This is a genomic window from Phaeacidiphilus oryzae TH49 (assembly GCF_000744815.1).
Lineage (GTDB): Bacteria > Actinomycetota > Actinomycetes > Streptomycetales > Streptomycetaceae > Phaeacidiphilus > Phaeacidiphilus oryzae.
Window position 1 is genome coordinate 4060936 of the sequence record NZ_JQMQ01000005.1, and the last position, 57040, is coordinate 4117975.

Below are 57040 nucleotides of genomic sequence, written 5' to 3' on the forward strand. Positions count from 1 at the left end.
TCCTCTCCGCGATCCCGGCCTTCATGGCCTTCGCGGTGATCCCGTTCGGCCCGGCGGACCACGAGATCTCGATCTTCGGCACCCGCACCTTCATGCAGCTCACCGATCTGCCGGTGGCCATGCTCTACCTGCTGGCCGTGGCCTCGATCGGGATCTACGGGATCGTGCTGGCCGGCTGGTCCTCCGGGTCCACCTATCCGCTGCTCGGCGGGCTGCGCTCGTCGGCGCAGATGATCTCCTACGAGATCGCCATGGGCCTCTCCTTCGCCTCGGTCTTCGTCTACTCCGGGTCGATGTCCACCTCGTCGATCGTGGCGGCGCAGCACAACCTCTGGTTCGTCTGCATGCTGCCGGTCAGCTTCGTGGTCTACCTGATCTCGATGGTCGGCGAGACCAACCGGGCGCCCTTCGACCTCCCGGAGGCCGAGGGCGAGCTGGTCGGCGGCTTCAACACCGAGTACTCCTCGCTGAAGTTCGCGATGTTCATGCTCGCCGAGTACATCAACATGGTCACCGTCTCGGCGATCCTCTCCACCCTCTTCCTCGGCGGCTGGCGGGCCCCCTGGCCGATCACCGCCTTCTGGACCGGGGCCAACCACGGCTGGTGGCCGCTGCTCTGGATCGTCGTCAAGATCCAGATCCTCCTCTTCTTCTTCATCTGGCTGCGCGGCACCCTGCCCCGGCTCCGCTACGACCAGTTCATGAAGCTGGGCTGGAAGGTGCTGATCCCGGTCTCGCTGGTGTGGCTGCTGCTGGTGGCCACCGTCCGGGCGCTGCGCAACGAGGGCTACCACGGCGGTCAGGTGGTGCTGTACGTCGGCGGGGCGGTGGTGGTCCTGCTGCTCCTCTCGGTCCTCGTCGACATGATGCGGAAGAGGCCGGAGGCACCGGAGCCCGCGCCGGCCGGCGGCGAGTTCACCGATGTGACGGCCGGGGGGTACCCGGTGCCGCCGATGCCGGGGCAGACCCTCCCGCCGGTGCCGAGGCGGCGTCGCCGCCAGCACCTCGCCGAGCCGGCGGCGGACGTCATCCCCAGCGGAGCCACGGGCACGAGCGCGGCCACGGGCAAGGGAGCCGACAGTGAGTGACAAGAACCCCGAGCAGTCCGGGAACCTCGAACGGCGCTCCGGCGGAGGCGAGTTGGCCGAGCGCGGCGCGGCCGGCGGAGGCGCTGGGCACGAGTCCGGCCGCAGCCTCCTCGGCCCGGCCGCCGGCTTCGGCGTCACCTTCCGGGCGATGTTCAAGCGCCGGCTGACCGAGCAGTACCCCGAGGAGAAGAAGCCCACCGCCCCCCGCTTCCACGGCCGCCACCAGCTCAACCGGCATCCGGACGGCCTGGAGAAGTGCATCGGCTGCGAGCTCTGCGCCTGGGCCTGCCCCGCCGACGCGATCTACGTGGAGGGCGCGGACAACACCGACGAGGAGCGCTACTCGCCCGGCGAGCGCTACGGCCGCGTCTACCAGATCAACTACGCCCGTTGCATCCTCTGCGGACTCTGCATCGAGGCCTGCCCGACCCGGGCGCTGACCATGACCAACGAGTACGAGCTGGCGGACTCCTCCCGGTCCTCGCTGATCTACACCAAGGAGCAGCTGCTGGCCGGGCTGACCGAGGGGATGGTCGACAGCCCGCACGCGATCTACCCGGGCACCGACGAGGGCGACTACTACCGCGGCGAGGTCACCGAGGCCGCGCCCGGCACCGTCCGCCAGATCGCCTACTCCAAGGGCGAGTCCGCCCCGGAGGCCGCCTCCGAGGAAGCCACCCCCGAGGAAGAGGAGGCGAAGGCATGATCGCGTCCGCGGCGCCGCTCACCGGCGCCACCTCCACCGGCGAGGCGGTGCAGTTCTGGGTCCTGGCGGTGCTCGCCGTCGGCGGGGCGCTGGGAATGCTGCTCTGCCGCAAGGCCGTCCACTCCGCCCTCTGCCTGGCCGCCACCATGCTGGCCCTGGCGCTCTGCTACTTCGCGCAGGGCGCGGCCTTCCTCGGCGCGGTGCAGATCGTCGTCTACACCGGCGCCATCATGATGCTCTTCCTCTTCGTGGTGATGCTGGTCGGCGTCTCCTCGGCGGACAGCGTCAAGGAGGTGCTGAAGGGCCAGCGCTGGGCGGCCGTCCTGTGCGGGATCGGCTTCGGCGTGCTGCTGATGGCCGGGATCGCCAACGCCCGGCTGCGCACCTTCACCGGCCTCGCCGCCGCCAACGGCAACGGCGGCAACGTCCGCGGGCTGGCCCGGCTGATCTTCACCCAGTACGTCTGGGCCTTCGAGGTCACCGGCGCCCTGCTGATCACCGCCGCGGTCGGCGCCATGGTGCTGACCCACCGCGAGGCCACCACGGTCCGCCGCAGCCAGCGCGAACTCGCGGAGCAGCGGGTCAGGCTGGGGCAGCAGATCACCCCGCTGCCGGCCCCCGGCGTCTACGCCCGGCACAACGCGGTGGACGTCCCCGGCCTGCTGCCGGACGGCACCCCGTCCGAGCTCTCGGTCAACCAGACGCTGCGGGCCCGCGGCCAGGTCCGCGAGGTGGGCCGCGAACTCCAGGCCAAGATCGTCGAGTTGGAGGCCGGCACCAGCCGCTACCTGGGCCGCAGGACCCCCAAGCAGCGGCGGAACGGCGATGTCGTACCCCAGCAGCCGAAGCAGGTGACGGGCACCGAGAACAGCGGGAGCCCGGCCACGGCCGGTGCCGAGGGTGAGGAGGAGTCATGAACCCGGCGAACTATCTCTACCTCTCCGCGCTGCTCTTCACCATCGGCGCGGCGGGAGTGCTGATCAGGCGGAACGCGATCGTGCTGTTCATGTGCGTGGAGCTGATGCTCAACGCCTCGAACCTGGCGCTGGTCACCTTCTCCCGGCTGCACGGCAACCTGGACGGCCAGATCATCGCCTTCTTCACCATGGTCGTCGCGGCGGCCGAGGTGGTCGTGGGCCTGGCCATCATCGTCGCCGTCTTCCGCACCCGCCACTCGGCCTCGGTCGACGACACCAACCTGATGAAGCTGTAGAGCGGCGGAGGCTGACTGATCGTGGATGATCTGATCCCTGTACTGGTCGCGGTGCCGCTGCTGGGGGCGGCGGTACTGCTCCTCGGCGGCCGCCGCCTCGATCGCGGCGGGCACTGGCTGGGCGTGCTCGCCTCCACCGCCTCCTTCGTCATCGGCCTGGTGCTCTTCGCCCGGCTCCTCGGTGAGCCGGCGGACGCCCGGACGCACCTGGTCACCGTCTTCACCTGGGTTCCGGTGGAGCAGTTCCAGGCCCAGGCCGGCTTCCAGCTCGACCAGCTGTCGATGACCTTCGTCCTGCTGATCACCGGGGTGGGCTCGCTGATCCACCTCTACTCGGTCGGCTATATGGCGCACGACGAGCGCCGGCGGCGGTTCTTCGGCTACCTCAACCTCTTCCTGGCGGCCATGCTGCTGCTGGTGCTGGCCGACAACTACCTGCTGCTGTACGTGGGCTGGGAGGGCGTGGGCCTCGCCTCGTACCTGCTGATCGGGTTCTGGCAGCACAAGCCGACCGCGGCCACCGCGGCCAAGAAGGCCTTCCTGGTCAACCGGGTCGGCGACGTCGGCCTGTCGATCGCGATCATGCTGATGTTCACCACCTTCGGCACCTTCGCCTTCGGCCCGGTGCTCGCCCACGCGGGCGACGCGAGCCAGGCCAAGCTGACCGGGATCGGGCTGATGCTGCTGCTGGCCGCCTGCGGAAAGTCCGCCCAGGTGCCGCTGCAGTCCTGGCTGGGCGACGCGATGGAGGGCCCGACCCCGGTCTCCGCCCTCATCCACGCGGCGACCATGGTGACCGCGGGCGTCTATCTGATCACCCGCTCCGGGGCGATCTTCGACCTGGCGCCGACGGCCCGGCTGGCCGTGGTGGTGGTCGGCGCGGTCACCCTGCTCTTCGGTGCGATCGTCGGTTGCGCCAAGGACGACATCAAGAAGTCGCTGGCCGGCTCGACCATGTCGCAGATCGGCTACATGATCCTGGCCGCCGGGCTCGGCCCGATCGGCTACGTCTTCGCGATCATGCACCTGGTCACCCACGGCTTCTTCAAGGCCGGGCTCTTCCTCGGCGCCGGATCGGTCATGCACGGCATGAACGACGAGGTGGACATGCGCCACTACGGCGGGCTGCGGAAGCACATGCCGATCACCTTCGTCACCTTCGGCCTCGGCTACCTGGCGATCATCGGCTTCCCCGGGCTCTCCGGCTTCTGGACCAAGGACAAGATCATCGAGTCGGCCTTCGGCCAGGGCGGCACCGAGGGCTGGATCCTCGGCGGAGCGGCCCTGCTGGGCGCCGGCATCACCGCGTTCTACATGACCCGGATGATGCTGATGACCTTCTTCGGCAAGCCGCGCTGGCAGCCCTCGCCCGCGCCGGACGCGCCCAGCGCCGAGCCGGCCGCCTCCCCGGAGGCGGCGGGGGACAGCGGCGACCGGATGCCGCATCCCCACGAGTCGCCGGCCGTGATGTGGGTACCGATGGCGATCCTGGCCGTCGGATCGGTCTTCGCGGGTGGGCTCTTCAGCATCAACTCCGCCTTCGTGAAGTGGCTGGAGCCGGTCACCGGGCACCAGGAGGGCCACCCGCCGCTGAGCCCGATCGTCATCTCCGTGCTGACCTTCATCCTGCTGGTGGCCGGCGCCGGCATCGCCTGGGCGATGTACGCCCGGCGCGAGGTCCCGGCGGTCGCGCCGGTCGGCTCCGCGCTGACCCGGGCCGCCCGCAAGGACCTCCTCCAGGACGACTTCAACCACGCGGCCTTCGTCCGCCCGGGGGAGTACCTGACCCGGAGCCTCGTCTACCTGGACAACAAGGGACTGGACGGGTTCGTCAACGGGCTCGCGGCGTTCGTCGGAGGCGCGTCGTCCCGCATCCGGCGGGTGCAGACGGGCTATGTCCGCTCCTACGCCCTGTCCATGTTCGGCGGAGCCGCGGTCCTCGTGGCCGCCACTCTCCTGATGAGGTCGGTGTGATGCCCGCCATGACGCTGAGTCACCTTTCCGACGGCGCCCCGCCGCCCACCCACCCGGGGGCGCGGGGAACCGCGCGCCCAGCCATCCACCGAGTCGCACGCACAGCGGACCTGTCCCGGAGTTCCGGACAGGCGCGGGGACAGGAGCGGAGCTCGTGAGTTTTCCCTTGCTGACGCTCAGTTGGGCGGTGCCGGCCGCCGGCGCCATCGTCACCGCCGCGCTGCCCGCGGCGACCACCGAGGCCCGGCGGAACACCGCGCGCTGGACGGCGCTGGCGTTCTCCGCGGTGACCCTGGTGCTCGCCGCGGTCGCCGCGGCCCGCTTCACCCCCGGCGGAACGCGTTTCCAGCTCACCGAACACCACTCCTGGATCAGCGACTTCGGCATCGGCTACAGCCTGGGAGTGGACGGCATCGCCGTCGCCCTGGTCCTGCTGACCGCCGTCCTGGTCCCGGTGGTGATGATCGCCGCCTGGCACGACGCGGACCCCCAGGCGCCGGTCGCGGAGAACACCTTCGAGAACCGCCGCCGCACCCAGGGCTTCTTCGCCCTGATCCTCGCCGTCGAGGCGATGGTGCTGCTGAGCTTCGAGTCCACGGACGTGTTCCTCTTCTACGTCCTCTTCGAGGCCATGCTGATCCCGATGTACTTCCTGATCGGCGGCTTCGGCGACCGCACCCAGGGCGAGGACGCCCGCCAACGCTCGTACGCGGCGGTCAAGTTCCTCCTCTACAACCTCGTCGGCGGGCTGGTCATGCTGGCCGCGGTGATCGGCCTCTACGTGATCACCGCCCAGCAGCACATCGGCACCGGCGGCGCGGCCGGCAGCTTCGACCTGCCGACCCTCACCCACGCGCTGAGCACCGGGCGGCTGCACCTCTCCGGCACCGCCGAGAAGGCGGTCTTCCTCGGCTTCATGTTCGCCTTCGCCGTGAAGGCGCCGCTGTGGCCCTTCCACACCTGGCTGCCGAACGCGATGGGCGAGGCCACCCCCGCCATCGCGGTGCTGATCACGGCGGTGGTGGACAAGGTCGGCACCTTCGCGATGCTCCGCTACTGCCTGGAGCTCTTCCCCGGGGCGTCCAAGACCTTCGCCCCGGTGATCATGGTCCTGGCGCTCATCGGCATCGTCTACGGAGCCCTCCTCGCGGTGGGGCAGAAGGACATCAAGCGCCTGGTCGCGTACGTCTCCCTCTCCCACTTCGGCTTCATCATCCTGGGCATCTTCGCGATGACCAGCCAGGCCCAGTCCGGCGCCGCCCTCTACATGGTCAACCACGGGGTGGCCACCGCGGCCCTGCTGCTGATCGCCGGCTTCCTGATGAGCCGTCGGGGCTCGCGCTACATCGCCGACTTCGGCGGGGTACAGAAGGTCGCGCCGATCCTCGCCGGGACCTTCCTGGTCGCCGGTCTGGCGACGCTCTCGCTGCCGGGCCTCGGCCCCTTCGTCTCCGAGTTCCTGGTCCTGGTCGGCACCTTCGAGCGCTACCCGGTGCTCGGCGTGATCGCCACCGTCGGCATCGTGCTGGCCGCCCTCTACGTCCTGGTGCTCTACCAGCGGACGATGACCGGTCCGGTCAAGGAGGGCGTGGCCGGGATGAAGGACCTCAAGGCGCGCGAACTCGTGGTGGTCACCCCGCTGATCGCGCTGCTGCTGGTGCTCGGCTTCTACCCGAAGCCGATCGCGGACATGATCAACCCGGCGGTCCGCGCCACCCTCTCCGACGTCCACCAGACCGATCCGGCGATCCAGCACCCTGTTACCGCCGCGAAGATCAACGGAGGTGACCAGAAGTGAGCCCCATCCCTGTCGATCTGTGGACCCTCGCCGCCGGTTCGTCCGGCACGAGCGCCGCCATCCCGGCCCCGCACATCGAGTACGCCCAGCTCTCCCCGATGCTGGTGGTCTTCGGCGCGGCGCTGGTCGGCGTCCTCGCCGAGGCCTTCGTACCGCGCCGGGCCCGGTACGCCACCCAGGTCGGGATCGCCCTCCTCGGGCTGGCGCTCTCCTTCGTCGCGGTCATCGTCCTGGCGACTCAGGGCTACGCCGGCAGCAAGGCGCACCTGGCCGCGATGGGCGCGGTCGCGGTGGACGGCCCCTCGCTCTTCCTCCAGGGCACGATCCTGCTGATCTCGGTGGTCGCGGTGCTGCAGTTCGCCGAGCGGCGTCTCGAGCCCCGCGGGCCCGGTGACCGGCCGCAGGACGCCTTCGCCCCGCAGGCCGCCGCGGTCCCCGGCTCGGACGCCGAGAAGGCGGCCGTCCGGGCGGGCTTCGAGACCACCGAGATCTATCCGCTGGTCCTCTTCTCGGTCGGCGGGATGCTGCTCTTCCCGGCCGCCTCCGACCTGCTGACCATGTTCATCGCGCTGGAGGTCTTCTCCCTCCCGCTCTACCTGATGTGCGCGCTGGCCCGGCGCCGCCGGGTGCTCAGCCAGGAGGCGGCGGTCAAGTACTTCCTCCTCGGCGCGTTCTCCTCGGCCTTCTTCCTCTTCGGCCTGGCCCTCCTCTACGGCTACGCGGGGACGGTCTCGCTGGGCGGGATCGCGGACGTGGTCTCCGGCAACGCCCAGATGACCCCGGCGCTGGCCAACACCACGGGGAACGACGCCCTGCTGCTGATCGGCGTGGCGATGCTCGGCGTCGGCCTCTTCTTCAAGGTCGGCGCGGTGCCGTTCCACTCCTGGACCCCGGACGTCTACCAGGGCGCGCCCACCCCCGTCACCGGCTTCATGGCCGCCGCGACCAAGGTGGCCGCCTTCGGCGCGCTGCTGCGCCTGGTCTACGTCGCCTTCCCCGGGCTCACCTGGGACTGGCGGCCGGTGATGTGGGGCGTGGCGATCCTCACCATGGTGGCCGGCGCGATCATCGCGGTCACCCAGACCGATGTGAAGCGACTGCTGGCCTACTCCTCCATCGCCCACGCCGGCTTCATCCTCACCGGCGTGATCGCGGTGAACGGCAAGGGCCTCTCCTCGGTCCTGTTCTACCTGGCCGCGTACGGCTTCGTGACCCTCGGCGCCTTCGCCGTGGTCACCCTGGTCCGGGACGCGGGCGGGGAGGCCACCCACCTCTCCCGCTGGGCCGGGCTCGGCCGGCGCTCGCCGCTGGTCGCCGCGGTCTTCGCGCTCTTCCTGCTGGCCTTCGCGGGCATCCCGCTGACCTCCGGTTTCTCCGGGAAGTTCGCGGTCTTCCAGGCGGCGGCCAGCGGGGGAGCGGTGCCGCTGGTGATCATCGGTGTGCTCTCCTCGGCGGTGGCGGCGTTCTTCTACATCCGGGTCATCGTGCTGATGTTCTTCTCCGACCCGCGGCCGGACGGGCCGACGGTGGCCGTGCCGAGCGCGTTCACCGGGGTGGCGATCGGGCTGGGCGCGATCGTGACGGTGGTGCTCGGCATCGCTCCGCAGTACTTCCTCCACCTCGCCGACCAGGCCGGGGTGTTCGTCCGCTGACCAGGAGTCCGATGGATCGCCGGGAGGTGTTCGGTCGGCGGCGGGCCGGTTCCCCAGCGGGTGCCGGCCGGCCGCCGATCGGTCGTCGATCGCTCGCCGATGGGCGGTGGCAGCAGGTCAGACACCCTTCCGGCGGGGACGGGCAGAGACGGAGATCCACATCAGAACCGATACCCTGCCTGTGGTGAAGACGCGGCGGACGACCCGGATGTTCGGGCGCTGCCCGATCGAGCAGCGACAGGAGGCGTCCTCGTGGCGGTCGTGAGGCCTTTCGGCCTGGGCGTGCAGGACGAGAGCTTGGAATCGGACATCAAGCTCGGGATGTCCGCCGTCGAGCAGTCGCTGCTGGAGGCGACCAAGAGCGACACCCCGTTCATCACGGAGGCCGCCCAGCACCTGCTGGAGGCCGGCGGCAAGCGGTTCCGCCCGCTGGTGGTGCTGCTCGCCTCCCAGTTCGGCGACCCCAACGCGCCGGGCGTCGTCCCGGCGGGCTGCGTCGTCGAGCTCACCCATGTCGCCACCCTCTACCACGACGACGTGATGGACGAGGCCGATCTGCGGCGGGGGGCCCCGAGCGCCAACGCCCGCTGGGACAACTCGCTCGCGATCCTCACCGGTGACTTCCTCTTCTCCCGGGCCTCGCAGATCGTCTCCGGGCTCGGCCCGGAGGCGGTGCGGATCCAGGCCGAGGCCTTCGAACGGCTGGTCACCGGCCAGATCCTGGAGACGGCCGGCGCGCAGCCGGGGGACGACCCGGTCCAGCACTACCTGGAGGTGCTCGGCGGGAAGACCTCCTCGCTGGTCGCCGCCGCCGGGCACCTGGGCGCGCTGATGGCCGGGGCCGACCCGTGGGTCGTGGAGATACTGACCCAGTACGGGGAGCGGATCGGGCTGGCCTTCCAGCTCGCCGACGACATTCTGGACATCACCAGCGAGAGCAGCGAGTCCGGGAAGACGCCCGGGACGGACCTGCGCGAGGGCGTCCCGACGCTGCCGGTGCTGCGGCTGCGCGAGATGTCCCCCGACCCGGCGGTGCCCGGGGACCTCCGCCTCCGCGAGCTCCTCGACACCGGTGTCGAGTCCGACGAGGACCTCGCCGAGGCGCTGACGCTGCTGCGCGCGCATCCCGCGCTGCGGGTCGCCCGAGAGGACACCCTCCGCTATGCGGAGGAGGCCCGCAGCCTTCTCGCCCCGCTGCCGGAGTGCCCGGCGAAGCAGGCGCTGGAGCGCCTCTGCGACACGGTCGCCCTCCGCACGATGTAGCAGCCCGGGCGGCGCGCCCCTTGCTTCGCCCTTCGGCTTCATCCGGGGTCCGGGGCTGGGGACAAGTAATCTATGGCCCATGACGCGTGTGGTGATCGCCGAGGACTCCGTGCTGTTGCGGGAAGGGCTCACCCGGCTGCTCACGGATCGGGGGTTCGAGGTCGTCGGAGCGGTGGGGGACGGTGACGCGCTGATCGACGCCGTCGCCGAGCACCTGCCGGACGTGGTCGTCGCGGACGTGCGGATGCCGCCGACCCACACCGACGAGGGCGTCCGCGCCTGCGTGGCCCTCCGCGGCAGCCATCCCACCGTAGGCACCCTCGTCCTCTCGCAGTACGTCGAGGAGCGATACGCGTCCGAACTCCTCTCCGGCTCGGCCGGGGGCGGCGTCGGATACCTCCTCAAGGACCGCGTGGCCGACGTCCGGGAGTTCGCCGAGGCCGTGGAGCGGGTGGCCACCGGCGGCACCGCGCTGGACCCCGAGGTCGTCGCCCAGCTCCTCGGCCGCAGCCGGAAGCGGGACGTCCTCGCCGATCTGACGCCCCGTGAGCGCGAGGTACTGTCCCTGATGGCGGAGGGCCGCACCAACGGCGCGATCGCCAAGCAGCTCGTGGTCTCCGACGGGGCGGTGGAGAAGCACGTCAGCAACATCTTCATGAAGCTCGGCCTGGGCCAGAGCGCCGAGGACCACCGCAGGGTGCTCGCCGTCCTCGCCTTCATCAACGGGTGACACCGGTGGCCTAAACCCCGCTCGGCACCGCAGTAATCAGCCGTACGTCACAAGGGGCCTCCCGGCTGAGGCGAGCCTCAGCGGCATAGGATGCGGATGGTGGGCCATTGTGCGGACGGGGCACCGGGCCGCGCGCCGCTGATGGTCCTGCGCCGAGGGAGGTCCAGCAAAAGTGACCAGCCAGGTCGAGCAGACGGAGGCGACCGCCGAGGACGCGGCGGCGCCGACCCGAGGGGCGGGGGCGACCACGGCCGCGGGCAAGGCCAAAGAGGTGCGTCGTCTGGACCGGGTGATCATCCGGTTCGCGGGGGACTCCGGTGACGGCATGCAGCTCACCGGTGACCGGTTCACATCGGAGACGGCGTCGTTCGGCAACGACCTGTCGACCCTCCCCAACTTCCCGGCCGAGATCCGGGCCCCAGCCGGCACCCTCCCGGGCGTGTCGTCGTTCCAGCTGCACTTCGCCGACCACGACATCCTGACCCCGGGGGACGCCCCCCACGTGCTGGTGGCGATGAACCCGGCCGCCCTCAAGGCGAACCTGCCGGACCTGCCGTCCGGCGCCGAGATCATCGTGAACACCGACGAGTTCACCAAGCGCGCGCTGTCCAAGGTCGGCTACGGCGCCGACCCGCTGGGCGACGGCTCGCTGGACGGCTACCGGCTGCACAAGGTGCCGCTGACCACCCTGACCGTCGAGGCGCTGAAGGACTCGGGCCTGGCCCGCAAGGACGCCGAGCGGGCCAAGAACATGTTCGCGCTGGGCCTGCTGTCCTGGATGTACAACCGGCCGACCGAGGGCACGGAGTCCTTCCTGCGGCAGAAGTTCGCCAAGAAGACCGACATCGCCGAGGCCAACGTCCGGGCGTTCCAGGCGGGTTGGAACTTCGGCGAGACCACGGAGGACTTCGCGGTCTCGTACGAGGTGGAGCCGGCCAAGGAGGCCTTCCCGGCCGGCACCTACCGCAACATCTCCGGCAACGTGGCCCTGGCCTACGGCCTGATCGCGGCCTCCCAGCGCTCGGGGCTGCCGCTGTACCTCGGCTCGTACCCGATCACCCCGGCCTCGGACGTGCTCCACGAGCTGTCCAAGCACAAGAACTTCGGGGTGCGGACCTTCCAGGCGGAGGACGAGATCGCCGGGATCGGGGCCGCGCTGGGCGCGGCCTTCGGCGGTTCCCTGGCCGTGACGACGACCTCGGGGCCCGGTGTGGCGCTGAAGTCGGAGACCATCGGGCTGGCCGTGTCGCTCGAGCTGCCGCTGCTGGTGGTGGACATCCAGCGCGGCGGCCCCTCGACGGGCCTGCCGACCAAGACCGAGCAGGCGGACCTGCTGCAGGCGATGTTCGGGCGCAACGGCGAGGCGCCGGTGCCGATCGTCGCCCCGGCGACGCCCGCCGAGTGCTTCTCGGCGGCGCTGGAGGCCGCGCGGATCGCCCTGACCTACCGGACGCCGGTCTTCCTCCTGTCGGACGGGTACCTGGCGAACGGCTCGGAGCCGTGGCGGATCCCTGACGTGGCGTCACTTCCCGACCTCGGCGTGGAGTTCGCGACCGAGCCGAACCGCGAGGACGGCTCGTTCTGGCCGTATCTGCGCGACGAGGAGACGCTGGCCCGTCCGTGGGCGGTGCCCGGCACGCCGGGACTCGAGCACCGGATCGGCGGTATCGAGAAGCAGGACGGCACCGGGAACATCTCCTACGACCCGGACAACCACGAGAGGATGGTCCGGCTCCGGCAGGCCAAGGTGGACGGCATCGCGAAGACGGTGAAGCCGATCGCGGTCGATGATCCGAGCGAGGACGCCAGGCTTCTGGTGCTGGGCTGGGGCTCGACCTACGGGCCGATCGCGGCGGCGGTGCGCCGGGTGCGGGACGCCGGCGGCCGGGTGGCCCAGGCGCACCTGCGGCACCTCAACCCGTTCCCGGCCAACCTCGGCGAGCTGCTGAAGTCCTATGACCGGGTGCTGGTCCCGGAGATGAACATGGGTCAGCTGGCGCTGCTGATCCGCGGCAGGTACCTGGTGGACGCGCGCTCCTTCACCCAGGTGCGCGGTCTGCCGTTCAAGGCCGAGCAGCTCGCCGACGCGATCAAGGCAGAACTCGAGGAGACCGACCGTGTCTGAGACCACCGCCAACGGCAGCGCCGCCAACGGCCGCGCCAACGGCAGCGCCGCCAACGGCAATGCCGCCAACGGCAACGGACATGTCCCGCACCGGAACGGGGCGACCGCCCTCGCGGAGGGCGGCTTCCCCTCGCTGCGCCTGGTGCCCAAGACCGACGCCAAGCAGACCGTCAAGGACTTCAAGTCGGACCAGGAGGTCCGCTGGTGCCCCGGCTGCGGCGACTACGCCGTGCTGGCCGCCGTGCAGTCCTTCCTGCCGGAGCTGGGTCTGGCCCGGGAGAACATCTGCTTCGTCTCCGGCATCGGCTGCTCCTCCCGCTTCCCGTACTACATGAACACCTACGGGATGCACTCGATCCACGGCCGCGCGCCGGCGATCGCCACCGGCCTCGCCACCTCCCGGCGCGACCTGAGCGTATGGGTGGTCACCGGCGACGGCGACGCGCTGTCCATCGGCGGCAACCACCTCATCCACGCCCTTCGCCGCAACGTCAACCTGAAGATCCTCCTCTTCAACAACCGGATCTACGGGCTGACCAAGGGCCAGTACTCGCCGACCTCCGAGCAGGGCAAGGTGACCAAGTCGACCCCGATGGGCTCGCTGGACGCCCCCTTCAACCCCCTCTCGCTGGCGATCGGCGCCGAGGCCTCCTTCGTGGGCCGGACCATCGACTCCGACCGCAAGCACCTGCAGTCGGTGCTGCGGGCGGCGGCCGAGCACGAGGGCTCCGCCCTGGTGGAGATCTACCAGAACTGCAACATCTTCAACGACGGCGCCTTCGAGACCCTGAAGGAGCCGGGCACCCGGGACGAGGCGCTGATCCGGCTGGAGCACGGGCAGCCGATCCGCTTCGGCGCCGAGGGCGCCCACGGCGTCTTCCGCGACCCGGCCACCGGCGAGCTGACGACCCGTGAGGTCACCCCGGAGAACGAGGCCGAGGTGCTGGTCCACGACGCCCACGCGGCCAGCCCCGCCACCGCCTTCGCGCTGACCCGGCTGGCGGACGCGGACACCCTCCACCGGACGCCGATCGGGGTGCTGCGCTCGGTCGAGCGCCCGGTCTACGACACCCTGATGGCCGAGCAGCTGGAGGCGGCCGTGGGGGCCAAGGGCGAGGGCGACCTGGCCGCGCTCCTCACCGGCAGCGACACCTGGCAGGTCGGCTGACCACCGGTCGTACGCCGATCGACGTACTGCGGCGCCGCGGGGGAGACCCGCGGCGCCGCAGGCGTCTCCGGACCGCACTCCTTGCGCCGATCAGGCGTTAAGGAGTCGTTAGAAACGTTAAAGCGACAGCAAATCTGTCCGAATTGTCGCATTGTCAGAGGGTATCCATGCTCGGGTGTCCTCCGCGTCCGCGTCCGCGGGCCCGGAGGACCGCTCAAGCCCGACCCTCCAGACGCCGAATCGGACCCCGTAGCCATGGCACGTCGCACTGAAGGCCCCGCCGCCCCGGACGCCCCCTCGCAACCGGAGACGCCCCCGGGCGGACGGGCCCCCGGCGGCGCCACCGCGCACGCGGCGGAGAACCTTCCGGAGTCCCTCGGCTACCGGATCAAGAAGCGGCTGCTCGGCCGGCCCCTGGTGACCGAGCAGCTGGGCGAGGAGAAGCTCTCCAACCCGATCGCCCTCGGCGTCCTCGCCTCCGACTGCATCTCCTCCTCCGCGTACGGCTCGGAGCAGATGCTCACCATCCTGGTGCCGGTGATCGGGATGTCGGCGTTCAGCATGCTGATGCCGGTCACCTTCGTCATCCTCGCGGTGCTGTTCGTCCTCACCCTGTCCTACCGGCAGGTCGTGATGGTCTACACCCGGGCCGGCGGCTCGTACGTGGTCGCCAGGGACAACTTCGGGCCGAACGTGGCCCAGGTCGCCGCGGTGGCGCTGCTGATCGACTACATCGTCACGGTGGCGGTGCAGACCGCCGCCGGAACGGACGCCATCGCCTCGCTGGTGCACCTCCTGGGCAACGGCTACACCGGTTTCGACCGGTACAAGCTGGCGTTGTCCGTGGTGATCGTGCTGGTGCTGTGCTGGGGCAATCTGCGCGGGATCCGGGAGGCCGGCCGGGCCTTCGCCATGCCCGCGTACCTCTTCATGGGGGCGATGGCGCTGGTCTTCGCGGTCTCCGCGATCCGGCTGGCGATGGGCGACCTGCCGCACGCCGACGTCCACGCGGCGGGCGCGATGACGCTCGGCGGCCACGGCGGCACCGGGGTGCTGATGGGGGCCTCGGTCTTCATCGTGCTCAAGTCCTTCGCCAACGGCGGTTCCTCGCTGACCGGTCTGGAGGCGATCTCCAACGGCGTCAGTGCCTTCCGCAGCCCGCAGGGGGTGAACGCCCGGAAGACGCTGGTGGCGATGAGCTGCATCCTCGGCGTGCTGGTGCTCGGCGTCTCCACACTGGCCTTCATCACCCACGCCATCCCGTACAACTCCGGCAACCCGACGGTGATCTCGCAGGAGGCCAGCCTGGCCTTCGGCGGCGGCTGGCTCGGGCAGGCCGGACTGGTCTTCGTCCAGCTGGCCACCGCGCTGATCCTCTACACCGGCGCCAACACCTCCTTCAACGGCTTCCCGTTCCTGGCCAGCTTCGTCGCCGAGGACTCCTTCCTGCCAAGGCAGCTGACCAAGCGCGGCCACCGGCTGGCGTTCTCGGCCGGCATCACCGTCCTCACCGTGATCGCGCTGGGGCTGCTGATCGGCACCGACGGGCGGCTGGACAAGCTGGTCGCGATGTACGCGATCGGCGTCTTCACCGGCTTCTTCATGGCCGGCATCGGGATGTTCAAGCACTTCTGGACGCGGCGGGAGGCCCGGCGCCGGACGGCCGGGCTGATCGTCAACGGGCTGGCCGCGCTCGCCTCCGCGGCGGTGGTGATCATCTTCGCGATCACCAAGTTCACCGAGGGCGCCTGGATGGTCGTGGTGATCTTCCCGATCGGCGTCTACTCGCTGATCCGGGTCAACCGCCGCTATCGCGAGGAGGCCGAGGCGCTGGCCGCCGCGCCCGCCGACGCCACCCGGCCGACCGCCCGCAAGCAGCTGATGTTCGTCCTGGTCGACCGGGTCGACCTGGCCGTCCTCAAGGCCATCCGGTACGCCCGCTCGCTGCGGCCGGCCGAGCTGCGGGCGGTGCACTTCATGGTGGACAGCAGGGAGGCCGAGCGGCTGGGCGCGCACTGGGACGAGGCGGAGGTGGGCGACCTGCCGCTGGAGATCGTCCAGTGCCCGGACCGCCGGATCACCCGCGCCCTGCTGGAGTACATCGCGCGGGCCGCGGACACCCCGGGGGCGCAGGTGACCCTGCTGATCCCGGAGCGGACCTACTCGCCGATCCTCGGCCGGCTGCTGCACCGCAGGACTCCGGACCACATCGCCCGGGCCGTCGGCAAGCTGCCGAACGTGGTCGCCACCATCGTGCCGTTCGACGTGGTGCTGCCGAGGCGTCCGGCCAAGGACTGACCTGGCCTGAGCGCGTCAGGAGTATTGACAGCCCTCTCGCCGTGCGGTTGTGTGCGGAACCGTTTGGGGGTGGGGAATTTGCTCGCCAGAAGGCGCCAATCCGCGATCCTCGCGGAGATCCGCACGATCGGCAGTGTGCGCGTGGCCGAGCTCTCCGCCCGCTACCGGGTCTCGGAGATGACGATCCGCCGGGACCTGGCGGCGCTCGCCCGGCAGGGGCTGGTGGAGAAGGTGCACGGCGGCGCGCTCCTCTCCGGTTCGGGGACCGGGGCCGGGCGGGCGGTCGAGCCCGGCTTCGAGGCCAAGTCCTCCTGGGCGCCGGCCGCCAAGGAGGAGATCGCGCGGGCCGCCGCGGCGCTCGCCGTCCCCGGCAGCGCGGTCGCGCTCTCCGCGGGCACCACCACCCGGGCGCTGGCCCGCCACCTGGCGGGGGTGCCGCGGCTCACCGTGGTGACCAACTCGGTGCGGGTCGCCGAGGCGCTGGAGGAGGAGGCCGGCCGTCGTCCGGAGGGGGACGGGGCGACGGTGGTCCTCACCGGCGGTGTCCGGACCCCGTCGGACGCACTGGTCGGCCCGATCGCCGAACTGGCCCTCCACGAGCTGCACGTCGACCTCCTCTTCACCGGCTGCCACGGGATCGACCCGTCGGCCGGCCTGACCACCCCCAACCTCGCCGAGGCGGAGACCAACCGGGCGCTGGTCGGCTGCGCCGGGCGGGTGGTGGCGGTGGCCGACCACAGCAAGTGGGGTGTGGTGAGCCTCAGCTCGTTCGTGTCGCTGTCCGGCGTGGACACCCTGGTCACCGACGCGGACCTGGCGGAGCCGGCGCGCCGCGCGGCGCGCGACCACGTCCGCCGGCTGATCGTCGCCGACGCGGACCCGGCCCGTGGGGGCTGACGCCGCCCCGGCGCGGGGCGACCGTCAGTCGGTGAAGGCGTACTTCTTCCCGGCGGCTGCCAGCGCCTCCTGGAAGGAGGACTGCTGGCGGGTCTTCAGGAAGGCCGTCACCGCGGTGTCGATCGCGGAGTTCCAGTCGTTGGTGACCAGCGTGCCGTGGGTGACCGAGCCGACCAGCCGGGTCGACTTGGCCCGCCACAGGTCCAGCGACCACTTCTGGTACTCGTCGTAGAGCGTCCGCTCGGTGGAGTCGACGCTCGCCCGGGGCGGGATCGCGCCCTTCACGGTGTCGAAGTCGTCCTGGCCGCGCCGGCTGCCGCACTCCTTGAGCCAGGCGACCGCCGCGTCCCGGTTCTTGGCGCCCTTGGGCAGGGTGAAGCAGTCCGCCTCGAACTCGAAGACGCCCTCGGTGCCGGGCACCGGCGCCCAGTTGTAGTCCTTGCGCGGGGTCAGGTAGAGCGAGCCGGCCTTGAGGTTGGCCTCCGCCCAGTCGCCCATGATCTGGTAGCAGGCCTTGCCCTGGCCGAGCTTCTGGGTGGCCTGGTCCCAGGTGAGGCTGCCGTCCAGCGAGCTGCAGTACGGCAGCAGTTCGGCGAAGTAGGAGATGGCCTGCTTGACCCCGCTGGAGCCGAAGTTCCCGCCCGGCTTCCACAGCGCGGTGTACTGGTCCGGCCCGAGGACGCTCAGCAGCAGCGTCTCGAACGCGTGCTTGAACGACCATTCCTCGGAGGTGGCCAGCGGGATGATGCCGCCGCCGGACCGCTGGACGGTCTTCAGGTTGTCCAGGAATTCCCGGATCGTGGTGGGCGAGCTGGATATGCCGAGATGGTCGCAGATCTTCTGGTTCGACCACAGCATGTTGATGTGGTGGATATCCACCGGAACCGCATAGTACGACCCGCCCTTGCGGATCATCGGCAGCAGCTGGGGGTTGAAGGTCTTCTCCCAGCCCTCCTGGTGGTAGAGGAAGTCCACCGGCTCCAGCTGGCCGGCCTCGACATAGCCGTGGAGGGCGCCGCCGATCTGCCCCTGGAAGGTGTCCGGCGGGCTGCCCGCCTGCAGACGGCGGGCCAGCTCGGCCTTGGCCGCGGTGCCGGCGCCGCCGGCCACCGCCCGGTTGACGAACCTGACCGTCGGGTTGTTCAGCGAGAAGTCGGCGACCAGGGCGTTCAGCGCGTCCTTCTCGCCGCCCGCCGTCCACCAGGAGAAGACCTCAAGCTGCCCGCTGGGCGTGCCGGACGACGAGGCGCCGCCGCCGCTGCCGCAGGCGGCCAGCGCGGCCGCCGCCGCGGAGAGCCCGCTGGCGGCGAGAAAGGCCCGGCGAGTGATGGGCATGGTGAGACGACTCCCCCGTGGGTCAGCGGTGCCGGATTGGCTTTATCTGACAGGTCGGGACCGTGGTGCGTCAAGTTCATTGGAAATACGCGGCCTTGGGGGAGCGGAGGCTCCTGGGGATTTACCCCACAGTCACCAGGGGACTGCGGAACGCTGTGGTTCGTGATCGACCAATCGCATTGGGGCCACCACGCTGCGTGGTGTCATCGCTGGTCAGAATACGCGCGATGCGGGCGGCCGTACGCCGTGCCCTTTTGTGCGGAAGGTGCGGAAACCATGACGCCCGCCGCACCGGAGGTGCGACGGGCAATCATGATCGTGTCCGATCAGTCTGCCGATTCGGGCCCCGCGAAACGGTGGCCGCTTCCTGCCCCCCAGTGGCCGCCAGCGGAAGCGCGGGGTCCGAATCGGGCGGTTCAGTGACCGGCGTCATGCTCCAGGACGGTCGGCGTGACGGCTCCCGCGTAGACCGTGCCGTTGTCGGCGATCAGCACGTTGACCACCCGGGTGGAGAAGAGCGTCCCACCGGGGACGGACTTGCCGAGGCTCTTCAGCGAGCCCAGCCCGCCGAGCGCGGACGGGGCCGAGGACGAACCCGTGTGGGCGGAGCCGGACTTCGCGGCCTTCGGAGCGGTGAACTCCACCACCGTGGTCCAGCCCGAGCCGATCGTCCTCTCGGAGCCCCCGGAGAGCCCGGGCAGCCCGGCCGCGCCCGAGCCGGCGGCGCCGGGGCGCCCCGGCACGCCCTTGAGGTGGAGGGCCTTCTTCTGGCCCGGGGTCAGCGCGCCCTTGTGGTTCGGCTGCACGCCGGCCGAGGCGTCGTGGGTGACCACCTTGGCGCCCTTCGGCGGGGCGTAGTCGAAGGCGGCCGCCGCCGGGGTGCCGAAGTCGACCGTGGTGAAGCGGACGTCGACGATCGGGTCCCCGCCGTCCGTCGAGTCGGCCTGCACCTGCAGCGGGGTGAAGGTGGCCGCGTCCACCGCGATCCGCACCTCGCTGACCGTGGAGCCGGCGCCCTTGGGCTTCAGCACCAGCTGGTACGCGTTCCGCCCGGCCACCCGGGTCGCCCCGGCGACGGACACGTCGGTCGTCGGGCCCAGCTGCCGCAGCGCCTTGTCGGCCGCCTGCTGGGGGGTCATGCCGGCCAGGCCGGCCGCCGTCCGGTCGGCGGGGTCGCTCTTGGTGCTGAGACCGGTGAGGTGGGTGGCGGTGTTCTTCGCGCCGTCGTACACCCAGGCCTGGGAGCCGTTGCGGACCAGCACCTCCTGCCCGCCGGGGAGGTCGGGGGCGACCAGCTTCGCCCGGTGCGCCGGGCCGTCCACTGCCACCTGGAAGGTGTGGGTGCCGGAGAGCAGCGCGGTCATCGCGGCCCGCGGGGAGAGCCCGCCGCCGCTGCCGGAGGCCGCGGAGCTGGGCAGCTGGTCCAGGATCTGGGCCGGAACGCCCAGGTCGCTGCTGCTCTGCACGGTGCCGCTGAGCGTCTGCTGCTTCGCCGCCATGACCTTGGCCACCAGCTGCTGCGGCGTCAGGGTCGGCAGGGACGGGCTGGCGGACGCGGCGAGCGCGGGCACCAGGCCCACCCCCACGATGCCGACCGCGGCGACGCCCGCGGGCAGCAGCACCTGGCGCGAGCGCCAGCGCGGCGTACGCCGTCTCGCGGGCGGCCGGCTGTCGGGGGATGACGGTGTGTCTGTTCCGAAGACGGACATGGTGGGCCGTACCTCCGCGGTGAGCTTGCTTCCTTGCCTCGTACATCCATTGAAGCCCCGTCAGCGTGGTCCGGCATCGCCCCGTGGAAGCATTCCCGACTACGCCCCTGGGCGCATGCCTCCCGGCCTGCGGGAGGGGGTGTCCCCTAGGGGGCGTCCCGGGCCGCGGTGGGGTTGATCACCCCGTGTGGGCGCAGCGTACGCTGCCGGGTATGTCGGCAAACCAGCAGAGTGCGCCCAGCACGCCGCCCACCGAGAACGCCATGCGACGCGCCCTCCGCCGGGCCCGGGACGGGGTGTCCGTGGACACCGCCGAGGCCGCCGTGCTGCTCCAGGCGCGCGGCGAGGACCTCCGGGACCTCTGCGCCACCGCGGCCCGGATCCGCGACGCCGGACTGGAGGCGGCCGGCCGGCCGGGTGTCGTCACCTACTCGCGCAAGGTCTTCATCCCGCTGACCCGCCTCTGCCGGGACCGCTGCCACTACTGCACCTTCGTCACCGTCCCCGGGAAGCTCCGCAAGGAGGGCTCGCGGACGGAGGGCCTCTTCCTCTCCCCGGACGAGGTGCTGGAGATCGCCCGCCAGGGCGCCGAACTCGGCTGCAAGGAGGCCCTGTTCACGCTCGGCGACAAGCCCGAGGACCGCTGGCCGGAAGCCCGCGAGTGGCTGGACGCGCACGGCTACGACGACACCCTGGCCTACGTCCGCGCGATGTCCATCCGGGTGCTTGAGGAGACCGGGCTGCTGCCGCACCTCAACCCCGGGGTGCTCGGCTGGACCGACTTCCAGCGGCTCAAGCCGGTCGCCCCCTCCATGGGGATGATGCTGGAGACCACCGCCGCCCGGCTGTGGTCCGAGCCCGGCGGCCCCCACCACGGCTCCCCGGACAAGGACCCCGCCGTCCGGCTGCGGGTGCTGGAGGACGCCGGACGCTCCAACGTCCCCTTCACCTCCGGGATCCTGATCGGGATCGGCGAGACCTACGAGGAGCGCGCGGACTCGCTCTTCGCGCTGCGCCGGGTCGCCCGGCAGTACCACGGCCTCCAGGAGGTCATCGTCCAGAACTTCCGCGCCAAGCCGGACACGGCGATGCGCGGGATGCCGGACGCCGAGCTGGAGGAGCTGGCCGCGGCGATCGCCGTCGCCCGCGTCGTCCTCGGCCCCGCCGCCCGCATCCAGGCCCCGCCGAACCTGGTCGACGGCGAGTACGCGCTGATGGTGGGCGCGGGGATCGACGACTGGGGCGGGGTCTCCCCGCTCACCCCCGACCACGTCAACCCCGAGCGCCCGTGGCCGCAGATCGAGCAGCTCGCCGAGCGCACCGCCGAGTCCGGCTTCGAGCTGCGCGAACGGCTCACCGTCTACCCCGAGTTCGTCCGCCGCGGCGAGCCCTGGCTGGACCCCCGGGTGCTCCGGCACGTCAGCGCGCTGGCCGACCCGGAGACCGGGCTCGCCCTGGAGGGCGCCCGCCCGCGGGGCCTGCCCTGGCAGGAGCCCGAGGACGGCCTCGCCGAGGCCTTCGGCCGCACCGACCTCCACCGCACCATCGACACCGAGGGCCGCACCGCCGACCGCCGGGACGACTTCGACGAGGTCTACGGCGACTGGGAGTCGCTGCGCGAGGACGCCCAGCGGACCTCCGCCCCCGAGCGGATCGGCGGCGACCTCCGCGAGGCGCTGTCCGTCGCCGCTGACGACCCGACGAAGCTGACGGACGATCAGGCGCTGGCCCTGCTGCACGCCGACGGCCCGGCCCTGGACGCTCTGTGCTCCATCGCCGACGACGTCCGCAAGTCCGCGGTCGGGGACACCGTGACGTACATCGTCACCCGGAACATCAACTTCACCAACGTCTGCTACACCGGCTGCCGCTTCTGCGCCTTCGCGCAGCGCCGCACCGACGCCGACGCCTACACCCTCTCCATGGAGCAGATCGCCGACCGGGCCCAGCAGGCCTGGGAGGTGGGCGCGGTGGAGGTCTGCATGCAGGGCGGCATCCACCCGGACCTGCCCGGCACGGCGTACTTCGACATCGCCCGCGCGGTGAAGGAGCGGGTCCCGGGGATGCACGTCCACGCCTTCTCGCCGATGGAGGTGGTGAACGGCGCCACCCGCACCGGCCTCTCCATCCGCGACTGGCTGCAGCGGGCCAAGGAGTCCGGCCTCGACACCATCCCGGGCACGGCCGCCGAGATCCTGGACGACGAGGTCCGCTGGGTGCTCACCAAGGGCAAGCTGCCCGCCGACACCTGGGTCGAGGTCGTCTCCACCGCCCACGAGCTGGGCATCCGCTCCTCCTCGACGATGATGTACGGCCACGTCGACCAGCCCAGGCACTGGCTCGGCCACCTCCGCCTCCTCGCCGGGATGCAGGAGCGCTCGCTCGAATCCACCGAGGGCGGTGGCTTCACCGAGTTCGTCACCCTGCCCTTCGTCCACACCAACGCCCCGGTGTACCTGGCCGGGCTGGCCCGCTCCGGCCCGTCCATGCGGGACAACCGCGCGGTGACCGCGATGGCCCGGCTGCTCCTCCACCCGTACATCCCCAACATCCAGACCAGCTGGGTGAAGCTGGGCGAGGCCGGCGCCGCCGAGATGCTCCGCAGCGGCGCCAACGACCTCGGCGGAACGCTGATGGAGGAGACCATCTCCCGGATGGCCGGCTCCTCCTACGGCAGCTACAAGTCCATCCGCGACCTGGAGGCGATCGCCGAGGCGGCCGGCCGGCCGATCGCCCCGCGCACCACCCTCTACGGGCCGGTCCCGGAGGAGCGCGTCGCGGCCGCCCGCGCCTCGGACGGCCACCTTCCCGAGCTGCTCCCGGTGCTCGACGCACCCTGACCGGTCTGATCGTCGGAACGATACCCTTCACGGGACGCGACAGAACGCCTACCGGAGGTGCCCACCCGTGATGCAGCTGTGGTCCCGCGCCCAGCAGCAGGACTTCCGCAGCCGGGTCCGCGGTTGCCTGCTCGGCGGGGCGATCGGCGACGCCCTGGGCGCGGGGGTGGAGTTCGCCGCCCTCGCCGACATCCGCGCGAAGCACGGGCCGCGCGGAGTCGAGGACTTCGTCCGCTCCTACGGGCGGGTCGGCGCCATCACGGACGACACCCAGATGACCCTCTTCACCGTCGAGGGCCTGATCCGGGCGCACGTCCGCCGGGACACCGGGGGCTGGCACCCGCCGACCGACCTCCACCGGGCGTACCGGCGCTGGGAGCAGACCCAGCGCGAGTGGGGTCCGGACGAGCGCCGCGAGGAGCAGGGCTGGCTGGCCCGCCAGGAGTGGTTGTACGCCCAGCGCGCGCCCGGCAACGCGTGCCTGACCGGCCTGGCCGACGACGTCATGGGCACCCTGGAGAAGCCGAAGAACCCCGGCTCCAAGGGCTGCGGGACGGTGATGCGCTCGGCGCCGTTCGGGCTGCTCGCGGGGTGGGAGCCGGCCCTGGTCTTCCAGATCGCCATCGAGGCGGCGGTGCTGACCCACGGTCATCCGACCGGCTACCTCTCCGCGGCCGCCTTCGCGGTGATCGTCCACACGGTGGTGCGCGGCGGCACGCTGGAGGACGGCGTGCAGACCGCGCTGCGGATGCTGGCCGAGCGGCCGGATCACGAGGAGACGACCAGGGCGCTGGAGCGCGCGCTGGAGGAGGTCCGGGCCGGGGAGCCGTCCGCGGAGCGGGTGGAGCGGCTGGGCCAGGGCTGGATCGCCGAGGAGGCGCTGTCCATCGGCGTCTACTGCGCGCTGGTCGCCGAGGACGTGCGCAGCGGGCTGCTGCTGGCCGTCAACCACTCCGGGGACAGCGACTCCACCGGCTCCGTCTGCGGCAACCTCCTCGGCGCGGTGCACGGCGAGACCGCTCTGCCCGGTGAGTGGCTGGCCCAGCTGGAGGGCCGCGAGACCATCTCCGTCCTCGCGGACGACTTCGCCATGGAGATGACCCACGGCCCCGAACTCCACGGCCCCCGCCGCCCCCCCAACGCCTGGACCAAGCGCTACCCACCTACGGTCTGAGCCCCGGGCCCCGAGCGCAGCGCCGCAGGGCAAATCCAGGGGCGCGGGGAACTGCGCGCCCAGCCCACTACGGCGCCGCACCCGGCAACGGCACTCGTGTTGCAACCCGAACTCCGTTGCCGTTTGCCGACCGTAAGTGGCTGGGCGCGCAGTTCCCCGCGCCCCTGGATTTGCCCTGCGGGCTCCATCCCGGGGCAGAGAAATCAGCTCGGCACGCGCTCGCTCGCGCCCCCGCGGAGCGACAGCTCGATCTGCTCCAGGGAGCGGCCCTTCGTCTCCGGGACCAGCCACCGCGTCAGGAAGAACAGCACGGCGTTGATCCCCGCGAAGACCCACATGCTGGGCCCCAGCCCCAGATGGTTCTTGTCGGACATGATCGGGAAGACGGCGGTGATCAGCCCCGTCGAGGCCCACAGCACCACCGCGCCGGTCCCCATCCCCGCCCCCCGCACCTTCAGCGGGAAGATCTCCGCCATCATCACCCACACCACCGCGCCCCACCCCAGCTCGTACCCGGCCAGATACAGCACCAGCAGGATCAGGGTGAGCGAGCCCAACGCCCCCTTGCTGTGGACGTCCTGCACCACGAACCCGGTGAGCAGCAGCGTCAGCACCATCACCACGTTGCCGATCAGCAGCAGCGGCTTCCGCCCCCACCGGTCGACGACGAAGACCACCCACGCGGTGAAGACGAACTTGGTGATCCCCAGGATGACCGCCGAGAACAGCGCGGTCGAGGTGGTGAAGCCGAGGGTGACCAGCATCGTCGGGAAGTAGGCGTTGATCGCGTTGACGCCGCTGAACTGCTGGCCGATCGCCAGCAGCAGGGCCACGAACAGCATCGGCCGCACCCACCGCGCGGCGAGGTCCCGGACCCGTCCGAGGGCCCCCTCCCGGTCGAGCCGGATGACCTCCCGGATCTCGGCGACCTCCCGGTCGACCTCCCCGGCACCGCTGCCGTGGGTGGCCGCGAGCACCGCCCGGGCCTCCTCCTCACGGCCCAGGTTCAGCAGCCAGCGGGGGGTCTCCGGAAGGAAGTTCATGCCGATCAGCAGCACGGTCGCCGGCACGATGGCGCCGAAGAACATCCACCGCCAGCTGCCGCTCCCGGTCGGCGCCAGCCAGTAGTCGACCAGGAAGGCGATCAGGATGCCGAGGACGATGAAGATCTGGTTGAGCGCGGACATCGCCCCGCGGATCCGCATCGGCGCCAGCTCGCTCAGATACGTCGGCACGGTCGCGGACGAGAAGCCGATGCCGATGCCGAGGAGGAAGCGGAAGGCGGTCAGCGTCCCGAAGTTCGGCGCGAGCGAGCAGGCGACGGTGCCGAGGATGACGATGCCGGCCGCGACCATGATGGAGCGCTTCCGCCCGATCGCGTTGTTCAGCCGGGTGGCGAGTCCGGCGCCGACCATCGCGCCGACCGAGAGCGAGGCCGTGAGCACGCCCTTCTCGAACCCGCTGAGGTTCCAGCTCTTGGCGATCAGTACCAGGACGCCTGAGATCACCCCCAGGTCGTAGCCGAACAGGATGCCGCCGAGGGCACCGAAGAAGTAGAGGGTGAAGCGGTTGATCCGGCGCGGTGGGTGCGGCGCCGACGCCTCGGAGGACGAGGATCTGGTCTCGGTCATACCGGACGGCCCCTTCTGCTTCCGGATGGGCGGTCGGGTCGGTCGGGTCGATAGCGCGCTTCGCTGGGATCCGCGTCGTCCGCTGTCCGGTGGAGCCTTGTCTGGTGTGAGTGAAGCGCGCGAACCGCGCCCGGTCAATACTCCGGACGCGGTTCGCGGTTGTGGACGACGGCCGGCTGATGAACCGTCAAATTCCTTTACGCGGTGCGGAGATCGGTCTCGATCTGCTCCAGCGAGCGGCCCTTGGTCTCCGGGACCAGCTTCCAGACCAGCACCAGCAGCACCAGGTTGACCGCGGCGAAGATCCACATCGAGTGGCCGAGGCCGAGGTTCTTCGGGTCGGACATGATCGGGAAGATGTAGGTGATGAGGCCGGTCGAGGCCCACAGCACCACCGAGCAGAGGCCGGTGCCGACCCCGCGCAGCTTGAGCGGGAAGACCTCCGACATCATCAGCCAGACGATGGCGCCCCAGCCCAGCTCGTAACCGGCCAGGTAGACGGTGAGAAGGACCAGGGTGGAGAAGCCCAGGGCGGTCTGGCCGTGGACGTCGAGCACCACCAGGCCGGTGACGAAGAGGGTCAGCGTCATCACCGCGGAGCCGATCAGCAGCAGCGGCTTCCGCCCCCACCGGTCGACGACGAAGACCACCCAGGCGGTGAAGGCCAGCTTGGTGACGCCCAGGATCACGCCGGAGAGGAGCGCGGCGTTGGTGGAGAAGCCCAGCGAGGTGAGCATCGTCGGGAAGTACGCGTTGATCGTGTTGACGCCGCAGAACTGCTGGCCGATGGCGAGGAGGATGCCGACGAAGAGCATCGGACGGACCCAGCGGCCGGTCAGCAGCTCGCGGAGGGTCCCGGAGTCCTTGATCTGCTCGGCCCGGATGACCTCGTGGATCGCCCCCGCGGCCTGCTCGATGTCGTCCTCGGGGCCGTGGGTGGCCGCCAGCACCGCGCGGCCCTCGTCCTCCCGCCCGGCCTGGAAGAGCCAGCGGGGCGTCTCCGGCAGCCGGGTGAGGCCGATCAGCAGCACCACGGCGGGGACCAGCGCCCCGGCCAGCATCCAGCGCCAGGCGTTGTCGCCCGCGTTGGCCAGGAAGTAGTCGACCAGGAAGGCGATCAGGATGCCGGTGCAGATGAAGATCTGGTTGAGCGAGCCCATCGCGCCGCGGATGCGGGCCGGGGCGAGCTCGGTGAGGTAGGTCGGCACGGTGGCCGAGGAGAAGCCGACGCCCACGCCGATCACGAAGCGGAAGACCGCCAGCAGCGCCCAGTTGCCCGAGACGCAGGCCAGCACGGTGCCGACGATGACGACCACGCCGGCCACCATGATGGTGCGGCGGCGGCCGATCCGGGTGTTGAGCCGCCCGGCCAGCGCGGCGCCGAGCATCGCGCCGATCGAGATGGTGGCGGTGATCAGCCCCTTCTCGTTGTCGGTCATGTCCCAGTTCTTGACCAGCATGACCAGGACGCCGGAGATCACTCCGAGGTCGTACCCGAAGAGGATGCCGCCGAGGGCGCCGAAGAAGTAGAGGGTGCCCTTGTTGATCGTGCGGGTGGCGACGGGTGTTGGGGAACCCGTCGTGGTGGGTGTTGTCGCCATGCGTTCCGCCTCGTGTCCGGAGGTTGGGGGTCTGTTCGCTCCGCAGGACCCGTCCTTCCGGAGATCGAGTGGTGGCGATCAAACCCGGTCATGCCGCACCGGTCAACCCCTCCAATTGCGGGGGATTGACCCTTTTTGCTGCCCAACTTCCGTTCACAGGACTGAATGTAAGTCTGTATCAGGAACGATTTTACTTTCCCTTGACTCTCCTGGCGATTGCTTGAAACAACTGACCGCCCCCACGATGGGCGCACGCTTCGTAAGGATCCCGTCCTCCGCCACGCCCAGGAGGTGCCGCAACCGCAGAGCCCGCGACCGCAGAGTCAGCGCATGAACTCGCCGGCGTTCACCAGCAGCTGCTGCCCGGTGATCGCCCGCGCCCGATCGGAGGCGAAGAAGAGCGCCGCCTCCGCCACGTCGTCGTCGCCGGCCGGCTCCGGCAGGGCCATTCGCTTGGCCAGCCGGGCCTTCACGGTCTCCTCCGGCACCCCCTCGCGCGCCGCCGAGCCCCGGACGAATCCGGCCACCGCCGGGCCCCACATCCAGCCCGGCTGCACCGAGTTGACCCGGATCCGGTCCGGCCCGACCTCGCGGGCCAGCGAGTACATGGCCGAGGTGAGCGCCCCCTTGGAGGCGGCGTACGCGGCCTGCCGCACCTCGTTCGGCGCGGCCACCGAGGACTGGGTGCCGATCCACACCACCGAGCCGCCCCCGCGCCGCCGCATCGAGGGCAGGCAGGCCCGGGTGACCCGCAGGGTCCCGTAGAGGTTGACCTCGAGCACCCCGCGCCAGTCCGCGAACTCCGGGTCCGCCTCGTCCAGTCCGCCGAAGACCCGGTCCTGCGCGGCCACCTGCACCAGGGCGTCCACCCCGCCGAAGCGCTCCTCGCAGAGCGCCGCCAGTCGCGCGCAGTCCTCCCCGTCGGTGATGTCGGCCGCCCGGTGGGCGACCCGCTGCCGGCCGCCGGGGGCGGCCTTCTCGGCCTCCTGCGCGGCCTCCTCGGCGATCTCCGCCAGCGCCTCCGCGCTCCGCGCGGCCAGCACCACGCGGGCGCCGTCCCGCGCCGCGCCCAGCGCCACCCGGCGCCCCAGGCCCGCGCCCACCCCGGTCACCAGTACGGTCTTGCCCTCAAGCGGCAGCATGCGCGCCAGGGTAGGACGGCGGGCCGTGCATGGCCATGGCCACGGCAAGGTTTCTGACGTACCGTCAGCTCATGGCAGAGGGCGAGGAAACCGAGGTACCAGAAGAGTCCCAGGCGAGGCCGCGAAGCGCTCCCCGCGACACCGCCGCCGATGCCGCCACCGACGCCGGGGCCGAAGACGCCGGCCTGCATGCCGCGCTGGCCGCCCGCGGCCCCTACGGCACCACCGTCGGCAGCGCGCTGATCACCATGGTCGAGCCGCATCCGGGCCATGAGCACGCCTACAACCGCTGGTACGAGGACGACCACTTCATCGCCGGCGCGATGGCCATGCCGCACATGTTCGCCGGGCGCCGCTGGGTGGCCACCCGCGAACTCCAGCTGCTGCGCTACCCCGAGAAGTCGGCGATCGCCCAGCCGATCACCGCGGGCTGCTACCTCTCCACCTACTGGCTCACGCCCGGCCGCTACCCCGACCACATCCGCTGGTCGGTGGAGATCAACAAGCGGCTGAACCGCGACGGGCGGGTCTACCAGGACCGCACCCATGTCTTCACCGCGTTCCAGGAGCACGTGGCCACCGCCTACCGGGACGGCGCCGCCGGACCGCGCGACTTCCACGCCCTCGACCACCCCTACCAGGGCCTGGTCGTCGAGGTGATCGACACCGACACCGCCGAGCAGTCGGCGGCCGCCTACGACTGGCTGATGTCCCGCGGCCTGCCCCGCCGGCTGCCGCGCGGCGGCCCGGCCGCGATGTGCGTCCTCTTCCGCCCGATGCCGCTGCCGGCCGGCCGGATGTCGTACGTCAAGGAGGTGGAGGGGCTCGACACTCGGCTGACCCTGCTCTGGTTCCTCGATCTGCCGCCCCAGGACTGCTGGTCCGCGGCCTTCACCGGACTGGACGAGGAGACCGCAGGCGCCGTCCCGGGTGCGCGGGTCGAGCTGGTCGCCCCGTTCCTGCCGACCGTCCCCGGCACCGACCGCTACGTCGACCAGCTGCGCTGAAGCCGCCATCGGGGCGGGATACGGATTTTTTCGCAGTGGTGGATCGCGGTGTGCGGGGACCCCGTCCGGTACGTCGGGGGTTCGTACCCGACGGGGCCTGCCGGCCCGGGCGCCGTACGAGGGCCTCAGCCCTCGAAGGCGCCCGAGCCGGCGGCGGTCACGAACGCGTTCCAGGCCTCGGCGGAGAAGCGGAGGGCCGGGCCGTCGGGGTCCTTCGAGTCCCGCACGGCGATCGAGGCGGAGTCCGGTACGGCGACCTCGACGCAGTTGCCGTTGGCACCGCTGTGGCTGGACTTGCGCCACTCCAGCCGAGTGGGGACGGTCTGGTCGTTCATTGCGCGTGCTCCTTCGCAATCTTCCCTATCACCACTCGGGAGTCGGCGGGACTGAGCGCCGTGGCCCGGAGGTGTTCGTAAAGCCCGGTATACCGGCGTACGTCCGACTCCTTCTCCAGGTAGAGATCGCTTGTCACTCCTTCGAGGTAAACCACCGCAGTATCTGCTGACTCGGGGAACTCGAGGATGGAGAATGCGCCCGACATGCCCGGGTGGGCACCGGCGCTGAAGCCGATCACCTGAAGATTCACATGTGGCAACTCGCAGAAGGCGGCGAGCTGTTCGAGCTGCTGGCGCATCACCTCGGGGCTGCCGACGATCCGGCGGAGCGCCGCCTCGTCGATGACCGCCCAGAACTCCACGGGGTTGTCCCCGGTGACGCGCTCCTGGCGGCGCATCCGCACCTCGGCCCGCCGCTCGACGGCCTCCGCGTCCCGGTCCGGCTGGATGCCGGCGATGGCGGCGCGGGCGTAGTCCCGGGTCTGCAGCAGCCCCGGGATGAGCAGCGACTCATAGGTCCGGATCGAGGCGGCCTCGTCCTCGAGTCCGATGTAGACGCTGTACGGGAGGTCGCCGAAGGCGTGCCACCAGCCGCGCTGCCGCGACTCGCGGGCCATCGCCATCAGGCCCTCGATCATCGTCTCGTCGGTCACCCCGTAGACGCCGCAGAGATCGCGCACATCGCGCTGGCTGATCGAGCGCCGCCCGTTCTCCAGTCGGCTGATCTTGGACTGGGAGACCAGGAGTTGGGCCGCGACCTCCTCCGCCGTGAGTCCGCGGGCCTCACGCAGCCTGCGGAGCTCGGAGCCCAGTCGCCGGCGCCGAACTGTCGGGTTGATGCTGGCGGACGACACATCGACCTCCGACCGCCGAAATTGGTTGGTATTTCTTCCGCTAGGCAGCATGCCATCGGGCGGAGGGCGTGTGGGAGGGATTTACCCAGCTCATCGCCGAGAAGAGCGGTAATGCGCACGGGACCTGCCGATCTTCGGTGCCAATTCGTCCCGATAGGCGCACCTGTGCCCAGGTTTGACGTTTACTCAGCGGGCGTGAGCCCTGGGCGCGCGTAACGATCTCACGCGCCCCCGGGGCGAACCGCCTCCGGGCATGGCTCAGCGCCGTGCGGCGACTGCGACGCCGCACGGCGCTCGACCACTCGGCCGGCCGACCGGGCCGTCGGCCACCGGCCATCGACCGGCGGCCGCCGACGGGCGACGGCCGGGGCCGATGACCGGCGGCCGGCGGGTACCGGCCGCCGTCCCGCGCGCTACCGGACGGCCGCCCGGGCCATCCCGCGCGCGGCCGGGACCGCGGCGGGCCGCCGGCCCGTGCTCGCCGACCGCGCGGCCGTACCGCGCGACTGCGTGGCCGGGATGCCGTTCTGCACGTCCATGACGGCGTGGGCGACCATTCCGCCCATCGGGTCGTACCGGATCAGGTCACGCAGGCGTGACCGACACGACCGTCCCTCGTTACCCGGGTACAAGTGCTTACCCAGCCCGACCGCGTGCGCCAGCGAAGCCAGCGCGGCCGTGCGGGGGTCCGGGGGTACCCCGGTCCTGATCGCGGCGTCCAGGCGCTCCTTGATCGCCTGGTTCGTGGACTCCTCCGACGCCTGGTACCGGGTCGTCGGGAGCACTCCGCACACCTGTCCGGGAACCGCGCGCACCATTCCGCACCTCTCAAGGTGTGCAAGGTACGTCTGGCGAAGCCCCAAGCGGGGCCCGCCGATCCAGGACACCGCGCGTACCGGGCTGCCGCGCCTGCGCAGCAGTTCGAGCGCGTGGTCCAGGGTCGGGTCTCCGGTCGGTCGCGGCATGACCACGGCGATTCGGTCACCGTTCGGAACTATCCGTCCGGCCAGGGCCAGCTCTACGAGCTGGGCCCCGGCGAGTCCGAGGTCGAGGGTCTGCGGCTGCGCCGTGGTGCCCGTGGCCGGGTCCAGTGCGAGCAACAACAGTTCCTCGGGAATTGTTCTGCGGCTCCTGCCCATCCAAGCCTCCCCGCGTGGATGGCAAACAGAGTGACGCCTCTCACACCCTGCTGTCGAGAGTGCCTTGGGATGGATGGCTGTTTGTGATCTCGGGAACCACCCCGCGAGCTCGAACGTCTGGCTCAGCAGCGGGCGCTGGAAGCTAGGACTCGCGAGGGCTCCGCAAGGCTTCCGCGGACGAATCGGGGTGCGATCGCGCGCAAAGCGTGAAGCCCTGTCGTTCCTTGCGCCGCTTCGGGGAGATTTCCGCCGGATCGGGGGATTCATAGGATTTCGGGGGAAACTGCGGGGTAACAACGGGGTTTACCCCGGTTCGTCGTTCAGCTGGAACGTACGGACCGGGGCTTCGGCGGTGTTGGTAGCGGAATGCGCGCCTCCGGTAGACGATCATGGATGCGTTCCGGTCATGCGCGCGAGGAGGTTGGGTACGTGGGCGGCGAGTCCCGGAGCAAGGTCCGGACGACCGACGGGGACGCAGAGGAGGTCACGGTCGCGGCGGAGAGCGCGGAGAGCGGCGCGGAACGCGCGCCCGATCCGACCCTCCACCTGCGCGCGCAGCCCGCGGCCGGGCCGCGGGACGCCGAGGCGGAACCCGACCCGAAGCCCGCGCCGAAGCCGGGCCACCAGCGCGAGGCGGCGGCCCCGGACGAGCCGGACGGCCCGCCCGCCGCCGAGCACCCCTCTGACGCGCCCTCCCCGGCCGCTCCCCAGGCGGACCGCCCGACGACGGCGTTCCGCCCGCCGAAGCCCGTTCCCGACGCGAAGGCCCCGACGGGGCCCGATGCGAAGGCCCTCACGGGGCCCGACACCCCCGCCGAGGCGCCGACGGACCGGCCGACCGCGGTGTTCCGCGCGCCCAAGGACCAGTCGGCCGCGAAGACACCGGCCACGTCGGCCACGCAGGCTCCAGCCGAGGACGAGGCCGAGCCGGATGTGCCCGGCGGCAGCCAGGCGGACAAACCGACCAGGGCACTCCGCGCCCCCGACGCTGAGTCGCAGGCCGACGCCGCGACCGGGCCGAAGGGGGATCGGCCGACGGCGGTGTTCCGCGCGCCCAAGGACGGCTCTGCCGCGCAGGCCGAGACCGAGGCCGGCGACAAGCCGGACGCGCCTGCCGAGGCGAAGCCGGATCGGCCGACCGCGGTGTTTCGGGCACCCAAGGGCGGGTCGGACGCGAAGGCCCCGGCGCCTGCCGAAGCCGAAGCCCCCGACGACGCGAAGGCCCCGGCGGCTACCGAAGCCGAGGCCCCGGCCGCGCCGAAGGAGCGGGACCGGCCGACTACGGCGTCCCGCGCCAAGGGGGAGTCCGGCGCGAAGGGGTCGGCCGACGCCGAAACGGGATCGAAGGCCACCCCGGCCGAGCCGAAGGGCGCCCGCCCGACCACGCCGCCGCCCGGCGGCAAGGACGAGTCGGACACCCCGGCCGAGCCGAAGGCGGACCGGCCGACGACCGTGCTGCCCGGCGGCAAGGCCAAGAGCCAGGACGACGCAGACGCTGACACCGCGTCGAAGGCGGACCCGCCGACGACTGTGCTGCCCAGCGGCAAGGGGAAAACGGAGCCCCCGTCCCCGTCGAAGGCGGACCCGCCGACGACCGTGCTGCCCAGCGGCAAGGGCAAGACCGAAGCCGACGCAGACGCCTCCGGGAGCGCAGCCGCCAAGCCGGCCGCCAGCGCCAAGCCCGCCGCAGGCGCCAGCGCCAGCGCCGCCGCCCCGCCGGCGGCATCCCGCCGCGGCCCGCCGCGCCGCCCGCCGCCGCGGCGAAGCTGCCGACGCCGCAGCCGTCGCCCCCCGCGCCGCCCGCGCCCCCGAAGCCGCCCGCGCCGCCGTTCACGTCGCCGGAGAGCACCTCCGAGGCCATGCAGGTGCTCGCCTCGCTCTCCGGACGTCCGATGACGCCCCTGCGCCAGCTGGCCAGACGGCTCAAGATCTGGGGCTCCCTGGTCGTCCTGCTGCTGGTCGTCTTCACGGTCGTGCAGTTCGTCCGCCCGCTCCCGGATCCGGCGCTGAAGCTGACCGCCGCCTCCAGCTACGCCTTCGGCGGCACCGCGCCGGCCATGCCGTGGCCGTCCGCCGGCCAGGCCGCCGTCGAGGTCGAGGGCCTCGGCAGCCTGGGCCGCAGCGGCCCGAAGGGCACCGAGGTGCCGATCGCCAGCGTCACCAAGGTGATGACCGCGTACCTGATCCTCCGCGACCACCCGCTCAAGCCCGGCGAGAAGGGCCCGACCCTGTCCGTGGACGCCCAGGCCGCCAGCGACTACTCGACCGGCAGCGCCGAGGGCGAGTCGGTGGTCAAGGTGACGAACCGTCAGAAGATCAGCGAGTACCAGGCGCTGCAGATGCTGCTGATCCCGTCGGCGAACAACATCGCCCGCCTCCTCGGCCGCTGGGACGCCGGCTCGGACCCGGCCTTCGTGCAGAAGATGCAGGCCACGGCCAAGCAGCTCGGCATGGACGACACCACCTACACCGACCCGTCCGGCCTCACCCCGACCACCAAGAGCACCGCCGACGACCAGCTGAAGCTGGCCCGCATGGTCTGGCAGAACGCGGTCTTCCGGGAGATCGTCGGCACCGGCTCGTTCACCCCGCCCGGCGACGGCGTGATGTACAACAACAACGCGGTGCTCTACCAGGACGGCATCGTCGGTATGAAGACCGGCTCGTCCTCGGCCGCGCTCGGCTGCCTGATGTTCGCCGCCGAGTACAAGATCGGCGGCCAGACCCGGACCGTCCTCGGCGTGACCCTCGGCCAGCCGGCGACCTCCTCGGCCTCGATCCTCACCAACGCGCTCAACGCCTCCAAGGACCTGGTGGTGGCGACCGAGAAGTCGCTGGAGTCGCACGACCTGGTGAAGAAGGGCGAGGTCGTCGGCTACGTGGACGACGGCATGGGCGGCCACACGCCGCTCGTCGCCACCAAGGACTCGACGGTCACCGGCTGGGGCGGCCTCTCCGTCCAGCTCGGCATGACGCCGAGCGCCGCCGACGGCAAGGTCCCGCACACGGCGAAGGCCGGCGACCAGGTCGGCTACCTGACGATCGGTTCCGGCACCGGCGAGACGAAGATCCCGGTGGCCCTCCAGTCCGACCTCAAGCAGCCCTCCCTGGGCGCCCGCTGGGCCCACATCTGAGCCTGCGCGACTCGGCTCGGCTCGACCCGCGTCCCGGGGTGCCTCGCGCGCCCCGGGGCGCGGGCGTGCCCCGCGTCCTCCCGCGCGGCGCGGCCGCGTCCTCCGCGTCCCCGCCGCCGCGCGCGAAAGGCCGATTCGGGATGCGTGCCGCACGGGGGCCCGGCAGGGTGGTGACGACTTCGCCCGCAGGCCGCTCGCGCTCGCACACGCCCTCGTCTCGCCCCCGCGCGCGTCCACCGCTCCGAGGAGGTGGCCCCCTGACCCCCCGCATCATCGCCGTCCGCCACGGTGAGACCGAATGGTCCGCCGCCGGCCGGCACACCGGCCGCACCGACGTCCCGCTCAACGAGAGCGGCCGCCGCGCCGCCCGCCTCCTCGGCGAGCGCCTCCACCGCGAGCCGTGGAACGGCTTCCCCGGCGCCCGGGTCCGCACCAGCCCGCTCGGCCGCGCCCGCGAGACCTGCGAGCTGGCCGGCTTCGGCGATCGCGCCGAGACCTGGGACCGCCTGGTGGAGTGGGACTACGGCGACTACGAGGGGATCACCTCCCCGGAGATCCGCGAGTCCCGTCCAGGCTGGGTGCTCTGGCGGGACGGCGTGCCGAACGGCGAGACCTCCTTCCAGGTGGCCAACCGCTGCGACGAGGTGATCGCCTGGGCCAAGGAGGTCGACGGCGACTGCCTGGTCTTCGCCCACGGCCACTTCCTCCGCACCCTGGCCGCCCGCTGGCGCCATCTGGACCCCCTGCGCGGAATGGGCCTCAGCCTCTACCCGTCGGCCCTCTCCGTCCTCGGCCACGAGTACGGCGACCCGGCGCTCACCCTCTGGAACGACACCGCCCACCTCGAACCCTGGTGACGGGGGCGGGGCCGGCTGTCCCGTCCTGCTCTGACATCCCGTCGTCGCTAGCGAACTAGGATGCTAGCATCGGCTTCGTGGCCGACGAGAAACCCACAGCGTCCAAGGCGAAGGACGAGGTCAAGCAGTTCAACGTCTATCTGCCGGTCGACCTGATCAAGCAGGTCAAACACCACGCCGTCGAGGAGGGCAGGTCGCTCTCCTCGATCGTCGCCGACGCGCTGCGCAGCTACCTCGCAGAGGAGTCCTGAGATGAGCAAGCCCACCGACGGAATCGAGGCGGTCTTCTTCGAGACCCACAACTGGGGCCGCGCGGCCCGCTTCTTCCAGTCCCTCGGCTACGAGCTGGAGTTCGACACCGGACACAACTCGGGCCAGCTGCGCAACGGCGAGTCCGGGCCGTACGTCTTCGTCGCCGAGATCCCCGAGGACCGCGAGCCCGGCGTCCGCCTGGTGCTCACCACCGAGGACGAGGCGAGCTTCCGGCCCGGCCCGGACGTCGAACTGGTCACCCCCTTCGAGGACACTCACTACGGCACCCGCGAAGCCGTCGTCCGCGACCCCGACGGCCGCCTGTGGACGGTCCAGGCCCGCAAACCGGCCTGAGCCGGCCTTGCGCGGGCCTGAGCCGCCCTGGGCCGCCCTGGGCCGGGGACTCCGCCGGGGGCCCGGCAAAGGGGGCGCGGGGGCGCTGAGAGCGCCCCCTGTTCCCGATCCGCCCGGCGGGCTTGTGGACGGGCCTGAGCCGCCACGCGCCCTAGCTTCCGCCGGGGTCCCGCGGCGGGGCGCAGAGGCGCCTCGGGCGCGCCCCCAGCGCGTTCCCGGCCCGCCCTGCCCCGTTCGGCTCCGCCAGCGGCGTGAGCGCGAGGCCGGGCCTGAGCCGGCCCCGCGGCTTCGCCTCCGCCCGCCCGATCGCTTGCCTGCCTGCCCGTCCCGTTCAGCGCGCCCTGACCCCCCTGCCGCGCACTGCCCACGCGGCCACGCGCCCACGCGCACCCACCCACCCCCACGCGCCCACCGCCCACCGCCCACGGAGGTCCGCCCCATGCCCGTCCACGACGCCGCCTCTGCCGAGGTCGTTCCCGCCCCCGACCACACCGCCGTGCGGGTCGCCCTCTGGCGTGCCCTCCACCTCACCGAGGACGCCGAACCGCATGTCCTCGAGGACGAGCTCGGCCTGCGCATCGCCGACCCCGCGCCCGGCTGGCGCGAGCGCCCCGACATGGACCCGGCCGGCACCGCCGGCTTCCGCGCCCATGTCGTCGCCCGCGCCCGCTTCATCGAGGAACTGGTCACCGAGCAGGCCGAAACCGCCGGCGTCGACCAGTACATCCTGCTCGGCGCCGGGCTGGACACCTTCGCCCAGCGGAACCCCGAACTCGCCGCCCGCATGGACGTGTTCGAGATCGACCAGCCCGCCCCGCAGGCCTGGAAGCGGGCCCGGCTGGAGGAGCTCGGGCTCGGCGTGCCGGAGCGGCTGCACCTGGTTCCGGTCGACTTCGAGGCCGACGCCGACTCCTGGTGGGACCGCCTGCTCGCGTCCGGCTTCGACCCCGCCCGCCCGGCCGTGGTCGCCTCCACCGGCGTGACCATGTACCTCAGCAAGGCCGCCAACGCGGCCACCCTCCACCGGTTGGCGACCGGACTGGCCCCCGGTTCCACAGCCGCCGTCACCTTCCAGCTGACCATCGACCTCCTTGACCCGGCCGACCGCCCCGGCCGGGAGTTCGCCGAGCGCGGCGCGCGCCGCTCGGGCACGCCGTTCGTCAGCTTCTACACCCCCGAGGAGATGCTGAGCGCCGCCCGCTCCGCCGGCTTCGTGGCGGCCCGGCACGTCTCCGGTGGAGACCTCGCCGCCCGCTGGTTCGCCGATCGCGCCGACGGCCTCCGCCCGTCCACCGGCGAGGACTTCCTCGTCGCCACCACCTGAGCCCCGCCTGCCCCTCAGATCCTCTTCCACCCCCTTCCCGCCTCCCCGCCTCCCGCCCCTCCCGGCACTGGCGTCTCCGCGGTGGCGGAATGCCTACGCCCGCCGGCGTACGCGCCGACGCCGCCCGGTTTGCCACCGCGGAGACCGGCAAGTCGCCTCGCTGTGGCATTCCTTGACCCGCGGGAGGCGGATCATGACCACCGGTTTGATCATCGGCATCGTTCTGGCGGTGCTCGTCGTCCTGGCCATCGCGGCTGTCGCGTTCTCACGCGGCCCGCAGGCCCGCCGCCGAAGGCTGCAGCGGCGCTTCGGACCCGAGTACGACCGGGCGGTGGCCCGGCACGGCGGAGACGCCGGTGCCGGCGAGCGCGAACTCGACGAGCTGCTCCACCGGTACGGCAGCCGGCGGCGTCCGCCGATCCCCGCCGAGCGCGCCGAGTGGTTCCGGACCCAATGGGCCGAGGCGCAGGCGGAGTTCGTGGACGAGCCCCGCGCCGCTCTCACCCGGGCCGAGCACCTGCTCGACGACGCCCTGCGCGAGCGAGGCTTCCCGCTGGAGGACGGGACGGAGCGGACGGCCACGGCGCTGGCCGCGGCCCACGACCCCGGCCTGGCGGAGCGGTACCGCGCCGGCCACGGCCTGGACGGCACAGCGCCCGCGGCCGACACCACCGGTACGACCGATACCACCGGTACGACCGACACCGAGCAGGCCCGCGAGACACTGCTGGACACCCGGCGCCTCTTCGAGACCGTGCTTGGCGCTGATGGCGACAGCGAGCGCCAGCAGCACGCCCCCGTGCGCCGCCGCCTGGTCGGCGCGCTCGCCGGCCGGGGTGGCGAGAGCGACGGTGCCGCCCACGGCCAGGCCGACGTCCACGCCGACACACCCACTCACGCCCGCAACGTCGACCCCGATGCGGAAGGAGGCCGGTCATGACGGAGCAGCAGCAGCCTGATCCGGCCCTGCGCAGGCGCTTTCCCGACAAGCTGATCCCGCAGCGCTCGTCCTCGGAGCGGACCGAGACCGAGGAGGAGGCCGCAGCAGCGAAAGCGGTCCCGGAGGAGGCACCCGCGACAGCGTCCGGCCGCGCCGCCGACGCGCCCGCTGCGGACGCACCCGCCGCCACCGCTGCCACCGATGGCGCCCGAGGCGCCGACCCCGCCACTGCGGGCGCAACGACCGCCACGACCGCCCCTGCCAACGTCGGCACCGCCGCCGCCCCGCATCGACTCGACGGCCCCGCCGACGATGCCGAGGTCCGTGAGCAGTGGCAGCGGATCCTCGCCGAGTTCGTCGACGACCCGCGCGCGTCCGTCGTCCGCGCCGAGGAACTCCTCACCTCCGTCAAGGAGTTGGTCGAGCGCCAGCTCCAGGAGCGGCGGGACGCGCTGACCGCGGCCGCGCGCTCGTCGGACAACGGCGGCGCGCCGAACACCGAGGACCAGCGCCTGGCCCTGGCCGAGGCCGGCCGCCTGATGCGCCGGCTCCTCACTCCGTCCGCCTGACCCGCCTGACCACCCCGCTCCCCTCCTCCCTGTGGCGGCCCCCGCCGCAAGGAGGAGGGGAGTCGGCCGTCAGCCGGGGCTGATCAACGGCCGCGCACAGTCGGCCCATCAGCCCCATCGCTCCCACCTGTCTCGTCGATCCAGTCGGTCGAGCCTGCGGACTCGGCCTGCGGCGCGATCTCGGCGAGGCGCTCGCGCAGGGCGGCGGTGATGAACCGGTGGGCGTCGCTGCCGAGGACGAGCCGCAGTGGCGCCGGGGTCTGCGCGGCGCTCTCGATGATGCGGGCGGCCATCTTGGCCGGGTCGCCGATCGACGGCCGGCTGCGGTCGCCCGCCCCACGGGTCATCGCGGCCGGGGTGCCGTCGTAGGCCGGCATCGGAGTGGCCGACCGGAGGCTGCCGAAGCGGAACTCGGTTCGGGCGCCGCCGGGTTCGACGAGGGTGACCTCGATGCCGAACGGGGCGACCTCCTTGGCCAGCGACTCCATGAACCCCTCGATGCCCCACTTGCCGGCGTGGTACAGCGAGGCGCCGGGGTGGGTGGCCTGGCCGCCGTAGGTGGAGAGCTGGACGATCCGTCCGCCGCCCTGGGCCCGGAGGTGGGGGAGGGCGGCGCGAGCGACCTGGATCGATCCGGTCAGGTTGGTGGCGAGGACGTGGTCGATCTGCTCGTCGGTGAGCTCCTCGGCCGCGCCGAACAGGCCGTAGCCGGCGTTGTTGACGACCACGTCGATGCGGCCCAGGTCGGCGAAGGCGGAGTCGACGACCTCGCGCACCCTCGCGGTGTCGGTGACGTCGAGCCGGGCGACCCACAGCCGGTCGCCGTACCGCGCGGCGAGGTCGTCGACGGAGCCGGGGCGCCGGACGGTGCCGGCCACGCGGTGGCCGTCGGCGAGCAGCCGCTCGGTCAGCGCGCGGCCGAGGCCGCTGTTGACTCCGGTGATGAACCAGGTGGACTGCGACATGCGGGCTCGTTCCTCTCTCGGATCTCAGCTGGTCGACTCCAGGGTCGGCCGATCGCGGGAGGTGCGGGAGGTCCCTGGTGTCACTGCCAGTGACAGGGACAGTCACGCGGAGGCCGCCCGGGCCGGACAGCGCCTACCGTGGACGTATGGCAGCGAGAGCGGCGGAAGCGGCAGGTGACGGCGGCAACGCCCTCGGTGCGTTCCTCCGCGCCAGGCGGGAGCTCGTCCGCCCGGAGGACGCCGGGATCCCCGTCCGCGGGCTGCGGCGGGTGCCCGGCCTGCGGCGCGAGGAGGTGGCCATGCTGGCCGGCGTCAGCGCCCAGTACTACCTGCGGCTGGAGCAGGGCCGCGATCGGAACCCCTCGGTCCAGGTGCTGGAGGCCCTGGCCGGCGTCCTCCAGCTCGACGCCGAGTCCACCGGCTACCTCATGGAACTGGGCCGGCCGCGCACCCGACGGCGTGCGACCCGTCCCGCCGAGCGGGTGCCGGCGGGCACGCTGACGCTGCTGGACACGCTCAACGTCCCCGCCTTCGTCGTCAACCGGTACCGCGACGTGCTGGCCGCCAACCCCCTGGCGGTGGCGCTCTCGCCGCTGATGGCGCCCGGCACGAACCGCCTGATCGCCCTGTTCACCGACCCGCAGGCGGCCGTTTATCACCCCGACTGGGAGCAGAACACCGCCGGCGTCGTCGCCCAGCTGCGCGCCGAGGTCGGCACCGAGACCGACGACGCGCGCTTCCAGGCGCTGGTCGGCGAGCTCTCGCTGAAGAGCGAGCGCTTCCGGCGACTGTGGGCGCGCCACGACGTACGCCGTGGCGGCAGCGACACCGGCGTGATCCACCACCCCCAGGTCGGCGACCTCGACCTGCGGCGGGAGAAGTACGCCGTGGTCGGCGCCGACGGACTGCTGCTGGTCGTCTACCACGCGGACCCGGGCACGGACTCCGCGGAGCGCCTGGCGCTGCTCGCCTCCCTGACGGCCGACGGGCAGCGCACGGGACCCCGATGACCCGCCGGCAGGCCGGACACCACCCCGCCCGATCGCCGAAGGCCCACGCCCCGGCGGCTACCCGCTAGACTGACCCGCGTGCACCCACCAGGTGGGTGCACGCGGGTGTTTGGGATCGCTGTCCGGGTCGCCCACTCCGGTGGGATTTCCCCCGACTTCTCCCATACCTCCCCGCGCCTCCGTAGCTCAGGGGATAGAGCACCGCTCTCCTAAAGCGGGTGTCGCAGGTTCGAATCCTGCCGGGGGCACTCTGTCTGACCAGGGAAAAGCCCCGGGCCATGATCGGCCCGGGGCTTTCGCGTGCCGGATGACATCCGGCATTGACAGCAACGAGGGCGGGCACCGCCGGCCGGGCGGTGCCTCAGCAGCCGGTCCATGTGGCTGATCGCTTCGCGCTGCGTATCCTCGCCGCTCACAGCCGGGTCTTCCTACGCCCCGGCAGCGGGCTGCAAACGCTGGTCCGGGAGATCTGCCACCGCAAGCAGGTACTCGACCAAGCGACGACCGAAGGCCAGGAACTCCACAGCATTGAGTAACGCAGAGTTACGAAATTGGCTCGCTCTCCCCTGTATCGTCGTGGGGCGTGGGTGCGCCCAGAAGCCCGGGGGACGCGTCCGCCGGATCGGGTGTGGTCACTGTAGGTGAACACCCGTTGAGTTGCCTCGGCAAGGGCGCGATGGGCGTAGGCGTGAGCGGCGTGCCGGACAGATGGCCGACAGTACGCTGAGCCCAGTGGGATCGGTCCGCGGCACAGCGTCCAGGAGGTGCTTCATCTCGGCCGAGATGGTTGCCCCGGCGTGGATGCATGAGCAGATCACGGCGGAGGAGTACGAGTCCTGGTCCGATGAGCAGTGCGCCGGCATCGAGATCGTGGACGGGATGGTCGTCGTGAGTCCGACCGCGTCCAAGCGGCACAACCGGCTGGCCCGGATTCTGGCGAACGCCCTGGATGCCGCCGCGGGCCCGGAGTGGAACGCCGACACGGACTTCGACGTCCGGCTCCAGGACGTCCCGCTCACCAATCGGCGCCCGGATGTCGTCGTGTACCGCGCAGACACGATCGACATCACCCCCACTCGCCCCGAGCACGTGCTGCTGGTCGCGGAGGTGGTGTCGCCGGGTTCGGAGACCACCGACCGAATCGTGAAGGTCGACCAGTACGCCAAGGCCGGCATCGGCTTCTACTGGCGGATCGAGCAGGCCGCGACGGGCGTTCCTCTCGTGTACACCTACGTTCTCGACCCCGCGACGAAGATCTATCGGGACGGAGACGTGTTCACCGGCGTCATCAAGTCGGCGGCCCCGTTCCCGGTGCGGATCGACCTCGGGCAGGTCTGACCAGGCGCTGACCATCAGCCGGCAGCGCGTCAGCGATGGGTGCGCGGACGGTCCGACACAGGGCGGCATGAGCCGGATCAAGTGGTTTACCGTGCCGCTCCGACCAGGGGAAACAGCACCGCACGGCAGTGCCGGGCACCACCCGGCAAGGACTCGGCCCCACTTCTGAAGCGGGTGTCGTAGGTTTGAATCCTGCCGGGGGCACCAACCGCCGGGCGACCGGCGCGTACGACGAAGGCCCGGGTCAACGGGGGAGTCCCGAAGGCCTGGGCCTTGATCGTTTCTGGGGGCGGAGGGGTGTCGGCCTGTGTGGGGGGTGGCGGTTCAGGCGTGGAGGACGACCTTTCCGGTGGTGGTGCCGGATTCGGCCAGGCGCATTGCCTCGGCGGCCTGGGTGAGGGGGAGTGAGGCGGCTATCCGGGCGGTGATCTCGCCGCGTTGGAGCGCTCGGAAGACCTCGGTGAGGTCGGCTCGCAGCCTGGACTGGAAGCGGCCGCGGCGCAGGGCTCGGCCGGCCCAGACGTTGAAGAAGTAGGCCCGGCGGCGGTTGGGCAGGGCGTTCCACAGCCATACGCGGCCGAGGAGCTTGAGGACGGGCCACTGCTTGGAGCCCTCCTGGTCGAGGGTGGACGCACTGCCGTAGGAGACGAGGGTGCCGCCGGGCGCGAGCAGCCGCCAGGAGTCGACGATGCCTCGGCCGCCGACGTGGTCGAAGACGGCGTCCACCCCGCGCGGGGCGAGCTCGCGAACGCGGGCGGGGATGTCCTCGGTGCGGTAGACGATCGGGCTCACCCCCCGCTCCCGCAGCTCCGCGTGATGGCGCGTGGAGGCGGTGCCGATCACGTGGGCCCCGGCGGCTTGGGCGAGTTGGACCAGGACCGTGCCGACTCCCCCGTTGGCGCCGTGCACCAGGACGGTCTGCCCGGCGCGGACGCGGGCCTTGCGATGGAGCATCTGCCAGGCCGTGATGCCGTTGATCACCACGGTCTCCGCCTCGGCCGGGCCGATCCCGTCCGGGACCGGCACCGCGTCGTCGGCGTCCAGGACGATGTGGCTGGCCCAGCCGCCCACCTTCAGCAGCGCGGCCACCCGGGTCCCGACCAGACCGGCGCCGGCTCCGTCCCCGGCCGCCACCACGGTGCCGACCATGTCGTAGCCGGGGACGAAGGGGAAGGGCGGCTGGTCGTAGTAGCGGCCGCGGCGCATCTGCTGCTCCGCGAAGGAGACACCGGTCGCCTCCATGCGGACGACGACCTGCCCCGGCCCGGCAGTGGGGACGGCACCCCGCCGCACCTGCAGTTCCTCCGGCTCGACCTCGCCCGGCAGCACTACCTCGATCATCTCTGCGGCGTTCATGGCGACCTCCATCGACTCCACTGGCAGACGGCGTTAGCGCCTGACATGTTCGTTAGAAGTTATAACTCGCAGCGAGGTGACAGGCAAGTGCGTTCGTTATAGGGTCTAACCAAGAGCGTCCGGCGGAGGCGGACATGGCCAGAAGCCGAGAAGCAAGGAAGCACGAACGCAAGGAAGGGGTGAGCGCATGGCTGTCGCGGGCAAGGAGACGCCGCGGGAGCGCTATCGCGCCCAGCTGCGTGCCGAGATCAAGGAGCAGGCCTGGGCGCAGATCGCCGCCGCCGGGGCGCCGGGGGTGTCCCTGAATGCCATCGCCAAACAGCTGGGCATGAGCGGCCCCGCGCTCTACCGGTACTTCTCCTGCCGGGACGAGCTGATCACCGAGCTGATCCGGGACGCCTACCGCAGCCTCGCCGACACCATCCGCGCCGCCGCCGACTCCGGCGCGGACCTGGGCGGACTGGGTCGCGCCCTGCGCGCCTGGGCGCTGGACGACCCCCAGCGCTACTTCCTCATCTACGGCACGCCCGTCCCCGGCTACCACGCGCCGGAGGACATCACCGTGATCGCCGCGGAGATCATGGACGCCCTCCTCGACGCCGCCCAGTCCGGTGAAGCCGCCACCGAAGCCCCGGGCGACTCCCGCCTGGAGGCCCACTTCGCCGAGCACCGCGGCTGGGCGGCCGCCCACCCGGCGCCCCCGGCCGCCCTGCGCCGTGCGCTGCTCTTCTGGACCCGCCTGCACGGCGTGCTCTCACTGGAGTTGGCAGGCCACTTCGCCGGCATGGGACTCGATCCGGCCGAGCTGTACGCCGGCGAGTTGCGCCAGCTGACCCGATAGGCGGCGCGCCTGCGGTTCTCGGACGCCGCCCGGCCGAGACGGTGGGGGGTGCGGGGTGCCTGCCGTCCCGCCGTCGACCTGCATCCGTCCGTGGAGCGCCGAGCGCTAACTCCCCTCGGGGTGCTCGGCCTTCTCGGCCTGCCGGGCCGGCCGGCGGGCGTCCCTCCGGGCTCGTCGCGCCGCGTGGTTGGCCTCCGCCCGCTGCCGGAACGGGGGGTTGCGATCCCAGAAGGTTCCGTACAGGGCGATCGCGAAGAACAGTGCGGCCGTGATGGCGACCTGGATCGTCGCTCCCTCGGTCTACCGGTGGTGAGGAGCCCAGCCCTCCAGGCCGACGAGGGCCACGATGGTGAGACTGCGACCGAACCTCACCAGGAACTTTCGAATTTCCTCACGCGTCACGCGCCGAACAGTAGTGCTCCGCGCCTGTTCGGCGGACGCCGAAGCCGAAACGTGATGATGACGATGCGCCACCGCCGCGGCGCCGGTCGCCACCGATGGGGTCTGCGCGGGGAATTGACAGGTCGTCATCAAGTGCTTAGCGTCGCAGGAATTCAAGAGTGCAACCTGTGTTCATGTGGATGAACATAGGTGGCGCCGAATCGGTCGAGCGACGGGACGATTCCATGCGTATCCGAACTCTGTCGGGCGTTCTGATCAGTGCTGCGGCCGCGATGGCGGTCTGTGCGGGCGGGGCTCTGCCGGCGGCGGCCGCCGTCGGTGCCGGCACCGGTGCCGCACCGGTGCGGGTCACCCCCGCGCTCAGCACCTCCGTCGCCCCGGGCGGGAACTTCGATCTCTCGGTGTGGGAGCTTCAGCTGCCCATCGGATCCCCCGGGTCGCCGACCACGATCTCGCCGTCGCAGCTGGAGGGGGCGAACGGGTTCCAGGACTCCTACTTCTACACCGACACCCGCGACGGTGCGATGACGTTCTGGGACCCGGAGAGCGGGGTCACCACGCCCAACTCCCACTACGCCCGGTCCGAGCTTCGGGAGATGAACAGCGACGGGACGCCGGCCGACTGGTCGCTCAGCGGTACCAGCGAGTTGAAGGCCACACTGCGGGTGGTCTCGGTGACCGACCACGTCTGCGTCGGTCAGATCCACCTCGGCAGCGGCGGCACCTCCACCAAGCCGCTGGCGGAGCTGTACTTCCACAACGACGGATCGATCGTCCTCGGCACGGAGGACTCGCCCTCGGGCGGCCAGACCGACCACCCGGTCGGCAACGTCCCGGTCGGCAAGACCTGGTCCTACACCCTCGGGGTCTCAGGCGGCGAGATCGACCTGACGGTCAACGGCACCACCACCCACTACGCCATCCCCAGCTCCTTCGACGCCTACCGGCAGTACTTCAAGGCGGGCTCCTACAACCAGTCGTCCTCGTCCAGTACGACCAACGGCGCCCGGGTCGCGTTCTACGGGCTCAGCGTCTCGCACAGCGGCTGAGAGCGCGCCCGGCGGCGGCCTCCGCTCACAGGGCCAGGCTGCGGGCGTAGTTGACCCGGTTCATCAGGTCCATCACCTGCTGCGGGGTGCTCACCGGGATGGAGGTGGTGTGGTAGCGGCCGCCGCCGGAGACGGTGATCTGGACGTGGCCGGTCGTCTGGCGCTCCTTCATCAGGAGGAAGAGGAGGCCGACGAAGCAGAAGAGGAAGAAGACCACCGCCAGGACGATCCCGACCGGGGCGATCCGCTCCTCGGTACGGGAGAGGTCGTTGGCGGTCCAGACGGCGCCCTGGAGGGGGATGGGGCCGGCCGGGGTGAGGATCCCGGTGGGCGTCACCGTGATGTCGCCGAGGACGACCAGCGGCTGGACGTTGACGGGCGGCGCGGGCGGATAGCCGTAGCCGGGGGCGGCCGGCGGCGCGGGGTGCGGGTACCCGTACACCGGAGCGCCCGGCGGCTGCGGCTGCGCCGCCTGCCCCGGCGGCTGCGCCTGCCCCGCCTGCGGTGGCCCGAAGGGCGGTGGCGCGGGCGGGGTGCCCGGCTGCCCCTGGGGTGCTCCGGGATCGGGCTGAGGCATCGTCATGGACCGTCGTCCCCCCGCGAGTTGATCCGGTTGCCGGTCTGGGCTCCCAGTCTTTCGCAAGAGGCGCGCGTGCGGTGGGTTTTCTCAGCGCCGCTCGCCGCGCGCGGAGTCCAGCTCGGCGATCAGGGACCGGACCCGCCGCTCGATCTCGTCCCGGATGGGGCGGACGGCGGCCACGTCCTGGCCGGCCGGGTCGGCCAGCTCCCAGTCCAGGTAGGTCCGGCCGGGGAAGACCGGGCAGGTGTCGCCGCAGCCCATGGTGATGACGTAGTCGGAGGCGCGGACCGCGTCGGGGGTGAGGAGCTTCGGCCGCTGGGCGGTGATGTCGATGCCGCGCTCGCGCATCGCCTCCACGGCGGAGGGGTTGAGCCGCTCGGCGGGGACGGAGCCGGCCGAGCGGACCTCGACCCGATCGCCGGCCAGGTGGCCGAGGAAGCCGGCGGCCATCTGCGAGCGGCCGGCGTTGTGGACGCAGACGAAGAGGACGGAGGCTCGGTCGAATTCGGGCACGGATTCAGGCTCGGATTCGGGCACGGATTCAGGCACGGGACTCCTTAAGCGGTGGGGCGGGCGCGGCCCCGGCGGTCTCCGCCTGCGCGGCGGAGGGCTCGGGCGGGAAGAACCGGCGTGCGGCGAGCGACACGTAGACCAGGCCGATCAGCGCGGGCACCTCGATGAGCGGGCCGACGACCCCGGCCAGGGCCTGGCCCGAGGCGGCGCCGAAGGTGGCGATGGCGACCGCGATGGCGAGTTCGAAGTTGTTGCCTGCCGCCGTGAAGGCCAGCGTGGCGGCGCGCGGATAGTCCAGGCGGACCGCCTTGCCCAGGGCGAGGGAGCCGGTCCACATCAGCGCGAAGTAGGCCAGCAGCGGCAGGGCGATCCGGGCCACGTCCAGGGGGTGGGAGGTGATGGCCCGGCCCTGGAGGGCGAACAGGACGACGACGGTGAACAGCAGGCCGTACAGGGCGAACGGGCCGATCCGGGGCACCAGCCGGGTCTCGTACCAGGCGCGGCCCTTGGCCCTCTCGCCGAGGCGGCGGGTGAGGAAGCCGGCGGCCAGCGGGATGCCGAGGAAGATCAGTACCGAGCGGGCGATGGCCCACACCGAGACGTGCAGCGCGGTCTGCTGCAGACCGAGCCAGCCGGGCAGCACGGAGAGGTAGAACCAGCCCAGGGCGGAGAAGGCGATCACCTGGAAGACCGAGTTGAGGGCGACCAGGACGGCGGCGGCCTCGCGGTGGCCGCAGGCCAGGTCGTTCCAGATGACCACCATGGCGATGCAGCGCGCCAGGCCGACGATGATCAACCCGGTCCGGTACTGCGGCAGGTCCGGCAGCAGGAGCCAGGCCAGGGCGAACATCAGTGCCGGGCCGACGAGCCAGTTGAGCACCAGGGAGGGGATGAGCAGCCGGCGGTCGCGGGTGACCGCGTCCAGCCGGTCGTAGCGGACCTTCGCCAGCACCGGGTACATCATCACCAGCAGGCCGAGGGCGATCGGCAGCGAGACCCCGGTCACCGTGACCCGCGCCAGTGCGCCGCCGAGGCCGGGGATCAGGCGTCCAAGTCCGAGGCCGAGGGCCATCGCGACGAGGATCCACACCGCGAGGAAGCGGTCGAGGAAGGACAGCCGGGCGGCCACCGAACCGCCGGCCGTCGCCTGGCCGCCGCCCACTGCCGGGTCGCCGCCCGTCGGGCGGTCCGCCGCCGTCACGACGTGCTCCCGGCGGGGGAGGGCGCGTTCTCGGCGGGGCGGGTGAGGATCGCGGCCAGCCGGTCGGTGGTCTCCGGGAGCAGCCGGTAGTACACCCACGTCCCGCGCCGCTCGCCGTCGATCAGCCCGGCCTCCCGGAGGAGCTTCAGGTGGTGGGAGATCGTCGGCTGGGAGACCTCGAAGGCGGGGGTCAGATCGCAGACGCAGACCTCCTCGCCGTGCCGCGAGGCGATCAGCGAGAACAGCCGCAGGCGGACCGGATCGCCCAGGGCCTTGAACACCTTGGCCAGGTCGGCGGCGTGCGCCTCGTCCAGGGGCGCCGCGCGCAGCCCCGGGCAGCAGTCCTCGTCCAGGACGACCAACTCTTGATTAGACACACTTCTATGTTGACATCCATCGATCCAGGGGGCAACCATGGCTGTATCGACAAACGTCGATTCAAGCTGTGAGGAGATCGCCATGTCCCGTGTGCAGCTCGCCCTCCGCGTCGCCGACCTTGAGTCGTCGATCGCCTTCTACTCCGCGTTCTTCGGCGTCGAGCCGGCCAAGCGGCGCGCCGGCTACGCCAACTTCGCCATCGCCGAGCCCCCGCTCAAGCTGGTGCTGATCGAGGGCGCCGAGGGCGAGGAGACCCGGATCGACCACCTCGGCGTCGAGGTCGGCTCGACGGCCGAGGTCACCACCGCCACCGTCCGGCTGAAGGAGGCCGGGCTGGCCACCTTCGAGGAGAAGGACACCTCCTGCTGCTACGCCCTCCAGGACAAGGTCTGGGCGCACGGCCCGGGCAAGGAGCCGTGGGAGGTCTACGTCGTCAAGGGCGACGCCGACACCTTCGGCAAGAGCGCCGCCGAGTCGCCGGCCACCGCCGGCGCGGCCCGCGAGACCGGCGCCGCCGGCGCGCAGGCCGAGTGCGCCTGCGGCGGCTGAGCGGCGGGTCATGCGTACAGGTGAGGATGCCGGGCGCATGGCGCACAGCGGCGGACGGATCCGGATGGTGAGGGCCGGAGCGGGGTAGCCCCACTGCCGTGATGGCAGTTGTTCATGGTGTGCTGCATGCGCTCCGGATCACCGGGGCGATGGCCTGGGAGATCGCCTGGGCGCTGGTGCTCGGGTTCGTGCTGTCCGCGGTCGTGCAGGCGGTGGTGCGGAAGTCGACGATCGTACGGCTGCTGGGCGACGCCCGGGCGCGGACGCTGGGCGTCGCCGCCGGACTCGGGGTGGCCTCGTCCTCCTGCTCGTACGCGGCGGTGGCCCTCGCCCGCTCGCTCTTCCGCAAGGGCGCGGACTTCACCGCCGCGATGGCCTTCGAGATCGCCTCCACCAACCTGGTGGTCGAACTCGGCGTGATCCTGGCCCTGCTGATGGGCTGGCAGTTCACGCTGGCCGAGTTCGTCGGCGGGCCGATCATGATCGTGGTGCTGGCGGTCCTCTTCCGGCTGCTGCTCAGGGAGCGGTTGCTGCGGGCGGCCCGCGAGCAGGCCGAGCGCGGGGTCGCCGGCTCCATGGAGGGGCACGCGGCGATGGACATGTCGGTGGCCGGCGAGGGCTCGTTCGCCCGGCGGCTGTTCTCCCGCGACGGGTTCACCTCGGTCTCCCACGTCTTCGTGATGGAGGGGGCGGCCATCCTCCGGGACCTGGTGCTGGGCCTGCTGATCGCGGGCGCGATCGCGGCCTGGGTGCCGGACTCCTTCTGGCGCGGGTTCTTCTTCGCCGGGCATCCGCTGGCCTCGAAGCTGTGGGGCCCGCTGATCGGGCCGGTGGTCGCGATCGTCTCGTTCGTCTGCTCGATCGGGAACGTGCCGCTGGCGGTGGTGCTGTGGAAGGGCGGGATCAGCTTCGGCGGGGTGGTGTCCTTCCTCTTCGCCGACCTGCTGATCCTGCCGATCCTCAACATCTACCGGAAGTACTACGGCCTCCGGACGGCGCTCTTCCTCCTCTGGACGTTCTACCTGGCGATGGTGGTGGCCGGGTACGCGGTCGAACTGGTCTTCGGCGGCGCGGGGTTGATCCCCGACCAGGCCCAAGCGCGGATTCCGGCGGAGGGGGTCACCTGGAACTACACCAGCTGGCTCAACATCGCCTTCCTGGTGCTGGCCGCGGTGCTGGTGACGCGCTTCCTGCGCACCGGAGGCCGGGGGATGCTCCGGATGATGGGCGGGTCCCCGGACGGTGGGGAAGGGGAAGAGCATCCGCATCAGCACGCCCACCAGCACTAGCGCCAGCGCCAGCGCCACCAGCACGGCCGAAGGGAGCCGGACGGTGTTCTTGGAGCGGACCGGGCGGCTGGAGCTGCGGCCTCCGGAGGCCGCCGACGCCGGGGCCTTCGCGGCGATGGACGCCGACCCGGAGGTGATGCGGTACATCGGCGACGGCTCGGTGCCGCCCGCCGACCCGGAGCTGATGGCCGCGCGGATCGCCCGGGCCCGGCGGTCCTGGCAGGAGCGCGGCTACGGACTGGCGTCCGTGCTGCTGCGGGAGAGCGGGGAGGTCGTCGGCTGGGTCCAGCTCGCACCGCCGCTCTTCCTCCCCGAGGTGCTGCCCGCCGTGGAGATCGGCTGGCGGTTCCGCCGGGACGCGTGGGGGCACGGCTACGCCACCGAGGCGGCCCGGGTGCTCCTCCGGGTCGGCTTCGAGGAGGCCGGTCTGGACCGGCTGCTGAGCATCCGGCATGTGGAGAACGCCCGTTCGGCGCGGGTGATGGAGAAGCTGGGGCTGCGGCTCCGGTTCGAGACCGCGGTGCCGGCCGGCGGGCCGCCGGTGGCGGTGCACGCGCTCACCCGGGCCGAGTGGCTGTCGGGACCCCGTGTCTGAGCGGTGCCGGGGCCAGAGCTCAGAGCCGGCGGATCCAGGCGGCGATGCCGTGGCCGACCGCGAGGTAGATGACCGCGGCGAGGGCGTCGTTGAGGAAGAGCCGCAGGCCCTCGGGGTTCATCGTGAAGATGTCCTGCGACCAGGTGGCCAGCCCGTTGGCGAGGCCGCGGACGAAGTCGACGAAGCCGTTGCCCTCGTTGGCGCCGAGGAAGTGGAGGGCGAGGAAGAGCGCGATCAGCCCGGAGGCGATGTAGCCGAGCGTCTGGATGACCAGCGCCCAGCGGTCCTGGGCGACACCGTCGCGCCGGGGGCGGCGCGGGGGCTCCGAGTAGCGCGGGGGCTCCGAGTAGCGGGGCGGTTCGGAGTAGCGCGGCGGCTCCGGGTAACGGGCCTCCGGGTAGCGGGCCTCCGGGTAGCGCGGCTCCGGCGCGGGCTGGTCGGGGTAACCCCCGTAGGCCTGCTGCCGGGGCTGCGGCTGCTCGTACTCGTAGCCGGCGCGCGGCGGCGGGGCGCCGTACGGGCGCTGGGCTCCGGAGCCGGAGCCGGGCGCGGGGCCGTTGGGCCGGTAGGGGTCCGGCGGTACCTGCGGGGCGCCCGAGGGCCCTGGGGAGTAATGGCTCACGGACCCTCCCTACACGAGCCCGCGGTGGCGGGACAATGACCCGTCCACAGCCCTCCACGAACTCATCGCATGCCCGCCGTACTCGCTGCCGCCCCGGCCGCGGCCGCCGTCACCGCCGCATATCCTGCGAACCGCAGGACCCCACCGAAAGCGACCCGCCATGACCGACGAGAACGTCCGGAACCTGGAGGAGGGCATCCAGCGCGACCTGCGCGAGGAGCTCACCTACTCCGGCTACCTCCACCTCGACCGGCTGCTCGACGCCCAGCACCCGCTGAGCGAGCCGCCGCACCACGACGAGCTGCTCTTCATCATCCAGCACCAGACCTCCGAGCTGTGGTTCAAGCTGCTGATCCACGAGCTGCGGCACGCGATGGCCCGGATGGCCGCGGACGACCTGCCGCCGGCGCTGAAGTCGCTCGCCCGGGTCAAGCACATCCAGCGGCAGCTGCTCGACCAGTGGTCGGTGCTGGCGACGCTCACACCGAGCGAGTACGCGGAGTTCCGGGACTCGCTGGGCGCCTCGTCCGGGTTCCAGTCCGCGCAGTACCGGATCGTCGAGTTCCTGCTCGGCAACAAGAACGCGCAGATGATCGAGGTCTTCGGCTACGACCCGGAGCGGCAGGCCGAGTTGGAGCGGGTGCTGCGCGAGCCGAGCCTGTACGACGTCTTCCTCGGGCATCTGGCGCGGATCGGCCACGCCGTGCCGGCGGAGGTGCTGGAGCGGGACGTGAGCCGGGCGCATGTCTTCACCGAGTCGCTGCTGCCGATGCTGCGGGAGATCTACGAGCACCCCGAGAAGAACTGGGAGGCCTACGAGACCTGCGAGGAGCTGGTGGACATCGAGGAGAACTTCCAGCTGTGGCGGTTCCGGCATCTCAAGACGGTGAGCCGGATCATCGGGTACAAGCGGGGGACAGGCGGGTCCAGCGGGGTGGCCTTCCTGAAGGCGGCCCTGGACCTGAGCTTCTTCCCCGAGCTGCTCGCCGTCCGCACGCAGATCGGAGCCTAGCCGCTCCGCGCGGGACGGCGCCGCGGGTCACGCCGGGTTGTGCCAGCGCCAGCCGGTGCGGCGGGGGCGGCCGGGGAGGGGGCGCGGCCGGTCGCCCAGAGGAGGGTGGGCCAGGGGGCGGCCGTGCGCGGGACGTCGGGGAAGAGGGCGGCGAGGACGGTCGCGCAGGCTTCCTCCGGCGGGGTCCAGGCGAGGTGGAGGCCCGCCGCCAGGTCGTCGGTGTGGACGAGCGTCTCGACCGCGCCCATCAGCGCGAAGCCCGCCGGCGTCGTCGCCCCGAAGACGTGGTGGGCCCGCCGCTCCGCCGGCGCCGTCCGCACCATGGAGGCGAGCAGCGCCCCGCAGGAGGCCAGCACCCGCAGCATCCCGTCCCGCCCGGCGGATGGGTCGGCGTGGACGGTGTTGGCGGGCCCGCCCGCCCGCTCGGCGCTCCAGCGGAACGGCACCTCGGTGCCGAACTCGCCCGCCGGCTCGGCGAGTTGGGCGGCGTATGCGAAGAGGTCGTCGGCCAGGTGCTCGCCGGTCTCCCAGCAGGTCCACTCCAGCGGGCCGGCCTTCGCCGCCCAGGCGTCCGCCGCCGCCGGCGCCGCCCGGAGGGTGTCCAGGGAGCGGGCGAGCACCCCTTCGAGGAGTTCGGCGGCGTCCGCCGCCGCGCGCGAGTGATCGTCCACGGGCGCCAGGGTACGACGCGGGGGCGGGCGGGGGGCCGGCCGCTGCCACCGGTCCCCCCGGTGTAGTGGGAAGATCGTGGCATGGCCGAATCTCAGTCCCCCTCGCCCGCTCCCGCCCCGACCGGGCCGCAGTACACCATCGAGAGCGACGGCTACCAGGCCGTTCTCACCGGAGTCGGCGCCGGGCTGCGCTCGCTCACCCACCGGGGCCGGCGGCTCGTCCTCGACTACCCGGAGGACCGGTCTCCGGTCGGCGGCGCCGGGCAGCTCCTCGTCCCCTGGCCGAACCGGATCCGGGACGGCAGGTACGCGTTCGACGGGCAGCAGCGGCAGCTGGACCTGAGCGAGCCCGCGAACCACAACGCCATCCACGGGCTGACCCGCACCCAGTCCTGGAACGCCGAACGGGTCGGCGACCGCGAGGTGCGGTTCGGCTACCGGCTCTACCCGCAGCACGGCTACCCGCATGTGCTGGACCTCTCGGTCACCTACGCGCTGGGCGGTCACGGGCTGTCCGTCGAGGTGCACGCGCGCAACGCGGGCAGCAGCGCCGCCCCGTACGGACTCGGCTGGCATCCGTACCTCACCCTCGGCAACGAGCCGGTGGACGGCGCCCTGCTGCAGGTGCCCGCCTCGGAGTGGATCCGGGTGGACGAGCGGATGAACCCGGTCGGCAAGCCCCCCACCATGTCCGAGCCGGTGGACGGCACCGACTACGACTTCCGGGAGGCCCGCCGGATCGGGTCGGTGCAGCTGGACACCGCCTTCACCGGGCTGCGCCGGGAGGCCGACGGCCTCCTCCACGTCACCCTCACCGACGCGGCCGGCGACCGCGGGGTCCGCCTGTGGGCCGGCGAGGGCATCGACTGGCTGCAGCTCTTCACCGGCGACACCCTGCCGCAGAGCCACCGCCGGGCCGGTGTCGCGGTCGAGCCGATGAGCTGCCCGCCCAACGCCTTCGCCGACGGGGTCGGGGTGATCCGGCTGGCGCCGGGGGAGACCGCCGCCCACCGCTGGGGCATCGCGGCGATCTGACCGCAGAACTCTCGTAGTTTGCAAAGAGCGGTCATAGAACTCCCTTAGACGTTTCTCATGATGGGGCGCGATCGTCGCCCCATGACTGCCACCTCCTCTACCGGCAACCCCAACCCGAACGGGCGTACCGAACTGCTCAGGCCGGACGGCTCCCCGGTGCGGGTGCTCGTCGTGGACGACGAGGCCCCCCTCGCCGACCTGCTGTCGATGGCTCTCCGCTACGAGGGCTGGCGCACCGCCACCGCAGGGGACGGCGCGGAGGCCCAGCGCACCGCGCGCGAGTTCCGCCCGGACGCCGTGGTGCTCGACGTGATGCTGCCGGACGGCAGCGGCCTGGAGGTCATGCGGAAGCTCCGGACCGAGCAGCCGGACGTCCCGGTCCTCTTCCTCACCGCCAAGGACGCCGTCGAGGACCGGATCGCCGGCCTCACCGCGGGCGGCGACGACTACGTCACCAAGCCGTTCAGCCTGGAGGAGGTGGTGGCCCGGCTGCGCGGCCTCCTTCGGCGGGCCGGCGCGGCGGCGGGGCGTTCGGACTCGCTGCTGGTGGTCGGCGACCTGACGCTGGACGAGGACAGCCGCGAGGTGCACCGGGGCGGCGAGTCCATCCGGCTCACCGCCACCGAGTTCGAGCTGCTGCGCTTCCTGATGCGCAACCCGCGCCGGGTGCTGAGCAAGCCGCAGATCCTGGACCGGGTCTGGTCCTACGACTTCGGCGGCCAGGGCAACGTCGTCGAGCTGTACATCTCCTACCTGCGCCGGAAGATCGACGCCGGGCGGACGCCGATGATCCACACCATGCGCGGCGCCGGATACGTCCTCAAGCCGGCCGAGCCGGCCCGCTGAGCCGGCCCGCCGAGTGGGAACGGGATGAGCAGCCTCGCGTCCGCGGCCGGGCGGCGGCCGTCCGGCGCCGACCGCCTGCGCGCCCGGGCGCTCCGGCCCCTCCTGGCCGCCGCCGCCCACGTCCGCGGCTGGCCGCTGCGGGTACGGCTGGTGGTGGCCGCGGTGCTGGTGGTGGCCGGTCTGTGCGCGGTGATCGGCACGCTGGTGGCGGTCTCCCTCCACGGCTACCTCTACAGCGAGCTGCAGGACAAGCTGGACGCGGCGGTGCGCTTCCACGGGCCGGGGGACGGCTTCCCTGGCGGGAGCGACGCGGCGGACCGGGCCGCGCAGAACCTCCAGTTCCTCAACCCGCCGGGCCTGCCCTCGCACACCGTCGGGGCCTACATCGACCCGCAGGGGGTGCTGGGGAGCGCTGGCTACCACGTCCCGACGGCCTCGGGGCCGCCCGCCACCCAATATCTGACGGGGGATCAGCGAGCCGTCCTGCAGGGCGCGCTGGCGCCCGGCTACCACCAGGTGACGCTGCCCGGGCTGGGGCGGTACCTGGTCGAGGTGCAGCCCGGGCAGCCGCACACCGGCGGCTCCTCCTCGATACTCGTCGGCATGCCGCTGGACGAGGTGGACGGCACCGTCACCCAGCTCGTCGAGACGACCGTGGTGGTGTCCGCGGCCGGGCTGCTCGCCGGGGCGCTGCTCTTCGGGTGGATCACGCGGCTGGCGCTGCGCCCGCTGGACCGGGTCGCGGCCACCGCCGCCCAGGTGTCCCGGCTGCCGCTGCACCGCGGCGAGGTGGTCGAGCTCGACCGGGTGCCGGAGCGGGACACCGATCCGCGCACCGAGGCCGGCCGGGTCGGCGCGGCCCTCAACCGGCTGCTCGACCACGTCGCCGAGGCCCTGGCGGCACGGCACGCCAGCGAGACGCGGGTACGGCGGTTCGTCGCGGACGCCAGCCATGAGCTGCGCACGCCGCTGGCGTCCATCCGCGGGTACGCGGAGCTGACCCGGCGCGGGCGGGAGGACGTGCCGCCGGACACGGCGTACGCGCTGCGCCGGGTCGAGTCCGAGGCGGACCGGATGACCGCGATGGTCGAGGACCTGCTGCTGCTGGCCCGGCTGGACGCGGGGCGTCCGCTGGAGCGGGCCGAGGTCGACCTGGCGCCGCTGGTCGTCGACGTGGTGCGGGACGCCCATGCGGCGGGGCCGGACCACCGGTGGTCGGTCGACCTGCCGGCGGAGGGCGAGCCGATGCCGGTGGTGACGGGCGATCAGCACCGCTTGCAGCAGGTGCTGGTGAACCTGCTCGGGAACGCGCGGAACCACACTCCGCCGGGCACCCGGGTCACGGCGGGGGCGCGGGTCGCGGCGGACGGCTGGTGCGAGCTGCGGGTCGTGGACGACGGGCCGGGGATCCCGGCCGCGCTGCAGCCGCGGGTGTTCGAGCGGTTCGCGCGGGGGGACGCGTCGCGGTCGCGGGCGGCGGGGAGCACGGGGCTGGGGCTGGCGATCGTCTCGGCGGTCGTGGCGTCGCATCGCGGTGCGGTGACGGTGGCCAGCGTCCCCGGTCGCACCGAGTTCCTGGTCCGCCTGCCGCCTGCGGCGCGGCCCAGCGGGACTACCGCGTCGGGGTGAACGCCAGGCGGTGGTTGAAGTGGAGGGCGGTGTACGTCTGGGCGCCCGTC

The 57040-nt window shown here is 71.9% G+C and carries 52 protein-coding genes and 1 tRNA gene (2 of these 53 running past the window's edge); 36 read left to right on the forward strand and 17 right to left on the reverse strand.

Annotated elements, in window-relative coordinates:
* The 13 genes from nuoH to BS73_RS21835 all read left to right on the forward strand — a co-directional run.
* On the forward strand, positions 1–1088 hold the 3' portion of the coding sequence (gene nuoH / locus BS73_RS21775) for an NADH-quinone oxidoreductase subunit NuoH (RefSeq protein ID WP_037574980.1). The gene continues 316 nt to the left of window position 1, outside the view; only the last 1088 of its 1404 coding nucleotides appear in the window; the start codon falls outside the window, past its left edge; its stop codon occupies positions 1086–1088.
* Positions 1089–1236: 148 nt separating this feature from the next.
* Positions 1237–1794: an NADH-quinone oxidoreductase subunit NuoI gene (gene nuoI / locus BS73_RS21780; RefSeq protein WP_051941510.1), complete on the forward strand. Its 558-nt coding sequence runs from the start codon at positions 1237–1239 to the stop codon at positions 1792–1794.
* Positions 1791–2711, forward strand: a complete 921-nt coding sequence (locus tag BS73_RS21785) for an NADH-quinone oxidoreductase subunit J (protein WP_084704254.1) — start codon at positions 1791–1793, stop codon at positions 2709–2711. The genes nuoI and BS73_RS21785 overlap by 4 nt, the downstream gene beginning before the upstream one ends.
* Positions 2708–3007 carry an NADH-quinone oxidoreductase subunit NuoK gene (nuoK, locus tag BS73_RS21790; RefSeq protein ID WP_037574982.1) on the forward strand — a complete coding sequence of 100 codons (300 nt, stop codon included), beginning with the start codon at positions 2708–2710 and terminating at the stop codon, positions 3005–3007. The genes BS73_RS21785 and nuoK overlap by 4 nt, the downstream gene beginning before the upstream one ends.
* A gap of 21 nt (positions 3008–3028) precedes the next feature.
* The gene (nuoL, locus tag BS73_RS21795; protein WP_037574984.1) at positions 3029–4981 is read left to right on the forward strand and encodes an NADH-quinone oxidoreductase subunit L; all 1953 of its coding nucleotides are present in this window, start codon (positions 3029–3031) and stop codon (positions 4979–4981) included.
* A gap of 154 nt (positions 4982–5135) precedes the next feature.
* Positions 5136–6779 (forward strand): NADH-quinone oxidoreductase subunit M, encoded by a 1644-nt coding sequence (locus BS73_RS21800; RefSeq protein ID WP_037574986.1) that lies wholly within the window; start codon positions 5136–5138, stop codon positions 6777–6779.
* Positions 6776–8431: an NADH-quinone oxidoreductase subunit NuoN gene (gene nuoN, locus BS73_RS21805; RefSeq protein WP_037574988.1), complete on the forward strand. Its 1656-nt coding sequence runs from the start codon at positions 6776–6778 to the stop codon at positions 8429–8431. Before BS73_RS21800 ends, nuoN begins: the two co-directional genes overlap by 4 nt.
* Positions 8432–8683: 252 nt before the next feature.
* Entirely contained in the window at positions 8684–9694 is a 1011-nt protein-coding gene (locus BS73_RS21810) for a polyprenyl synthetase family protein (RefSeq protein WP_037574989.1), read from the forward strand.
* Between the two features lie 79 nt (positions 9695–9773).
* On the forward strand, positions 9774–10424 hold the full coding sequence (locus BS73_RS21815) for a response regulator transcription factor (protein WP_037574991.1): 651 nt from the start codon (positions 9774–9776) through the stop codon (positions 10422–10424).
* Positions 10425–10596: 172 nt separating this feature from the next.
* Positions 10597–12549: a 2-oxoacid:acceptor oxidoreductase subunit alpha gene (locus tag BS73_RS21820; RefSeq protein WP_037574993.1), complete on the forward strand. Its 1953-nt coding sequence runs from the start codon at positions 10597–10599 to the stop codon at positions 12547–12549.
* 133 nt (positions 12550–12682) lie between these two features.
* Complete coding sequence (locus tag BS73_RS21825) at positions 12683–13717, forward strand: 2-oxoacid:ferredoxin oxidoreductase subunit beta (RefSeq protein ID WP_037580583.1); 1035 nt, start codon at positions 12683–12685, stop codon at positions 13715–13717.
* A 255-nt stretch (positions 13718–13972) separates the two neighbouring features.
* The gene (locus BS73_RS21830) at positions 13973–16015 is read left to right on the forward strand and encodes an APC family permease (protein WP_084704255.1); all 2043 of its coding nucleotides are present in this window, start codon (positions 13973–13975) and stop codon (positions 16013–16015) included.
* A 63-nt stretch (positions 16016–16078) separates the two neighbouring features.
* Complete coding sequence (locus tag BS73_RS21835; protein WP_037574995.1) at positions 16079–16912, forward strand: DeoR/GlpR family DNA-binding transcription regulator; 834 nt, start codon at positions 16079–16081, stop codon at positions 16910–16912.
* Between the two features lie 24 nt (positions 16913–16936).
* Here the strand turns inward: BS73_RS21835 and BS73_RS21840 are convergent, their stop codons facing one another.
* Positions 16937–18247, reverse strand: coding sequence for an ABC transporter substrate-binding protein (locus tag BS73_RS21840; protein ID WP_037574997.1), 1311 nt, complete (start codon positions 18245–18247; stop codon positions 16937–16939).
* A 416-nt stretch (positions 18248–18663) separates the two neighbouring features.
* Complete coding sequence (locus tag BS73_RS21845) at positions 18664–19869, reverse strand: LolA family protein (RefSeq protein WP_084704256.1); 1206 nt, start codon at positions 19867–19869, stop codon at positions 18664–18666.
* Between the two features lie 350 nt (positions 19870–20219).
* Here BS73_RS21845 and BS73_RS21850 point away from each other — a divergent pair, with 350 nt between their 5' ends.
* Together BS73_RS21850 and BS73_RS21855 are read left to right on the forward strand one after the other, a co-directional pair.
* Complete coding sequence (locus tag BS73_RS21850) at positions 20220–22796, forward strand: bifunctional FO biosynthesis protein CofGH (RefSeq protein WP_037575001.1); 2577 nt, start codon at positions 20220–20222, stop codon at positions 22794–22796.
* Positions 22797–22866: 70 nt separating this feature from the next.
* Complete coding sequence (locus tag BS73_RS21855) at positions 22867–23970, forward strand: ADP-ribosylglycohydrolase family protein (protein WP_037575003.1); 1104 nt, start codon at positions 22867–22869, stop codon at positions 23968–23970.
* Positions 23971–24173: 203 nt separating this feature from the next.
* Here BS73_RS21855 and BS73_RS21860 read toward each other — a convergent pair whose 3' ends face one another.
* From BS73_RS21860 to BS73_RS21870, 3 genes are all read right to left on the reverse strand, one after another.
* Positions 24174–25601 (reverse strand): sugar porter family MFS transporter, encoded by a 1428-nt coding sequence (locus tag BS73_RS21860; RefSeq protein ID WP_084704258.1) that lies wholly within the window; start codon positions 25599–25601, stop codon positions 24174–24176.
* 197 nt (positions 25602–25798) lie between these two features.
* Complete coding sequence (locus tag BS73_RS21865; protein WP_084704259.1) at positions 25799–27202, reverse strand: sugar porter family MFS transporter; 1404 nt, start codon at positions 27200–27202, stop codon at positions 25799–25801.
* A gap of 323 nt (positions 27203–27525) precedes the next feature.
* Positions 27526–28341: an SDR family oxidoreductase gene (locus BS73_RS21870; RefSeq protein ID WP_407675143.1), complete on the reverse strand. Its 816-nt coding sequence runs from the start codon at positions 28339–28341 to the stop codon at positions 27526–27528.
* A 74-nt stretch (positions 28342–28415) separates the two neighbouring features.
* Here BS73_RS21870 and BS73_RS21875 point away from each other — a divergent pair, with 74 nt between their 5' ends.
* Complete coding sequence (locus tag BS73_RS21875) at positions 28416–29351, forward strand: hypothetical protein (RefSeq protein WP_235215489.1); 936 nt, start codon at positions 28416–28418, stop codon at positions 29349–29351.
* Between the two features lie 125 nt (positions 29352–29476).
* Here the strand turns inward: BS73_RS21875 and BS73_RS21880 are convergent, their stop codons facing one another.
* The 3 genes from BS73_RS21880 to BS73_RS21890 form a co-directional block, all read right to left on the reverse strand.
* Positions 29477–29686, reverse strand: a complete 210-nt coding sequence (locus BS73_RS21880) for a DUF397 domain-containing protein (RefSeq protein WP_037575007.1) — start codon at positions 29684–29686, stop codon at positions 29477–29479.
* Positions 29683–30540 carry a helix-turn-helix domain-containing protein gene (locus tag BS73_RS21885; RefSeq protein WP_037575009.1) on the reverse strand — a complete coding sequence of 286 codons (858 nt, stop codon included), beginning with the start codon at positions 30538–30540 and terminating at the stop codon, positions 29683–29685. Before BS73_RS21885 ends, BS73_RS21880 begins: the two co-directional genes overlap by 4 nt.
* A gap of 413 nt (positions 30541–30953) precedes the next feature.
* Entirely contained in the window at positions 30954–31679 is a 726-nt protein-coding gene (locus BS73_RS21890) for a GOLPH3/VPS74 family protein (RefSeq protein WP_037575011.1), read from the reverse strand.
* Between the two features lie 366 nt (positions 31680–32045).
* On the opposite strand from BS73_RS21890, the gene BS73_RS21895 reads away from it, so the two are divergent.
* The 8 genes from BS73_RS21895 (at position 32046) to BS73_RS34925 (ending at position 39109) form a co-directional block, all read left to right on the forward strand.
* Positions 32046–33575 (forward strand): hypothetical protein, encoded by a 1530-nt coding sequence (locus BS73_RS21895; RefSeq protein WP_152617684.1) that lies wholly within the window; start codon positions 32046–32048, stop codon positions 33573–33575.
* Positions 33572–34813, forward strand: a complete 1242-nt coding sequence (locus tag BS73_RS21900) for a D-alanyl-D-alanine carboxypeptidase family protein (RefSeq protein ID WP_037580593.1) — start codon at positions 33572–33574, stop codon at positions 34811–34813. The genes BS73_RS21895 and BS73_RS21900 overlap by 4 nt, the downstream gene beginning before the upstream one ends.
* Before the next feature lie 257 nt (positions 34814–35070).
* The gene (locus BS73_RS21905; RefSeq protein ID WP_037580594.1) at positions 35071–35670 is read left to right on the forward strand and encodes a histidine phosphatase family protein; all 600 of its coding nucleotides are present in this window, start codon (positions 35071–35073) and stop codon (positions 35668–35670) included.
* 77 nt (positions 35671–35747) lie between these two features.
* The gene (locus BS73_RS21910; RefSeq protein ID WP_037575015.1) at positions 35748–35921 is read left to right on the forward strand and encodes a ribbon-helix-helix domain-containing protein; all 174 of its coding nucleotides are present in this window, start codon (positions 35748–35750) and stop codon (positions 35919–35921) included.
* 1 nt (position 35922) lies between these two features.
* On the forward strand, positions 35923–36276 hold the full coding sequence (locus BS73_RS21915; RefSeq protein WP_037575018.1) for a VOC family protein: 354 nt from the start codon (positions 35923–35925) through the stop codon (positions 36274–36276).
* A 439-nt stretch (positions 36277–36715) separates the two neighbouring features.
* On the forward strand, positions 36716–37600 hold the full coding sequence (locus BS73_RS21920) for a class I SAM-dependent methyltransferase (protein ID WP_037575020.1): 885 nt from the start codon (positions 36716–36718) through the stop codon (positions 37598–37600).
* Positions 37601–37793: 193 nt separating this feature from the next.
* Positions 37794–38540 (forward strand): hypothetical protein, encoded by a 747-nt coding sequence (locus BS73_RS21925; RefSeq protein WP_051940252.1) that lies wholly within the window; start codon positions 37794–37796, stop codon positions 38538–38540.
* Positions 38537–39109 carry a hypothetical protein gene (locus BS73_RS34925; RefSeq protein ID WP_051940254.1) on the forward strand — a complete coding sequence of 191 codons (573 nt, stop codon included), beginning with the start codon at positions 38537–38539 and terminating at the stop codon, positions 39107–39109. The genes BS73_RS21925 and BS73_RS34925 overlap by 4 nt, the downstream gene beginning before the upstream one ends.
* Before the next feature lie 83 nt (positions 39110–39192).
* Here the strand turns inward: BS73_RS34925 and BS73_RS21935 are convergent, their stop codons facing one another.
* A complete protein-coding gene (locus tag BS73_RS21935) occupies positions 39193–40074 on the reverse strand; it encodes an SDR family oxidoreductase (RefSeq protein ID WP_051940256.1) in 882 nt (293 codons plus the stop codon).
* 146 nt (positions 40075–40220) lie between these two features.
* Here BS73_RS21935 and BS73_RS21940 point away from each other — a divergent pair, with 146 nt between their 5' ends.
* From BS73_RS21940 to BS73_RS21955, 3 genes are all read left to right on the forward strand, one after another.
* Complete coding sequence (locus BS73_RS21940; RefSeq protein WP_037575022.1) at positions 40221–41084, forward strand: helix-turn-helix domain-containing protein; 864 nt, start codon at positions 40221–40223, stop codon at positions 41082–41084.
* Positions 41085–41259: 175 nt separating this feature from the next.
* Positions 41260–41332 (forward strand) — tRNA-Arg (locus BS73_RS21945).
* Positions 41333–41855: 523 nt separating this feature from the next.
* The gene (locus tag BS73_RS21955) at positions 41856–42422 is read left to right on the forward strand and encodes a Uma2 family endonuclease (protein ID WP_037580598.1); all 567 of its coding nucleotides are present in this window, start codon (positions 41856–41858) and stop codon (positions 42420–42422) included.
* Between the two features lie 324 nt (positions 42423–42746).
* Here the strand turns inward: BS73_RS21955 and BS73_RS21960 are convergent, their stop codons facing one another.
* Entirely contained in the window at positions 42747–43778 is a 1032-nt protein-coding gene (locus tag BS73_RS21960) for a medium chain dehydrogenase/reductase family protein (protein WP_037580600.1), read from the reverse strand.
* Between the two features lie 187 nt (positions 43779–43965).
* On the opposite strand from BS73_RS21960, the gene BS73_RS21965 reads away from it, so the two are divergent.
* Together BS73_RS21965 and BS73_RS21970 are read left to right on the forward strand one after the other, a co-directional pair.
* Positions 43966–44619, forward strand: coding sequence for a TetR/AcrR family transcriptional regulator (locus BS73_RS21965; protein WP_037575028.1), 654 nt, complete (start codon positions 43966–43968; stop codon positions 44617–44619).
* A gap of 626 nt (positions 44620–45245) precedes the next feature.
* Entirely contained in the window at positions 45246–46070 is an 825-nt protein-coding gene (locus BS73_RS21970) for a polysaccharide lyase family 7 protein (RefSeq protein WP_037575030.1), read from the forward strand.
* 25 nt (positions 46071–46095) lie between these two features.
* On the opposite strand, the gene BS73_RS21975 is transcribed toward BS73_RS21970, so the two are convergent.
* From BS73_RS21975 to BS73_RS21990, 4 genes are all read right to left on the reverse strand, one after another.
* Positions 46096–46653, reverse strand: a complete 558-nt coding sequence (locus BS73_RS21975) for a hypothetical protein (RefSeq protein WP_037575033.1) — start codon at positions 46651–46653, stop codon at positions 46096–46098.
* A gap of 84 nt (positions 46654–46737) precedes the next feature.
* Positions 46738–47163 (reverse strand): arsenate reductase ArsC, encoded by a 426-nt coding sequence (locus BS73_RS21980; RefSeq protein WP_037575036.1) that lies wholly within the window; start codon positions 47161–47163, stop codon positions 46738–46740.
* 28 nt (positions 47164–47191) lie between these two features.
* Positions 47192–48325 carry an ACR3 family arsenite efflux transporter gene (gene arsB / locus BS73_RS21985; protein ID WP_037580602.1) on the reverse strand — a complete coding sequence of 378 codons (1134 nt, stop codon included), beginning with the start codon at positions 48323–48325 and terminating at the stop codon, positions 47192–47194.
* 35 nt (positions 48326–48360) lie between these two features.
* Positions 48361–48741, reverse strand: coding sequence for an ArsR/SmtB family transcription factor (locus BS73_RS21990; RefSeq protein WP_037575040.1), 381 nt, complete (start codon positions 48739–48741; stop codon positions 48361–48363).
* An 82-nt stretch (positions 48742–48823) separates the two neighbouring features.
* Here BS73_RS21990 and BS73_RS21995 point away from each other — a divergent pair, with 82 nt between their 5' ends.
* The 3 genes from BS73_RS21995 (at position 48824) to BS73_RS22005 (ending at position 51175) form a co-directional block, all read left to right on the forward strand.
* A complete protein-coding gene (locus BS73_RS21995; RefSeq protein ID WP_037575042.1) occupies positions 48824–49291 on the forward strand; it encodes an ArsI/CadI family heavy metal resistance metalloenzyme in 468 nt (155 codons plus the stop codon).
* Between the two features lie 101 nt (positions 49292–49392).
* Positions 49393–50580, forward strand: coding sequence for a permease (locus BS73_RS22000; RefSeq protein ID WP_037575043.1), 1188 nt, complete (start codon positions 49393–49395; stop codon positions 50578–50580).
* A 43-nt stretch (positions 50581–50623) separates the two neighbouring features.
* Positions 50624–51175: a GNAT family N-acetyltransferase gene (locus BS73_RS22005; protein ID WP_037575045.1), complete on the forward strand. Its 552-nt coding sequence runs from the start codon at positions 50624–50626 to the stop codon at positions 51173–51175.
* A gap of 19 nt (positions 51176–51194) precedes the next feature.
* Here BS73_RS22005 and BS73_RS39815 read toward each other — a convergent pair whose 3' ends face one another.
* Entirely contained in the window at positions 51195–51797 is a 603-nt protein-coding gene (locus BS73_RS39815) for a hypothetical protein (RefSeq protein ID WP_235215490.1), read from the reverse strand.
* Positions 51798–51957: 160 nt separating this feature from the next.
* Here BS73_RS39815 and BS73_RS22015 point away from each other — a divergent pair, with 160 nt between their 5' ends.
* Positions 51958–52809, forward strand: a complete 852-nt coding sequence (locus BS73_RS22015) for a tryptophan 2,3-dioxygenase (protein ID WP_037575046.1) — start codon at positions 51958–51960, stop codon at positions 52807–52809.
* Here the strand turns inward: BS73_RS22015 and BS73_RS22020 are convergent.
* The gene (locus BS73_RS22020) at positions 52806–53480 is read right to left on the reverse strand and encodes a hypothetical protein (protein WP_322987289.1); all 675 of its coding nucleotides are present in this window, start codon (positions 53478–53480) and stop codon (positions 52806–52808) included. The genes BS73_RS22015 and BS73_RS22020 overlap by 4 nt on opposite strands.
* A gap of 81 nt (positions 53481–53561) precedes the next feature.
* Between BS73_RS22020 and BS73_RS22025 the strand changes: the two genes are divergently transcribed.
* From BS73_RS22025 to BS73_RS22035, 3 genes are all read left to right on the forward strand, one after another.
* Positions 53562–54515, forward strand: a complete 954-nt coding sequence (locus BS73_RS22025) for an aldose 1-epimerase family protein (RefSeq protein ID WP_037575049.1) — start codon at positions 53562–53564, stop codon at positions 54513–54515.
* Positions 54516–54596: 81 nt separating this feature from the next.
* A complete protein-coding gene (locus BS73_RS22030; protein WP_037575052.1) occupies positions 54597–55361 on the forward strand; it encodes a response regulator transcription factor in 765 nt (254 codons plus the stop codon).
* Between the two features lie 24 nt (positions 55362–55385).
* Positions 55386–56990 carry a sensor histidine kinase gene (locus BS73_RS22035; protein ID WP_084704261.1) on the forward strand — a complete coding sequence of 535 codons (1605 nt, stop codon included), beginning with the start codon at positions 55386–55388 and terminating at the stop codon, positions 56988–56990.
* On the opposite strand, the gene BS73_RS22040 is transcribed toward BS73_RS22035, so the two are convergent.
* On the reverse strand, positions 56974–57040 hold the 3' portion of the coding sequence (locus tag BS73_RS22040) for an N-acetylmuramoyl-L-alanine amidase (RefSeq protein ID WP_051940258.1). It continues 1241 nt past the right edge of the window; only the last 67 of its 1308 coding nucleotides appear in the window; the start codon falls outside the window, past its right edge; it ends in the stop codon at positions 56974–56976. The genes BS73_RS22035 and BS73_RS22040 overlap by 17 nt on opposite strands.

Bases quoted from the DNA above. Each gene is read 5' to 3' on its own strand.
- BS73_RS22000 (WP_037575043.1), top strand. From the start codon at position 49,393: ATGGCAGTTGTTCATGGTGTGCTGCATGCGCTCCGGATCACCGGGGCG.
- nuoK (WP_037574982.1), top strand. From the start codon at position 2,708: ATGAACCCGGCGAACTATCTCTACCTCTCCGCGCTGCTCTTCACCATC.
- BS73_RS21920 (WP_037575020.1), top strand. From the start codon at position 36,716: ATGCCCGTCCACGACGCCGCCTCTGCCGAGGTCGTTCCCGCCCCCGAC.
- BS73_RS21995 (WP_037575042.1), top strand. From the start codon at position 48,824: ATGTCCCGTGTGCAGCTCGCCCTCCGCGTCGCCGACCTTGAGTCGTCG.
- BS73_RS21875 (WP_235215489.1), top strand. From the start codon at position 28,416: ATGGCAGAGGGCGAGGAAACCGAGGTACCAGAAGAGTCCCAGGCGAGG.
- BS73_RS21890 (WP_037575011.1), bottom strand. From the start codon at position 31,679: ATGGGCAGGAGCCGCAGAACAATTCCCGAGGAACTGTTGTTGCTCGCA.
- BS73_RS21860 (WP_084704258.1), bottom strand. From the start codon at position 25,601: ATGACCGAGACCAGATCCTCGTCCTCCGAGGCGTCGGCGCCGCACCCA.
- BS73_RS21960 (WP_037580600.1), bottom strand. From the start codon at position 43,778: ATGAACGCCGCAGAGATGATCGAGGTAGTGCTGCCGGGCGAGGTCGAG.
- BS73_RS21785 (WP_084704254.1), top strand. From the start codon at position 1,791: ATGATCGCGTCCGCGGCGCCGCTCACCGGCGCCACCTCCACCGGCGAG.
- BS73_RS21975 (WP_037575033.1), bottom strand. From the start codon at position 46,653: ATGACGATGCCTCAGCCCGATCCCGGAGCACCCCAGGGGCAGCCGGGC.
- BS73_RS21895 (WP_152617684.1), top strand. From the start codon at position 32,046: ATGCGCGCCTCCGGTAGACGATCATGGATGCGTTCCGGTCATGCGCGC.
- BS73_RS21840 (WP_037574997.1), bottom strand. From the start codon at position 18,247: ATGCCCATCACTCGCCGGGCCTTTCTCGCCGCCAGCGGGCTCTCCGCG.
- BS73_RS21850 (WP_037575001.1), top strand. From the start codon at position 20,220: ATGCGACGCGCCCTCCGCCGGGCCCGGGACGGGGTGTCCGTGGACACC.
- BS73_RS21970 (WP_037575030.1), top strand. From the start codon at position 45,246: ATGCGTATCCGAACTCTGTCGGGCGTTCTGATCAGTGCTGCGGCCGCG.
- BS73_RS21925 (WP_051940252.1), top strand. From the start codon at position 37,794: ATGACCACCGGTTTGATCATCGGCATCGTTCTGGCGGTGCTCGTCGTC.
- BS73_RS34925 (WP_051940254.1), top strand. From the start codon at position 38,537: ATGACGGAGCAGCAGCAGCCTGATCCGGCCCTGCGCAGGCGCTTTCCC.
- BS73_RS21915 (WP_037575018.1), top strand. From the start codon at position 35,923: ATGAGCAAGCCCACCGACGGAATCGAGGCGGTCTTCTTCGAGACCCAC.
- BS73_RS22025 (WP_037575049.1), top strand. From the start codon at position 53,562: ATGGCCGAATCTCAGTCCCCCTCGCCCGCTCCCGCCCCGACCGGGCCG.
- BS73_RS21935 (WP_051940256.1), bottom strand. From the start codon at position 40,074: ATGTCGCAGTCCACCTGGTTCATCACCGGAGTCAACAGCGGCCTCGGC.
- BS73_RS21965 (WP_037575028.1), top strand. From the start codon at position 43,966: ATGGCTGTCGCGGGCAAGGAGACGCCGCGGGAGCGCTATCGCGCCCAG.
- BS73_RS22035 (WP_084704261.1), top strand. From the start codon at position 55,386: ATGAGCAGCCTCGCGTCCGCGGCCGGGCGGCGGCCGTCCGGCGCCGAC.
- nuoI (WP_051941510.1), top strand. From the start codon at position 1,237: ATGTTCAAGCGCCGGCTGACCGAGCAGTACCCCGAGGAGAAGAAGCCC.
- BS73_RS21865 (WP_084704259.1), bottom strand. From the start codon at position 27,202: ATGGCGACAACACCCACCACGACGGGTTCCCCAACACCCGTCGCCACC.
- BS73_RS21940 (WP_037575022.1), top strand. From the start codon at position 40,221: ATGGCAGCGAGAGCGGCGGAAGCGGCAGGTGACGGCGGCAACGCCCTC.
- BS73_RS21880 (WP_037575007.1), bottom strand. From the start codon at position 29,686: ATGAACGACCAGACCGTCCCCACTCGGCTGGAGTGGCGCAAGTCCAGC.
- BS73_RS22030 (WP_037575052.1), top strand. From the start codon at position 54,597: ATGACTGCCACCTCCTCTACCGGCAACCCCAACCCGAACGGGCGTACC.
- BS73_RS22015 (WP_037575046.1), top strand. From the start codon at position 51,958: ATGACCGACGAGAACGTCCGGAACCTGGAGGAGGGCATCCAGCGCGAC.
- BS73_RS21900 (WP_037580593.1), top strand. From the start codon at position 33,572: ATGACGCCCCTGCGCCAGCTGGCCAGACGGCTCAAGATCTGGGGCTCC.
- BS73_RS21855 (WP_037575003.1), top strand. From the start codon at position 22,867: ATGCAGCTGTGGTCCCGCGCCCAGCAGCAGGACTTCCGCAGCCGGGTC.
- BS73_RS21815 (WP_037574991.1), top strand. From the start codon at position 9,774: ATGACGCGTGTGGTGATCGCCGAGGACTCCGTGCTGTTGCGGGAAGGG.
- BS73_RS21830 (WP_084704255.1), top strand. From the start codon at position 13,973: ATGGCACGTCGCACTGAAGGCCCCGCCGCCCCGGACGCCCCCTCGCAA.